This is a genomic window from Streptomyces sp. NPDC029122 (assembly GCF_055569445.1).
Map to the genome: position 1 here is coordinate 41,383 of NZ_JBVHWK010000034.1, position 45,619 is coordinate 87,001.

Consider the following 45,619-nt stretch of genomic DNA (forward strand, 5'->3'; position numbering starts at 1 on the left):
TGATAGCCCAATCCCCCCCCCCCCCCCCCCCCCCTCCCCTCCCCCCCCCCCCCCCCCCCCCCCCCCCCCCCCCCCCCCCCCCCCCCTCCGGCGTGGGCGGTGCGGCCGGTCAGGCGTTGGCCTTCTTGGCCGCCCCGAAGGCGACGAGCACGCTGATGCCGATGTAGGCGAAGGCCCAGCCGTCCATGCTCTTCTGGGTGATGTCGTTCAGGCCGCTGATGCCGATCTTGTCGATCAACTCGGTCAGGCCGACCTTGTTGAGGTCGGCCAGGGCGAGCGCGAAGAGGAACATCTTCCCGAGGTAGACGCCGCCGATCGAAAGCAGGCCCGCGATCGCGGGCATGATCGGGCTGCGGCCGCCGATCTTTCCGGCGGCGAAGCCGACGAGGAGCCCGATGCCGATCGCGCCGAAGGCCCGCTCCCGGTCCATGGCGTACATGAGGCCGCCGTACGCGGCCGCCGCGATCAGTGCGGCCACGACGGCGGCCGCGACGCCCAGGCCGACGTTGCCGCCGCGGGCCGGTGCCGGGGCGGGGGCCTCGGTGGAGGGCGAGGGCGCGGGAGGCTGGAAGTTCTGGCTCATCGGGAAATCCCCCCCAGGGATTCGGGCGCACCGCGGCCGTCAGGCGTAAGTGCGGGATAAGTGACGCCGCAGGCTAACAGGGGACGGTGACATTCCAGCGGGAGATTCCGGTCGGATGATCGAACCGGAACCCGCCCGCGATCCGGGGAAGGGGCCGGTCAGAGGCGGTGGGCCGCGCCGGCGGGGCTGGCGCCGCGGGTGTCGAGGAGGAGCTGGGCCTTCACCGCCAGGCCCTGCATGTCGTACGTGCGGTGGTGCTGGAGCAGGATCGTCAGGTCGGCGTTCGCGGCGGCCTCGTAGAGCGAGTCGGCGCGCGGTACGGGCTGGTCGCGGACCCGCCAGCCCGCGATGTACGGGTCGTGGTAGCTGATCAGCGCCCCGAGGTCGAGGAGCCGGCTGGCGATCTCGCCGGCCGGGGAGCCCTCCTGGTCGGCGAGGTCGGGCTTGTAGGTGACGCCCAGCAGGAGGACGCGGGCCCCGCGCGCGGACTTGCCGTGTTCGTTCAGCAGGGTGGCGCAGCGCTGGATGACGTACTGCGGCATCCGGTTGTTGATCTCCTGCGCCAGGCCGACCATGCGCAGGGGGTGGCCGGGGGTGCGGGTGGTGTGGGGGAGGTAGTTGGGGTCGAGGGGGACGCCGTGGCCGCCGACGCCGGGGCCGGGACGGAAGGCCTGGAACCCGTACGGCTTGGTCTCGGCGCAGCGGATGACGTCCCACAGGTCGACGCCGAGGTCGTGGCAGAGGACGGCCATCTCGTTCATCAGGGCGATGTTGACGTGCCGGTAGTTGGTCTCCAGGAGCTGCACCGTCTCGGCCTCGCGCAGGCCGCGGGCCCGGACGACCTTGTCGGTGAGGCGGGCGTAGAAGGCGTGCGCGGACTCGGTGCAGGCGGGGGTGAGGCCGCCGATCACCCTGGGGGTGTTGGAGATGGTGTGGGTCCGGTTGCCCGGGTCCAGGCGGCTGGGGGAGTAGGCCAGGTGGAAGTCCCGGCCGGCCCGCAGGCCGGAGCCCTCCTCGAGGACGGGACGCAGGTAGTCCTCGGTGACGCCCGGGTGGGCGGCGGACTCGAGGATCACGGTGGTGTGCGGGCGCAGCCGGGCCGCGAGGGTGCGGCCGGCCTCGCCGACGGCCCCGAGGTCCAGCGCGCGGTCGGCGCCGAGCTGGGTGGGGGCGCAGATGACGGCGGTGCGGACCCGGCCGAGCTCGGCGGGGTTGGTGGTGACCCGGAAGCCGGCCGCCGACATGCGGCGGATCTCGGCGGCGGTGAGGGTGCTGTCCGTGGCGGGGCCGCTGTCGTAGCCGACGGTCTCGATTCCGGCGGCCACGGCCGCCTGGGCGAGGGGGAGGCCGAGGTGGCCGAGTCCGATGACGGCGAGATCTGCGGGCATGGGGGGCCGTCCCTTCCCTTCCCTGGCATGCATGAGGGGGCGGTGCGCGCAAGTCCTGTGGACGACTGGAGCTGGCGCAATGTCAGACTAGGCGTATATATGACAGATATGTCGCATTGTGGGGTGGTGGTCGCCGTTGTGTTGTCCACAGGCGGTGGCTGATGTGGGTGCGGCCGGTCAGAATCGTGGAGCGGGGGATGTGAGCGGGATCACCCGCACCGAGCGGGTACGGCCCGCACCAACGGGAGGCAGCCGTGAGGACAGCGACACTGGGACCGGCGCAGCGCTCGGAGGCGCTCGCCCGGATGGCCGAGCGGGAAATGGACGTGCTGGTCGTCGGTGCGGGGGTGGTCGGCGCGGGCACCGCACTGGACGCGGTCACCAGAGGCCTGTCGACGGGGCTGGTGGAGGCCCGTGACTGGGCGTCCGGGACGTCGAGCCGGTCGAGCAAGCTGATCCACGGGGGCCTGCGCTACCTGGAGATGCTCGACTTCGCGCTCGTACGGGAGGCGCTCAAGGAGCGCGGGCTGCTGCTGGAGCGGCTCGCCCCGCACCTGGTGAAGCCGGTGCCCTTCCTGTACCCGCTCCAGCACAAGGGCTGGGAGCGGTTCTACGCCGGCTCGGGCGTGGCCCTCTACGACGCGATGTCCGTCTCCAGCGGACACGGACGCGGGCTGCCCACCCACCGCCACCTCTCGCGCAAACGGGCCCTGCGCATCGCGCCGGCCCTGCGCAAGGACGCCCTGGTGGGCGCCCTCCAGTACTACGACGCCCAGATGGACGACGCCCGCTACGTCGCCACGCTGGTCCGGACGGCCGCGGCGTACGGGGCGCACTGCGCCAACCGGGCGAGGGTGGTCGGCTTCCTGCGCGAGGGCGAGCGGGTCGTCGGGGCGAAGGTGCGCGACGTCGAGAGCGGCGGCGAGTACGAGATCCGCGCGAAGCAGATCGTGAACGCGACCGGGGTGTGGACGGACGACACCCAGGCGCTCATCGGGGAGCGCGGGCAGTTCCACGTACGGGCCTCGAAGGGGATCCACCTGGTCGTCCCGAAGGACCGGATCCACTCGAACACCGGGCTGATCCTGCGGACCGAGAAGTCGGTGCTGTTCGTGATCCCGTGGGGCCGCCACTGGATCGTGGGGACCACCGACACGGACTGGGACCTGGACAAGGCACACCCGGCGGCGTCGAGCGCGGACATCGACTACCTGCTGGAGCACGTGAACTCGGTACTGGCCGTGCCGCTCACGCGGGACGACGTCCAGGGGGTGTACGCGGGCCTGCGGCCCCTGCTGGCCGGGGAGTCGGACGCGACCAGCAAGCTGTCCCGCGAGCACACCGTGGCCCACCCGGTGCCGGGCCTGGTCGTGGTGGCGGGCGGCAAGTACACGACGTACCGGGTCATGGCGAAGGACGCGGTCGACGAGGCGGTGCACGGGCTGGACCAGCGGGTCGCGGAGTGCGTGACGGAGGACGTGCCGCTGGTGGGGGCGGAGGGATACCGGGCCCTGTGGAACGGCCGCGCCCGCATCGCCGCCCGGACGGGGCTCCACGTGGTGCGGGTGGAACACCTGCTGAACCGCTACGGATCGCTGACGGAGGAACTGCTCGACCTGATCGCCGCCGACCCCGGGCTGGGGGAGCCGGTGACCGGGGCGGACGACTACCTGCGGGCGGAAATCGTCTACGCCGCCTCGCACGAGGGGGCGCGGCACCTGGACGACGTGCTGACGCGGCGGACCCGGATCTCCATCGAGACCTTCGACCGGGGCACGCGATCGGCGCGCGAGTGCGCGGAGTTGATGGCGCCGGTGCTGGGCTGGGACGAGCAGCAGATCGAGAAGGAGGTCGAGCACTACGGGAAGCGGGTCCAGGCGGAGCGGGAATCGCAGCGCCAGCCCGACGACCAGACGGCGGACGCGGCACGGCTGGGGGCGCCCGACATCGTTCCGTTCTGACGTCCCGCGCACGAAGCGCGCTGCGCCTCACGCCGCCTGACGGGCCGGAGCTCCGCGTCCGCACGGACGTCTTCCCGGCCCGGAAGCCGGGGCATCCTGTAGTTGGCCGGCAAAGGGAACCGCCGGACCCGGGGCTCCCGTCGGATGCGGAGTGAGCAACAATGAGGTTTCCGCCGGGGTGGATTACCGTGCCCCCCGGCGGCTGCCGATGCAGCCGGGGCAGGCTGCACGATCGCAGAGGGGACGCATGTCGAAGCCGGAGCACACCGAGTCGTCTGCCGGGGCGCCTACGGCGAAGCTGGATGGCGGGGCCGCGGCTGCTCCGGCGGACAGGCGCCCCGAGGAACCCGGGCCCACCGAGGACGCGGGGCCCGCCGACGACGCCGGTCCCGCGACGGCCGAGCCGTCCGCCGTGCCCCGGCCGCGGTCCGGCGCGACCGCGAACGGGCCCGCGTCCGCGGCGCAGGCGGATTCTGACGCCGCGAACGGCGCGAGCGCCGAAGCGGAATCCACTCCCGGAGACGCGAAGAAGCCCGGGGATGCCGCGCCCGGGGACGCGAAGCTCGGGGACGCGAGGCCCGAGGACGCCGCGCCCGAGGACGCGAGGCCCGAGGATGCGAAGCCCGGGGACGCGAAGCCCGAGGGCGCGAAGCCCGTGGGTACCGCGCCTGAGGACGCCGAGAAGCCCGGGGGCGCGGGCAAGGGTGGTTCCGGCGCCGTGAAGTCGGCGGCGAAGCCGCAGGCCGGCGCCGCGAAGGCGGAGGACGCCGGTTCCGGTGCCCCGCCCGTCAAGCCGGCCGCGGCGAAGGCCGTTCCCGCGAAGGCCGCGGCCGCGGAGGCGGACGCCGGCGAGGGCGACGCCGGCGAGACGGCCGAAGACGCCCGGCGCGCAGGGCGGTTGCTGGCCGGCCGGTACCGGCTGGGCGCCGTACTCGGCAAGGGCGGCATGGGCACCGTGTGGCGCGCCGAGGACGAGGTCCTCGGCCGGACGGTCGCCGTCAAGGAACTCCGCTTCGGCAACGGCGTCGACGAGGACGAGAAGCGCCGCCTCATCACCCGGACCCTCCGCGAGGCCAAGGCCATCGCGCGCATCCGCAGCGAAGGTGCCGTCACCGTCTTCGACGTGGTCGACGAGGACGCCCGGCCCTGGATCGTCATGGAGCTCATCGAGGGCTCCTCGCTCGCCGAGTTCGTCCGCGAGAACGGCCCGCTGACCCCGCACCGCGCGGCCGAGGTCGGCCTCGCCGTGCTCGACGTGCTCCGCGCCGCGCACCGGCAGGGGATCCTGCACCGCGACGTGAAGCCGTCCAACGTGCTCATCGCCGCCTCCGGCCGCGTCGTGCTCACCGACTTCGGCATCGCGCAGGTGGAGGGCGACCCCTCCATCACCTCCACCGGCATGCTCGTCGGCGCCCCTTCGTACATCTCCCCGGAGCGCGCCCGCGGCAGCAAGCCCGGCCCGCCCGCCGACATGTGGTCGCTCGGCGGCCTGCTGTACGCGGCCGTCGAGGGCGTGCCCCCGTACGACAAGGGCAACGCGCTCGCCACCCTGACCGCCGTGATGACCGAGCCCGTGGACCCGCCGCGGAACGCCGGCCCGCTGACCGAGGTCATCTACGGGCTGCTGGTCAAGGACCCGGCCCGGCGCCTCCGTGACGACCAGGCGCGGGCGATGCTCACCGCCGTGGTCAACGCCCCCGAGCCCGTGGCCGTCGAGCCGGACCCGCAGCCGGTCCCGCCGGCCGAGGAGACCCGCCCGATCTCCCTCACCAAGGCCGACGCGGCCGCCGAGAAGGCGGCGAAGAAGGAACGCGAGCGCCGTGAGCGCGAGCAGCGCGAGCGGACCCGCGCCGCGCTGAAGGCCACCCGCAAGGCGGCCGCCGCCGAGGCCGCCGCCGCTTCCGCGGCCCCGCCGGCCCGGCCCGCGCAGCCCGTGGCCCCCCTCACCGACGTGATGTCGCGCCGCACCATCGTGCTGGCCATAGCCGGTGTGGTCGTGGTCCTCGCGGTGCTCGGCTCGCTCATCGCGTACATGGTCAACGGTGACGACAAGGACGGCCGCGCGGACGAGGGCAAGGGCGGCCCCGGCCCGGCCGTGACGGGCAGCCCCTCGCCCGGCGGCTCCGCCGGCAACGCCCCGGCCTCGGCCGGTTCCTCGCCGAGCGCGAACCCGAGCGGCACGCCCGGCACGCCCGCACCCAGCAGCAGCGCAGACCAGGGCCAGGGCCAGGGACAGGGCCAGGGACAGGGGCAGAACCAGGGCCAGGGCCAGGGCCAGGGGGCCAGCCCCGGCGGCCCCGCCGCCGGACTCCCGGCCGGTTTCGCCACCGTGACGGACCTGCGGTACCACTTCTCGATGGCGATGCCCGAGGGCTTCCACCAGACCGACACCGCGGGTGCCGACTCCGGCGCTATATACAGCCGCGACGGCGGCTTCCCCCGGATCCAGGTCGACTACACCAACAGCCCGGGCAACGACGCCCGCCTCGCCTGGGCCAAGCTCGCCCCGGCCGTGGCGGGCAGCAGCAAGGGTTACCGCCAGATCCGCCTGGACACGGTGGACTACCGGGGCTACCCGACCGTCGCCGACTGGGAGTTCGAGCGGGAGCAGCAGGGCGTACGGGTACGCGTCCTCGACCGCGGCTTCAAGACGGACTCCACGCACGGTTACGCCATCATGATCAGCTGCGCGGCCGACCAGTGGGACGGCCCCGAATGCACGCAACTGCGCAACACCGCGTTCGAGACCTTCCAGCAGTTGGGCTGACGGGCTCTCCAAGCCCGGGACGCGGGCGGCCCCGGCGACGTATCGTGTCCGACGGGGGCCATGGGGACCGCACTCGGGGGAGGCGATGTGGAGGACTACGCCGGCCGGATCCTGTCCGACCGCTACCGTCTGCCGATTCCGCCGTCCGACGAGTACGAGCCGATGGAGACCCGCGCCTTCGACACGCGCAGCGGGCAGGAAGTCCTCGTACGGCAGGTGCCGCTGCCCGAGGTGGTGGACGCGGAGCTGCTCGACGGAACCAGTGCGCGGGCCGTGGCCGCCGGGGAACCGCCCGCCGTCCGGCGGGCGATCGCCGCCGCGCAGGCGGCCGCCTCCGTGCCCGACCATCCCCGCCTCGACCAGGTCTTCGACGTGTTCGCGGAGGACGGCTCGCTGTGGATAGTGAGCGAACTCGTCCCCGCCAGGCCGCTCGCCGCGCTGATCGCCGACGAACCGCTCAGCCCGTACCGGGCGGCGGAGGTGGCCTCCGACGTGCTGACCGCGCTGCGCGTGCTGCACGCGCACGGCTGGACGCACCGCAACATCACCGCGCGGACCGTGTTGATATGCGAGGACGGACGGGTCGTCCTGACGGGTCTGGCGGCCGGCGCCGCCGAGGACGCCCTCTGCGGGTACGACCCGGTGCCGCCGCCGGACACCGGGGAGCCGGGCGCCGACGCCGCATGGGGCAGCCCGCCGCCGTCCCCGGGGCAGGCTCCGCCCCCGCGCCCGGCGCCGCTCGGCACCCGCGACGAGGGGCCCCGGTACGCGCCGCTGGTGGCGCCCGGCTACGACACCGGGCCGCGCTACACGGACCACATCACCCCCGAGCCGGCCGGTTCCGCGCCGCCGCCGCAGGCCCGGCGGACGGCTCCGCCCGCGCCGCCCGCCCCGCCCGCGCAGGACCGGGCCGCCGCCGAGGCGGCCGCCCGCGCCGGGACCGTCGCCGCGTACCGGGCCGGAACCCGGGCCGCGACCGCCGAGGTGGCGCGGCAGCGCGGCCAGCGCGGCCCCGTGGTCGTGCCGGTGCTGCCGCCGACCGGCGCCACCCTGCCCCAGGAGTACGCGTACCCCTACGGGGGGCCCGGCACCGCCGCCGCCACCCCCTGGCACGGGGTGGCCCCGCGCCGCCCGGCCGAGCCGCAGCCCGAGCCGGAACCGCAGCCCGAGCCGGCGCCGGCGTCCGCGCCCCCGGCGGAGCCCCCGGCCGAGCCGTCCGCCGAGCCGGCCCGGCCCGCGCTGCCCGCCCAGCTCGCCCTCCCGCAGGGCTTCCGCCAGGCCGAGGCCCCCGCGCCGGCGCAGCCGCCGCGCCCCCCGGCCCCGCGCCCCCCGGCCCCGCGCCCGCCCCGCGCGCCCGCAGCCGCCGAGGTCCCCGCAGCCCCCGCGCCCCGTCCCCGCGAAGTGGGCGGGGCCTGGGGCGGCCCCCGCACCGGCCTCGACGCCGAGCGGGCCCGCCAGACCCGGATGGCCGTCGTCGGCCCCCTCACCGAGCGCTGGGCTCCCGAGCAGGCCGCCGGCCCCGTCCAGGGCAACTGGCAGTTGGCCGCGCCCATCGGCCCCGCCACCGATCTCTGGGCCCTCGGAGCCCTGTTGTACCGCGCCGTCCAGGGGCACGCCCCGTACCCCGAGGACAGCGTCGCGGAGCTCGTCGAGATGGTCTGCGCCGAGCCGCCCGCCTTCGCCGAGGACTGCGGCCCGCTGCGCCCCGTCGTGGAGTCACTGCTGCGCCAGGACCCCACCGAGCGGCCCGACTTCGAGGAGCTGCGCGGCTGGCTGCGCTCGCTGGTGCGCTCCGCCCCGGAGCCCGAGGGGGACTTCGCCGGGCTCCCGATGCCCGAGCCGGACCCGGCCCGGCTGCCGGTCGTACGCCGCCGCGGTGATCTGCACGGGCGCCACCGCAACGCCGCCGCCCCCCGCGGGCCGCGCTCCCTCGGCCGGTTCCTGCTGGTCGGCGTCCTGGCCCTGCTCGCGGGCGGGGTGGCGTACGCGATGCTCTTCATGCCGCGCGCGACGGACTCCGAGCAGCAGCCCACCGCCGCCCAGAGCCCGGCGGCGGCCTCCCCGGCGCCGCCGAGCCCCCGGCCGGACGCCGCGTCCGGCCCCGCGCGGCCGTCGGGCGGCACCCCGGGCGGCACCTCGGAGTCCAAGCCCGCCCCGCAGGGCGACGCGCCCGCGCCGGAGGGTTACACCGTCCAGCAGGACCCGGCGCACTTCAGCATCGCCGTGCCCAACGGCTGGGAGCGCCAGTCCCTCAACGAGGCCGGGCAGGTGCGCTACACCCAGGGCCAGTTCACCCTGATCGTCGTACCGGGCCGGGACCGGGTCGAGGGCGGCGGTCCGGATCCGCTGGGCTACCAGAAGGACAAGGAGCCCGAGCTGGCCCCGTACCGCAATTCCACCTGGGCCTCCGGCGGGGACGTCAAGTCCACCAAGGTGGGGCAGCAGTTGCGGGTCACGGGCCGCTACACCTGGATCGACGCCGCGGGCCGGTCCCTTTTCGCCCGTAATTTCGTCGTGGCGCTCGGCGGCGCCTACCACGTCGTCATGGTCACGGGTCCGGAGGACAACCAGGACAAGGTCACCGACGTCTTCGAGAAGGCAACGGCGAGTTACAAAGCCGGCGGCTGACGGGCGATCAGTACGGCGATTGCGTCACAGTGCTGTCTTACGGGCCCCGCCCGGTTCCGGCAGCGCCCGCAGGCTCCGTAATCTGGCGTGGAGTGCACAGAGCGGCGGGAATTCGTGGAACAGCAGACAGGCGCGGGTGCGGTGCTCGCGGGCCGGTACCGGCTCGTGGAGCCCATCGGCAGCGGCGGCATGGGGAAGGTGTGGCGCGCGCATGACGAGCTGCTGCACAGAACGGTCGCGGTCAAGGAACTGACGGCGGGGCTGTACGTGGCCCAGGCCGACCGGGAGGTCCTGCACGCCCGTACGCAGAAGGAGGCGCGGGCGGCGGCCCGGATCCAGCATCCGGCGGTCGTCACCGTCCACGACGTGCTGGAGCACGACGACCGGCCGTGGATCGTCATGGAGCACATCGACGGTCCCTCCCTGGCGGAGGCCGCCAAGGCCGCCGGCCGGATCGAGCCCCGCGAGGCGGCCCGGATCGGCCTGCACGTGCTGGGCGCGCTGCGCGCGGCGCACGCGGTCGGCGTGCTGCACCGGGACGTGAAGCCGGGCAACGTGCTGCTGGCCAAGGACGGCCGGGTGCTGCTGACCGACTTCGGGATCGCCGCGATCGAGGGCGACTCCTCGATCACGCGTACGGGTGAACTCGTCGGCTCCATCGACTACCTGGCTCCGGAGCGGGTCACCGGCGGCGCCCCCGACCCGTCCTCCGACCTGTGGTCGCTGGGCGCCACCCTCTACACGGCCGTCGAGGCCCGCTCTCCCTTCCGCCGCACCTCGCCGATCTCCAGCCTCCAGGCCGTGGTGAACGACGAGCCGCCCGTGCCGCGCCAGTCCGGCCCCCTGGGGCCGGTCATCACCGCGCTGCTGCGCAAGGACCCCGCCGAGCGCCCCTCGGCCGCGGAGGCCGAGCGGATGCTGCTGGAGGCGATGGAGGGCCGCGAGCCCAAGGCCGCCCAGGCGTACGTGCCCACCCGCGCGGTGAGCGACGAGGAGCGGGCCTCCGCCCGGGCGGACCTGCCCCCGGCAGCCGAGCCCGCCCCCGCGCCCGTCCAGGGCGCCACCGCCGCCCTGCCCGAGCGGCCCGCGGCCCCCGCCGGGCGTCCGCCGGGCCGGCTGCGGAGGGTGGCCGTGGTGGCCCTGGTGGCGGCGCTGCTCGGCGGCGGCGCCGTCTTCGGCCTGCTGAAGTACACCGGCGACGACGGGGACGCGGGCCAGGGCGGCGGCTCGGACAAGGGCACGAGCGCCACCGGCGGGCAGGCCGGCCACAAGGACCCGACCGGGCCGCCGGCCGGGTGGAACGAGGTCGTGGACCCGTCGGGCTTCACGCTGTTCGTGCCGCAGGGCTGGACGCGCCAGGCGGACGGCGACCAGATCGACTACACGGCGGACAACGGCAAGCACTTCATCCGGATCGCGGCGGATTCCTCCCCGGACTACAAGGACCCGTACGCGCACGTGCTGGACCTGGAGAAGCAGGTGCAGAAGCGGACGGACTACAAGCGGCAGAAGCTCAACCCGAACACCTTCCGGGACAGCACCGACGCCGTGCTGTGGGACTTCACGTGGACCGAGAAGGGCGTGCACGCCGGACCGCGCCGGGCCATCGAGCAGATGTACGTCGCCCCGAACGGCACCGAGTACGCGATCTACATGTCGGGCCCCACCGCCGACTGGGCCACCACCCGCCAGCAGTTCGACATCGTGCTCAGCGGCTGGGAGCCGTCCTCGAAGGGGAACTGAGCCGACCGCCCCCGGCCATCCTGCCAGCGATCACTGGCAGATTTGGCAAAATCCGGTTACCCACGGGTACCCAAAGGTCCGCCCGCGCAATACGCTCACCGCCATGACGGACTCGCAGGCCCCCGCCGCCCCCCTCCGCCCCGCACCGCAGCCCACCAACCCGGTCGCCCCGGCCCCGGCAGGCGCCCGCACCGCCGCCGACGTGGTGACCCCCGACCTGGTCACCCGGCTCACCCGCGGAGTGATCGGTTCCGGCCGCACCGCCAACCACACCCCGTTCACCGGGGCCGTGCTGGCGGACCTGCCAGAGGCCACCCCCGAGGACGTGGCCACCGCCTTCGCGAAGGCCCGCGCCGCCCAGCCCGCCTGGGCCGCGGTCCCCGTGCGCCGGCGGGCCGCCGTACTGCTGCGCTTCCACGACCTGGTCCTCGCCCGCCAGGCCGAGGTCCTCGACCTCATACAGCTGGAGACCGGCAAGGCCCGCCTGCACGCCCACGAGGAGGTCCAGGCCGTCGCCGTCGCCGCCCGCCACTACGGCCGCAAGGCGCCCTCGTACCTGCGCCCCAAGGGCCACACCGGCGCCATGCCCACCCTCACCAAGGTCACCGAGCTCCGCCAGCCGCGCGGCGTCGTCGGCCAGATCGCCCCCTGGAACTACCCCCTCGAACTCTCCGTCGGCGACGCCCTGCCCGCCTTCGTCTCGGGCAACGCCGTCGTCATGAAGCCCGACACCGAGACCGCGCTCACCGCCCTGTGGGCCCGCGACCTGCTCATCGAGGCCGGGCTGCCCGCCGAGGTCTTCCAGGTCGTCCTCGGCGAGGGCCCCGTCGTCGGCCCCGAGGTGGTCCGGCACGCCGACTACGTCTCCTTCACCGGCTCCACCCGCACCGGCCGCGAGGTCGCGCAGGGCGCGGCCGCCCGCCTGGTCGGCGTCTCCCTCGAACTCGGCGGCAAGAACGCCATGCTCGTCCTGCACGACGCCGACGTGGAGAAGGCCGCCGCCGGCGCCGTCCGCGCCTGCTTCTCCTCCGCCGGCCAGCTCTGCATCTCCATCGAACGGCTCTACGTCCACGCCTCCATAGCCGACGCCTTCGTCGAGCGCTTCGCCGCCCGCACCAGGGCGATGCGGCTCGGCAACTCCCTCGCCTACGGCGCCGACATGGGCTCGCTCGTCGGCGAACGCCAGCTGGAGACGGTGCGGCGGCACGTCGACGAGGCCGTCGCCAAGGGCGCCACCCTCGTCACCGGCGGCGTGGCCCGCCCCGACATCGGACCGCTCTTCTACGAGCCCACCATCCTCGACGGGGTCGAGGCACCCATGTCGGTCTGCGCCGAGGAGACCTTCGGCCCGGTCGTCTCGATCTACCGCTTCACCGACGAGGACGAGGCCGTCGCCCAGGCCAACGCCACCCCCTACGGGCTCAACTCCAGCGTCTGGACCAAGGACGCCCGCCGGGGCCACGCGGTCGCCGCCCGGCTGCGCACCGGCACCGTCAACATCAACGACGGCTACGCCCCCGCCTACGGCAGCGCCCAGGCCCCCATGGGCGGCATGAAGGAATCCGGCCTCGGCCGCCGGCACGGCTCCGAGGGCATCCTCAAGTACACCGAGGCGCAGACCGTCGCCCACCAGCGGCTGCTCCCGATGGCGCCCTCGCTCGGCATGGACGACGAGCAGTACGCCCGCTTCATGACCACCAGCCTCAAGGTCCTCAAGGCTCTCCGACTGCGCTAAGGGGCATCCGTGCCGTACGACTACGACGTCATCGTCATCGGATCGGGCTTCGGCGGCTCCGTCTCGGCGCTGCGCCTCACCGAGAAGGGCTACCGGGTCGGCGTCCTGGAGGCAGGACGCCGCTTCACCCGCGAGGGGCTGCCCCGCAACAGCTGGGACCTGCGCAACTACCTGTGGGCCCCCGCCCTCGGGCTGTACGGGATCCAGCGCATCCACCTCCTCGGGAACGTGATGGTGCTCGCGGGCGCCGGGGTCGGCGGCGGCTCGCTCAACTACGCCAACACCCTGTACGTGCCGCCCGCCGCCTTCTTCGAGGACCGGCAGTGGGCCTCCATCACCGACTGGCGGACGGAACTCGCCCCGTACTACGAGCAGGCCAAGCGGATGCTCGGCGTACGTCTCAACCCGACGCTCACCCCCTCCGACGTCCACCTGAAGGCCGTCGCGGAGAAGATGGGCGTCGGGGACTCCTTCCACATGGCGCCGGTGGGCGTCTTCTTCGGCGACGGCGAGGACGCCGGCGGGCAGCCGAAGGTCCGCCCCGGCCAGGAGGTCGCCGACCCGTACTTCGGCGGCGCCGGACCCGCCCGCAAGGCCTGCACCGAGTGCGGCGAGTGCATGACGGGCTGCCGGCACGGCGCGAAGAACACCCTCAACGAGAACTACCTGTACCTGGCCGAGCGGGCCGGCGCCGTCATCCACCCCATGACCACCGTCACCGCGCTCGCCGAGCACCCCGACGGCGGCTACCGGGTCCGCACCGTTCCCACCGACCGGCGCCGCACCGCCCGCGCCCGGGTGCTGCGCGCCCGGTACGTGGTGGTCGCGGCGGGCACGTACGGCACCCAGACCCTGCTGCACACCATGAAGGACCTCGGCGAGCTGCCCCGGATCTCCGACCGGCTCGGCGACCTGACCCGGACCAACTCCGAGGGCCTGGTCGGGGCCCAGACCGACGACCGCCGCTACGCCAAGCGCCACGGCGGGGCCCGGGCGGACTTCACCCGGGGCGTGGCCATCACCTCGTCCGTGCACCCCGACGCCGACACCCACATCGAGCCGGTCCGCTACGGCAAGGGCTCCAACGCCATGGGGTTCCTGACGATCCTCCAGGTGCCGCACGCCCGGCACCGGGTACGGGCCTGGTTCGCCCGCACCGCCACGCACCCGGTGCAGCTGCTGCGCTCCCTGTCGAACCGGCGCTGGTCGGAGCGGACCATCATCGGCCTGGTCATGCAGTCCCTGGACAACTCGCTGACCACCTACCGCAGGCCCGGTGGCCCCGGAAAGGGCCTGCTGACCGCCCGCCAGGGCCACGGCGCGCCCAACCCGGTGCAGATCGCGGAGGCCACCCGGGCGGCGACCCTGCTGGCCGAGGAGATCAACGGCTTCCCGGGCAGCAACATCGGCGAGCTGATGGGCACCCCGCTGACCGCGCACTTCCTCGGCGGCTGCCCGATCGGCGCCTCGGCGGAGGAGGGCGTGGTGGACCCGTACCACCGGCTGTACGGACATCCGGGCATCTCGGTGGTCGACGGTTCGGCGGTCTCCGCCAACCTCGGGGTCAACCCGTCCCTGACCATCACGGCGCAGGCGGAGCGGGCGATGTCGTACTGGCCGAACAAGGGCGAGGCGGACCGGCGGCCCGCGCAGGGGGCGGCGTACGAGCGGCTGGAGGCGGTGGAGCCGATCCGTCCGGCCGTGCCCAAGGAGGCCTTCGGCGCGCTGCGGCTGCCCTTCCTCGCGGTTCCCGAAGTCCCGCCCCGGCAACCGGAACCCGGGCACTGACACCGGGCGACTGACGACGGTGAGTACCGCGCTCCCCCTCCGAGCGCGGTACTCACCGCGGTACATGAGTGGACAGGCGGTCGCCGAAAAAGGTTGTACCGGAATCCTTTGCGGTGGTCTGTGGTGTCGGTCACACCCTCAAGTGCGCAACCGCGACGGCGGTCCGGGGGTCAAGGGGGGCATGAGACAGCGCATCTCCCTGCTGGCCGCGTGCGGCCTGGTGGCCGTGGGGCTGACCACCCCCGCCGCGATGGCCGCCGAAACCGCGGACCCCGTCTTCCGCCTGTCCGGTCCGGCCGCCCTCGCCCTGCGGCCGGGCTCCCCGCAGCCGGTGACCCTGCACTACGGACTGCTCGACGCCGACGCCTTCGGCGGCGCGTCCACCCTCACCTTCGACCTGACCAAGCTCGCCGGCATCGCGTCCGTGAAGGAGGCGGCGGGGGGCAAGAAGTGCGAGGACAAGGGGACCACCCTCGTCTGCAAGGACACGGGCCCCCACGCCGGCGTGGACCTGGAGGCCGTCGCCGTCAAGGACGCCAAGGACGGCGCCTCGGGCGAGCTCACGGTGACCGGCACGGCCGCCGGGGCCACCATCACCCCCGCCTCGACCACCGTTTCGGTGGGCGGCCCCGACCTGGTCATGCGGAAGCTGGACCTCAAGAGGGACCCGAAGCCGGGCGAGAGCCAGGCCCTGCCCCTGGTCTTCAGCAACGAGGGCACGCAGCCGGCGAAGGGGGTGGTCCTGGAACTGGAGGCCACCCACGGCCTGGAGTTCCCGGAGCGGTACGACAACTGCGCCTACCGCACCACCCGCACCTCGACCACCGCCGTCTGCACCGTCGAGGGGGAGTTCGAGGCCAAGGCCGCCTACGAACTGGCCGGCGACAGCCCGCTGCACCTGAAGGCCGGCCCGCACGCCCTCGACGAGCGGTTCGGCTACGGCATCCACCCGGCGGGCTCCCCGAAGCGGGCGACGGACACCGACGCCAAGGGCCCCGTCGCCAACGGCGCCACCGCCTCGGGCCGCAAGCTCGTCGCCCGCAAGAAGGCCGCGCCCGCCGCCGTGTCCCCGTACGGGCCCGACCTGAACCCGGCCGACAACAAGCGCGTCCTCACGCTCACCGTGCCGAACCAGGCCGACTTCGCGGCCGAGCCCCTCACCGTCAAGGGCGCCGCCGGCAGCAAGGTCAAGGCCGTCGTCGCCGCACGCAACCACGGCCCCGCCTGGGTCACCGGCACCGGCCCCGCGGCCGTGGTCGACGTGCTCCTCCCGAAGGGCGTCAAGGTCCTCACGGCTCCGGCGGCCTGCCGCGCCGTGCAGCCGGCGCAGTACCGCTGCGCCACCGGGACGTCCGTGCTGGAGAACGAGAAGCTGACGTTCCCCTTCGAGCTGAAGATCGAGAAGGCCGTCAAGGACGCCAAGGGCGCCATCACCGTCGGCCGCCTGGGCGAGAAGGGCGAGCCCGAGAAGCACCGCTTCGACCCGGTGCTGGCCAACAACCAGGCCGCCTTCACGGCCAACCCGACGGCCGCCCCCACGAAGTCGCCGAGCCCCTCCACCTCCGGCAGCCCCTCGGCGAGCACCTCCGCGAGCGCCTCGGCCACCCCGAGCGGCACCACCGGCTCCACCACCGGCTCCGGCGCCCCGGCCGCCGCCGGCCGCAGCGGCGGCCCGCTGGCCTCCACCGGCAGCACGGCGGGCCTGGTCGGCGTCGCCGGCGCCGGGCTGGTCGCGGTCGGCGCCGCGCTGTACCTGTCGTTCCGCCGCCGCGGCGGCGGCGCGCACGCGTGACCGCGTAGCAGGCGGAAAGCGGAGGACGGAAAGACGAACGGCCGGCCCGGGGCGTCCCCCGGACCGGCCGTTCCCACTGGGTGACCGGGCTGCTGTCCCCTGCCGTCCGGTCACACGAGGGAGCGAGGTCCCACGACGCGCGCCGTCGGGCGTCGCGTCTCATCGCTCCCGTGGAGCCACGCGTGGTGCTGCGTCCGGCGCCTGGCTGGCACGGACAACCTCCCCAACGAAGGCTCCCGGGCCCGGTCACGGCCCGGACGGGTGACGAACGGGCGCCCGCGCGGTCAGACGCGGCCCCGGCACAGCTCCAGCAGGGTCATCGCGAGAGCGGTCCCGGGCTTGCCGAGGGCGTCGCTCCAATGGGAGAGCACCTCCATCTCGCGCGAGAGGTGCACCCGCCGCCCGCCCGCCCCGATCCGGGCCTCCTGGATCACGGCCGAGACGGCCATCCGCTCCTGGATCAGCCCGATGATCCGGTCGTCGAGGGCGTCGATGCGCTCGCGGGAGCCGGCGATCAGCTGCTCGGGGGTGGTGGTGATCGTGGTCATGGCGTCTCTCCTGTGGTGAGTGGTGGGCGGTGGCCCGGCAGGAGCGGAAACGCGGAGCGCCCCGGTCCTGTCGGACCGGGGCGCTCTGGGAAGTCAGCGGCTCAAGCGAGCATCACACGGACCCATGGCGACCGGACCGGCCGGTGCCATAGGTAAAGAGGAAGCTCAGCTGCTTGCGCACGGTACGGATTATGACCGCGGGCCCCGCTCCCGGCCAACCGGGTTCGGATGGTGAGACGAAAGGGAGGTGCCGCCCCCCGTTAGAATCGACAAAACACACCCTCTTCCGCCGGAAGGCCGTCCCGTGCCAGAAGCACCCTCCGCCGCCCACGACAGCGCCCCGGACACGGTTCTCGTCGTCGACTTCGGCGCCCAGTACGCCCAGCTCATCGCCCGCCGCGTCCGCGAGGCCCGGGTCTACAGCGAGATCGTGCCCAGCACGATGCCCGTGGCCGAGATGCTCGCCAAGGACCCCAAGGCGATCATCCTCTCCGGCGGACCGTCCTCCGTGTACGAGGAGGGTGCCCCGCGCCTGGACGACGCCGACGGCCTCTTCGGGGCCGGTGTCCCCGTCTTCGGCATGTGCTACGGCTTCCAGCTGATGGCGACGACCCTCGGCGGCACCGTCGACAACACCGGCGCCCGCGAGTACGGCCGCACCCCGCTGGCCGTCTCCAAGAGCGGCTCCACCCTCTTCGAGGGCACCCCGGAGAACCAGTCGGTGTGGATGTCCCACGGCGACGCCTGCTCCGCCGCCCCCGAGGGCTTCACGGTCACCGCGTCGACGAACGTCGTCCCGGTCGCGGCCTTCGAGAATGACGAGAAGCGCCTGTTCGGCGTGCAGTACCACCCCGAGGTGATGCACTCCACGCACGGCCAGCAGGTCCTGGAGCACTTCCTGTACCGGGGCGCCGGCCTGAAGCCCACCTGGACCACCGGCAACATCGTCGAGGAGCAGATCGCGGCCATCCGCGAGCAGGTCGGCGACAAGCGCGCCATCTGCGGCCTGTCCGGCGGCGTGGACTCCGCGGTCGCCGCGGCCCTCGTCCAGAAGGCCATCGGCTCCCAGCTGACCTGCGTGTACGTCGACCACGGCCTGATGCGCAAGGGCGAGACCGAGCAGGTCGAGAAGGACTTCGTCGCGGCCACCGGCGTCCAGCTGAAGGTCGTCGACGCGCAGGAGCGCTTCCTGAACGCGCTCGCCGGCGTCTCCGACCCGGAGACCAAGCGCAAGATCATCGGACGCGAGTTCATCCGCGTCTTCGAGCAGGCCCAGCTGGAGATCCTCCAGGAGGACGGCCCGGCGGTCGCCTTCCTCGTCCAGGGCACCCTGTACCCGGACGTCGTGGAGTCCGGCGGCGGCACCGGCACCGCCAACATCAAGTCCCACCACAACGTGGGCGGCCTCCCCGACGACATCGAGTTCGAGCTCGTCGAGCCGCTGCGCCAGCTGTTCAAGGACGAGGTCCGGATGGTCGGCCAGGAGCTCGGCCTGCCGGAGGAGATCGTCCAGCGCCAGCCCTTCCCGGGCCCCGGCCTCGGCATCCGCATCGTCGGCGAGGTCACCAAGGAGCGCCTGGACCTGCTGCGCGAGGCCGACGCCATCGCCCGCCAGGAACTCACCGCCGCCGGCCTGGACCGGGAGATCTGGCAGTGCCCGGTCGTCCTGCTCGCGGACGTCCGCAGCGTGGGCGTCCAGGGCGACGGCCGCACCTACGGCCACCCGATCGTGCTGCGCCCCGTCTCCTCCGAGGACGCCATGACCGCGGACTGGACGCGCATGCCGTACGAGGTGCTGGCCCGGATCTCGACCCGCATCACCAACGAGGTGCCGGACGTGAACCGCGTGGTCCTGGACTGCACCAGCAAGCCCCCGGGCACCATCGAGTGGGAGTAGTCCCCGCCCGCCGTGCCGACGGAGCCGCCGCCCCCTTCACGGGGCGGCGGCTTCCGCCTTTCCCGGGCCTTCCTCTGGCCACTTCGGGGCCGCGCCGGTAGCTTGCGCCGCGCACCGCCGCGCACCGCCGCGCACCGCCGCGCACCGCCGCGCACGCCGCGACCCGGAGGAGGCACGCATGCCGGACCAGCCCGAACCCGTGCCGGTCGACCGGCTGGCCTTCGAGATGCCGCCCGCGTACGAGGACCCGGCCGAGGAGCGCGCCCACCGCAAGGAGCGGCTCGCCGGGGCACTGCGGCTGCTGGGGCGCCTCGGGTACGAGGACGGCGTCGCCGGACACGTCACCGCGCGGGACCCGGAATTCGAGGACTGCTACTGGGTCAACCCCTTCGGCCGGGCCTTCGCCGGCCTCCGCCCGGACGACCTGCTGCTGGCCGACGGGGACGGGCGGGTACGGGAGGGCGGCCGGCGGCTCAACGAGCTGGCCTTCGCCGTGCACGCCGCCGTGCACCGGGCCCGGCCCGACGCCGTCGCGGTGGTCCGCACGCACGGCCCGTACGGCAGGGCGCTGGCCTGCCTCGGCGAGCTGCTGGCCCCGGTCACGCAGGAGGCCTGCGCCTTCTACGAGGACCACGCGCTGCTGGACGAGTACCCGGGCGACGGCGTCGCCGACCCGGCACGGACCGCCCTCGCCCTCGGTCCGTACAAGGCGCTGATCCTGCGCAACCAGGGGCTGCTGACGGTCGGCGGCTCGGTGGACGCGGCCGTCTGGTGGTTCATCGCGGCGGAACGGGCCGCGCAGGTGCAGCTGATCGCGCGGGCGGCCGGCAAACCGGTCCCCGTCGGCCACCGCGCGGCCGTGGCCACTCGGGAGCGGTTCGGCGGCGACCTCGCCGCGTGGGTGAGCTACCAGCCGCTGTGGCAGACCGTCGCGGAGGGTGGCGTCAACATCATGAACCGTTAATCACCTGCTCTGACATCGTGCGCAATCCGGAGCACTGTCGCAGTGGTGCACAATTCGCTGGCATTGCACCGAAGTTCAGAGAGGCGGCACGCGCGTGGCTGTCCAAGAGATGTCCCGGAGTACCCATACCGCCGTCTGCGCCTGCGACGACTGCGCACGGGAGGGGCACCGCAGAGCGGTCGCCGCCTTCCTCGAGAAACGGGACGAGTTCGCCGCCGGGCAAGGGGTGCCGGCCGCGGTGGCCCACTCGCTCGGCGCCTCCCGCCAGTGGGTCTCCGACGAGCTGACCCTGTCCGCCCGCACCGTCGCCGAACGGGGCCGGGAGGCCGGGCACTCCTGGCTGTACCTGTTCTCGCGGCGGGCCGTGCTCGCCCTGTGGATCGCCGCCGGGCTGCTGCTGCTGGTCCAGGTCGGCACCGCGCTGGGCGCCGGCTGGTCCACCGCCCGCACCGCGGGGCTGCTGGCCGCGCTGACGCTGGCCGGACTGCTCACCGTCGCCGCCCGCGCCCAGTCGCTGCGGGGCGGACTGCTGGCCCCCGTCGTCGGGGAGGACAACCGGCTCTCCACCTCCAAGGCGGTGCCGAGCGCCTGGCTGGTGCTGACCGCCTTCGCGGCGCTGCTGCCCGCGCTGCGGCTGGCCGCCTCCTCGCCCGGCCCCGAGCGCGAGGCCCTGTACCAGGGGTTCGCGCTCGGGCGGGCGCTGCCGCTGCTGTCGGTGGTCGCGCTGACCTCGGCGGTGGCGGTGCTGGTACGCCGCGTGGTCTCCGTACGGATCATGGGCCAGCGGCTGCAGAAACTGCCGGCGGACCGCCCCCGCGGGGTGGACCTGCTCACGGACGACGACGGCCGCGGCAGCTTCCCGGACGCGCAGTACGTGCTCGTCTCCACCGTGGTGCTGGCCTACGCGGCGGTGTCGCTGGCCCGCTTCCCCGACCGGCTGCCGCAGCTGCCGTGGGCGCTGGCCATGCTGGTGGCGCTGTCCGCGGCCGTGTACCTCGCGGCGAAGTACGCCGAGGGGAGCCGCCCGCTGGTGCTCTCGGTGGTCCGCAGGCGCGAGCCCGGGGACATCGACGCGGCCGTCCGTCCCGGCGACGACATCGAGATCCGCGGCGTCGGCTTCGTGCCGCCCGGGGCGCAGACCCCGGAGATGCTCGCCCGGCTGGTCGTGCGGATCGGCGCGGTCCACGTTCACGTGCCGCTGGTCCCGGTGGCCGGCGGGTTCACCAACCCCTCCGACGCGGTGCTCACCGTCCCGGTGCCGGCGGAGGTGGAGCCCGGCCGGGTGGACGTGCAGGTCGTCACGGCGGCGGGGGTGGAATCCAACCGCTGCATCATCGACGTGGCCGAGTGAACGGGGTAGACATGGGGGCGTGACCCGAACTGACGCCCCATCCGGGCAGCGGACCACCCCGCTCAAGGAGCTGGCCACCCGCTACGCGCTCTTCCCGCTGCGGATCTTCCTCGGCGTGACCTTCGTCTACGCGGGCATCGACAAGCTGACGGCCGGGGGCTTCCTCGCCGAGACCGGCAGCGGCTCGGTCGGCGAGATGATGCGCGGCGTACGCGACACCTCCGCGATCCCCGCCCTGGTCGACCTGGCCCTGAAGGCCCCCGTCGGCTTCGGCGTCGCCATCGCCATCGGGGAACTCCTCGTGGGTCTCGGCGTGCTCGCCGGGGTGCTGACCCGGCTCGCCGCCGCCGGCGGACTGCTGATCTCGCTCAGCCTGTGGCTCACCGTCTCCTGGGCGGTGACCCCGTACTACTACGGCAACGATCTGGCGTACCTGATGGCCTGGACCCCGCTGGTCCTCGCGGGGGCGCCCTACTGGTCGTTCGACTCGATGATCCGGTCGCGCTGATCCCGGCGCACGGCGTACGTGACCATCCCGACCAGGGCGGCCAGTGCCAGCCCGCCCAGCGCGAACGGGACCACCAGGAACCACGGCACGTCCGTCTCACCGGACGCGTCGAGCAGGTGGAGCACGCCCGCGGCGGTCAGGACCAGACCCGCCAGCAGCCGTCCCGGCTGGAACTCATGACGCCGCACGGGCCACCTCCACCTGTCCCACGCCCGCGTCCAGGCGCAGCTCGATCGTCCCGCCGGCCTCGGTGCCGGCGGCCGGGGGCAGGGTCGCCCGGCGGGTCTCCCCTTCGCTCTTGATCCGGATTTCCGGGCCGCCGTCACCGGGCAGCTGTATGTCACCGAGCCGGATGGAGATGTCGGCCTTCGCGGTGACCTCCCGGGGGAGGACCACCTTCAGCCGGCCCGCCTCGACGGAGGCCCGGACGGCCACCGTGGCGCCCCTGGGCACGTCCAGGCGGCTCAGGTCCAGGGTCGCCAGCCCCGTCCCCGCCGCGTAGGCGGGCCGTACGTCGGCCACCGCCGCCGGGCGCCAGGCCACGTCCCGCCAGTCGGTGCCGATCTCGCGCGGCAGGGCGGCCGCACCCGCGAGCAGCCCGGCGGTGATCAGGCCGAGCAGGACCGTGCCGAAGCCGGTGCGGCCCTTGACGGAGCTGACCGCGAGGCCCAGACCGAAGACGGCGAGCGCGCAGGCGAGCCCCACCTGGAGGGCGTGTCCGAGCGTGCTGCCCTCCCACACCGCGGCGGTGCCGGCCCCTCCCGCCAGCAGGGCCAGGACGAACACCCGGCCGCCGATGCCGCCGCGCGGCGGCGCGGGCGTCCCGGGCCGGGGCTCGTGCGGGGCGGGGCCCGGCCGGTCCCCGGCGGGGGCGGTGTCGTCCGGGCCCCACAGGTAGCCCGTCGAACCGACCGGGCCCGTGGTGCCGTCCTTGACCAGCGGGTCCCGCCACCAGGAAGGGCTGCCGGGCACCGGCGGCGCCTGGGTCTCGGGCGGTGCCGGACGGTGCGCGGCCGGGGCCTGGGCCTCGGGCGCGGCGGCGTCGCGGTGGCGCCGGGACCAGTAGGAGGCCCCGCCGAGCGCGAGGACGACCAGTACCGAGAAGGCGCCCATCACCCCGTTGTCCAGCATCGACAGGAACAGTGCGCAGCCCACCAGCGCGCTGAACACGGCGGCCAGCGTCGCGCCCTCGACCCGGCCGGTCAGCAGCCGCTTGCCCTCGCTGTCCTCGTCGCCCTCCAGGGGCAGCAGCAGCCACGCGAAGCCGTAGAAGATCAGGCCGACGCCGCCGGTGACGGTGAGCACCCCGAGCACGATCCGGAACACCACCGGGTCCAGGTCGAAGTACCGGCCGAGGCCGCCGCACACGCCCGCGAGGACCTTGTCGCGCTTGCCGCGGCGCAGGGGTGGCCGCTCGGCGGGGGCCGGTGCCCCGGGACCCGCCGGCGGGGCGTCGTGTACGTCGGTCATGCGTCCATGGTGACGGGCGGCGCGGGCGCGCGGCACCGGGCCCGACCCTGGCGCAACCCTGATATCCCCCCTGCCGGAGTGGGGGAACGCCCTGATGCCGGGCCGCGTCCGGGCGTGTGACCCTTGGTGGCATGCCCGTAGCCGCCGCTCCCCGCATCCCGCACGCACCCGACCCGGAGGACGTCCCGCAGCGCAAGCTCTACCGCAGCGCCGACGGCCGGATGCTCGGCGGGGTCGCGCGCGGTCTCGCCGGGCACCTCGGGCTGCCCGTGATCTGGGTCCGGCTCGCCTTTCTCGGCATGTTCATGTTCGGTGACGGGCTCGGCGTCCTGCTCTACGCGGCGTTCTGGGTCTTCGTTCCGCTCGGCCAGGGCGGCAAGACCGGGCACCACTCCTTCTTCGAGACCCTCACCGACGGCACCCGCCGGCTGCGCAAACCCGACAAGGGAGCGGTCTCCGGCCTGATCGCGCTGGCCGTCGGAGCGGGCATCTTCGTCTCCCAGCTGCGCGTCGGCGGCGAGAACGGCCGCTACATCTGGCCCACCCTGCTGGTCGGGGCCGGCGTCGTCCTCGTCTGGCGCCAGGCCGACAACGCCCGCCGCGCCCACTGGAGCGCCGCCGGACGCCAGAAAGGCCTCCTGCAGGCCGCCCGCGCCCTCGCCGGGGTCGTGCTGGTCGGTGTGGGCCTGACCGTGTTCATCGTCGTACGGGGCTCCGCTGCCCAGCTCGGCAACCTCCTCACCGCCGTCCTCGCCGTCCTCGTCGGCATCGCCCTGCTCGCCGGGCCCTGGCTGATCCGCATGACCCAGGACCTCTCCGAGGAGCGCCTGATGCGCATCCGCGCCCAGGAGCGCGCCGAGGTCGCCGCCCACGTCCACGACTCGGTGCTGCACACCCTCACCCTGATCCAGCGCAACGCCGACGACGCGGGCGAGGTGCGCCGCCTCGCCCGGGCCCAGGAGCGGGAGCTGCGGAACTGGCTCTACCGGCCCGAGGGCACCGGCAAGGAAGAGGCGGAGGAGCCGGCGACCCTCGCCGAGGCCGTGAAGAAGACCGCCGCCGAGGTCGAGGACCACCACGGCGTTCCGATCGAGGTCGTCGTGGTCGGCGACTGCCCCCTCGACGAGAAGCTCGGGGCACAGATCCAGGCCGCGCGCGAGGCGATGGTCAACGCCGCCAAGTACGGTGGCGACGGCGGCCCCGTGCAGGTGTACGCGGAGGTCGAGGGCGGGACGGTGTTCGTGTCCGTACGCGACCGGGGCCCGGGCTTCGACATGGACGCGGTACCGGACGACCGCATGGGCGTACGAGAATCGATCATCGGCCGGATGCAGCGCAACGGGGGGACCGCGGTGCTGCGGTCCGCGCCCGACGGCGGCACGGTAGTCGAGCTGGAGATGGAGAGGGCGGCGAAGACAGCATGACCGAGGACAACGCGACCACCGGCGGCGCGAGCAGGAGGGTCCGGGTGGTGCTCGTCGACGACCACCGGATGTTCCGCACCGGGGTCCAGGCCGAGATCGGCGACACCGCCCGGACCGGGGTCGAGGTCGTCGGCGAGGCCGCCGACGTGGACCAGGCCGTCACCGTCATCACCGCCACCCGCCCCGAGGTGGTCCTCCTCGACGTGCACCTGCCCGGCGGCGGCGGGGTCGAGGTGCTGCGGCGCTGCGCCCCGCTGATGGCGGCGGCCGAGAACCCGGTGCGGTTCCTGGCGCTGTCCGTGTCGGACGCCGCCGAGGACGTCATCGGCGTCATCCGGGGCGGTGCGCGCGGCTACGTCACCAAGACCATCACCGGCGCCGACCTGGTGGACTCCGTCTTCCGGGTCCAGGAAGGGGACGCGGTGTTCTCGCCCCGCCTGGCCGGTTTCGTCCTGGACGCCTTCGCCTCGACGGACGCGCCGCCGGTCGACGAGGACCTGGACCGGCTCACCCAGCGCGAGCGGGAGGTGCTGCGGCTGATCGCGCGGGGGTACGCGTACAAGGAGATCGCCAAGCAGCTGTTCATCTCGGTGAAGACGGTGGAGTCGCACGTCTCGGCTGTGCTCAGGAAGCTCCAGCTCTCCAACCGCCACGAGCTGACCCGCTGGGCGACGGCCCGGCGGCTGGTCTGATCCGGGCCGCTGCCCGGGTCCCGGTGTGATCCACGCCGCAGGCCCGGAGGGCAACCGGAGGGCGCCGCACCCCCCTCTTGGGTGGCGTGATGAGCCTGACCGGGACCCCCCTCTTCGCGACGGCGGTCGCCCTGACCGTGACCGCCGTCGTCCTGCCGCTGGCCGTGTGGAGCAAGGTGCGCGGGCCCGCCGCCGTACGCGTCGCCACCCGCGGCGCGATGGTGGTCTTCGCGCAGGTCACCGCGGTCGCCCTGGTCTTCCTCGCGCTCAACCGGGAGATGAACTTCTACGTCTCCTGGACCGACCTGATGGGCACCGGCAAGTACGTCCAGGCCGCCCCCGACCTGGGCCCGGACGGGCTCGGCGGGAAGAAGGCCGAGCAGGTCGGGCAGGAACCGAAGGTCCGCCAGGAGTTCGTGCCCGTCGAAGGCCTGGGCGGGCGGGTGAAGAAGACCGAGCTCGACGGCAAGGTCTCCGGCGTCAAGGGCGACGTCATGGTGTGGCTGCCGCCGCAGTACGACGACCCCGCCCACAAGGACCGCAAGTTCCCGGTCGTCGAGCTGATCCCCGGCATACCCGGCACGGGCAAGTCCTGGTTCCAGGGGCTCAAGGCGCACGAGGTGCTGGAGCCGCTGATGAAGGAGGGCAAGGTCCAGCCCTTCATCCTGGTCTCCCCGCGCGCCATGCTCCTGGGCAACGGCGACACCGGCTGCGCCAACATCCCGGGCAAGGTCAACGCCGACAGCTGGTTCAGCGTCGACGTCCGCAAGATGGTCACCGACAACTTCCGCGCCTCCGACGACCCCCGCACCTGGGGCGTGGCCGGCTACTCGGCCGGCGCGTACTGCGCCGCCAAGCTCGCCATCCTGCACCCCGACCGCTACGGCGCGGCCGTCTCCCTGTCCGGCTACAACGACCCCGGCCAGGAGCCCAGCTCGCTGGTGGCCAAGGACCCCGAGCTGCGCCGCACCCACAACCTGAAGGAGCTGCTCAAGACCCGGCCCGCGCCGCCGCCGGTCGCGCTGTGGATGTCGGGCGCCGAGCACGACGGCTACCTGTCCGGCACCGACCTCAAGGCCCTCGCCCAGAGCCCGACCACGGTGCACGCCGAGAAGATCACCGGCGGGCACAACCTGGAGGCGTGGTCCAAGCAGCTGCCGCAGACCTTCGGGTGGCTCAGCCAGCAGGTCAAGGCGCCGTAGGTCCCTTCCGGGCGGGGCCGCCGCAGGGCTCCTCCTATGCGGGGCGGGAGGCGCCGGCCCAGGGCATCGAGGAGACCGGCGCGAGCCTGACCGTGGAGCCCGGACGCGGGGCGTGGATCATCTGGCCGTTGCCGACGTACATGCCGACGTGCGTCACCCCGGAGTAGAAGAAGACCAGGTCACCGGGGGCCAGCTGGTCCCGGGAGACCCGGCGGCCGGCGTTGATCTGGGTGTAGGTCGTGCGGGGCAGGGACACCCCGGCCGCGCGCCACGCCGCCTGGGTCAGGCCCGAGCAGTCGAACGAGCCCGGTCCCGTCGCGCCCCAGACGTACGGCTTGCCGATCGCCCCGTACGCGAAGGCCACCGCGCGGCCGGCCCGTGCGCTCCCCGCGGCCACCGCCGGCAGCTGTCCCGAGGGCGGCGGGGTGTGGACACCGGGGCCGGCGGAGGCGCCCGCGGGCGCGGCGGTGCCCGGCTGGGCCTCGTACGCCGCGCGCTCCTCGGCGGTGAGCCGGGCCAGGAGCTGCCGGGCGGTGGCGAGCTTGCCCTCGATGACGGCCTTCTGCTCGGCGAGCTCCTGCTGCCGGGCGCGCAGCTCCGCGAGCCGGCCGGCGGCCTTGCCGCGCAGCTCCCCGAGCTCGTCGAGGCCGCGCTTGACGGCGGCCACCTCGGCGGCGGTCCGGTCGCCGGCCCGGGTCAGCAGGCCGGCCCGGTCCAGGTAGTCCTGCGGGTCGGAGGCCATGGCCAGCTGGAGGGCAGGGCCCAGGCCGCCGCTGCGGTACTGGGAGGCCGCGAGCGAGCCGAGCGCGCTGCGGGCGCTGTTCAGCCGGTCCGTCTTGCGGGCGGTCTCCTCGCGCAGGCCGGTCAGCGCCCGCTCGGCCTCGTCGGACTTGGACTTCGCCCCGTTGTAGCGCTCCGTCGCCGCCTCGGCCTCCCCGTAAAGCCGGTCGACCTCCGCCTTGACCTGGGCGGGGGCGAGCTGCGGGTCGGCGTGCGAGGTGCCTTCGAAGGCGGTGGCGGTGGCAGCGCCCGCGAGGGCGAGGGTGACGGCGGTCCGTGCGGTGCCGCCGGAGAACGGGCGCTGCCTGGGCTTTCGATGACTGGCCACGGGGGCCTCACGTCCTTCCACTGATCCCGGAGGTCTTGGGGGAGGACGCTAAGGCCGGAGGTAACGGCCGGATGACGGAATGATCGGAACTGGCTCTGTCCGACCGGGACTGGCCTCGGCTGACCGGTCAGTGCCAGAGGACGGCGATGAAGACATTGGCGACGGTGAGGCCGCCGACCGCCGCGAAGACGCCCTTCCCCACGTGCTCCTCGTCACGCTTGACGTAGACGAGGGCCAGTACCACGAACAGAACCGCCAGCTTCACGCCGATCTTGACGTGGTTGAGCGGGGCGCCGTCGCCCATCTCGCGGAAGCCCACCAGCAGCACACCCGTGACGAGCATGGTCAGCGCGCCGTGCAGCATCGCGGGCACGAAGCGCGCCGTGCCAGCGCCCATCGCCTTCATCTGGGTCAGGAAGCCGCCCAGGAGCGAGGCGATGCCGATGATGTGCAGGCCGACGAAGATGTTGGTCAGAACGGTCATGCCGCGAGCGTACGGGGCGCCCGTTCCACCGGATTTCCCGGGGGCGGGACCGGCTGTCGGTCCCGCCCCCTAGACTCGGAAGGCGATGAGCAGCCTCTTTGACGACAGCTTCCTGGCCGACCTCACCCCCTCCGACGAGGTCCCGCCGCCGCCCGAGGAGCACGCCGAGCCGGAGCACGGCGCGGACGACCTCTTCGGGGGCGCCTTCGACGTGCCCATGAGCGGGGACGCGTACTACCGGGACGGCGCCCCGCGCCCCGTCATCGACCCGGCGACGCTCCTGGACGGGCTGAACGAGCAGCAGGCCGCCGCCGTGGTCCACGCGGGATCCCCGCTGCTCATCGTGGCCGGCGCCGGCTCCGGCAAGACCCGGGTGCTCACCCACCGCATCGGCCACCTGCTGTCCGCGCGGAACGTCCACCCCGGACAGATCCTGGCGATCACCTTCACCAACAAGGCCGCCGGCGAGATGAAGGAACGCGTCGAGAGCCTGGTCGGCCCCCGCGCGAACGCGATGTGGGTCTCCACCTTCCACAGCGCGTGCGTCCGCATCCTGCGCCGCGAGTCGAAGCGGCTCGGCTTCACCTCGTCGTTCTCGATCTACGACGCGGCCGACTCCAAGCGCCTGATGGCGCTCGTCTGCCGTGACCTGGACCTGGACCCGAAGAAGTTCCCGCCCAAGTCCTTCAACGCCAAGATCTCGAACCTGAAGAACGAGCTGATCGACGAGGACGCCTTCGCCGCCCAGGCCGCCGACGGCTTCGAGAAGACCCTCGCCCAGGCGTACGCGATGTACCAGGGGCGGCTGCGCGAGGCCAACGCGCTCGACTTCGACGACATCATCATGACGACCGTCCACCTCCTCCAGGCCTTCCCGGACGTCGCCGAGCACTACCGCCGCCGCTTCCGCCACGTCCTGGTCGACGAGTACCAGGACACCAACCACGCCCAGTACACGCTGGTGCGCGAGCTCGTCGGCCCCGGCTACCCGGACCTGCCGCCCGCCGAGCTGTGCGTGGTGGGTGACGCCGACCAGTCGATCTACGCCTTCCGCGGCGCGACCATCCGCAACATCCTCCAGTTCGAGGAGGACTACAAGGACGCGACGACGATCCTGCTGGAGCAGAACTACCGCTCCACCCAGACGATCCTGTCGGCCGCCAACGCGGTCATCGAGCGCAACGAGAACCGCCGCGCCAAGAACCTGTGGACCCAGGCCGGCACCGGCGCCGTGATCACCGGATACGTCGCGGACACCGAGCACGACGAGGCCCAGTTCGTCGCCGACGAGATCGACCGGCTGACGGACGCCGGCGACGCCAAGGCAGGCGACGTCGCGATCTTCTACCGGACGAACGCCCAGTCGCGCGTCTTCGAGGAGATCTTCATCCGCGTCGGGCTCCCGTACAAGGTCGTCGGCGGCGTCCGCTTCTACGAGCGCAAGGAGGTCCGGGACGTCCTGGCCTACCTGCGCGTCCTCGCGAACCCCGAGGACAACGTCCCGCTCCGCCGGATCCTGAACGTCCCCAAGCGCGGGATCGGCGAGCGGGCCGAGGCGATGATCGACGCCCTCGCGCAGCGCGAGAAGATCACCTTCCCGCAGGCGCTGCGTCGCGTCGACGAGGCCTTCGGGATGGCCGCCCGCTCCACCAACGCCGTCAAGCGGTTCAACGTGCTGATGGAGGAGCTGCGCACGATCGTCGACTCCGGCGCCGGCCCCGCCGTGGTGCTGGAGGCGGTGCTGGAGCGCACCGGGTACCTCGCCGAGCTCCAGGCCTCGACCGACCCGCAGGACGAGACCCGGATCGAGAACCTCCAGGAGCTCGCGGCCGTGGCCCTGGAATTCGAGCAGGCCCGCGACGAGTCGAACCCCGGGACCCTGGCCGAGTTCCTGGAGCAGGTCGCGCTCGTCGCCGACTCCGACCAGATCCCGGACGAGGACGTCGACGGCACGGGCGTCATCACGCTGATGACCCTGCACACCGCCAAGGGCCTGGAGTTCCCCGTGGTCTTCCTGACCGGCATGGAGGACGGGGTCTTCCCGCACATGCGCGCGCTCGGCCAGACCAAGGAACTGGAGGAGGAGCGCCGTCTCGCCTACGTCGGCATCACCCGGGCCCGTGAACGGCTGTACCTGACCCGGTCCAGCATGCGCAGCGCGTGGGGGACCCCCTCGTACAACCCGCCGTCGCGGTTCCTCGAGGAGATCCCCGCCGAGTACCTCCAGTGGAAGCGCACGGGCGCCGCGCAGAAGCCGGCCGGTCCGATGCGCGGCTCCGGGTACGGCTCGTCCTCCGGGAAGACCACGTTCGGGACCTCGCCCGAGGCGTTCCTGTCCTCGTCGCGCACGAAGTCCGGCCCCTCCGGCTTCGCCACGCGCCGGGCCGCCGACAAGCCGGTCGTCGCGCTGTCCGTCGGGGACCGGGTCACGCACGACCAGTTCGGGCTGGGCACGGTCATGGAGGTCCGGGGCGCCGGCGCGGACGCGCAGGCCACCATCGACTTCGGGGACGCCAAGCCCAAGCGGCTGCTGCTGCGCTACGCGCCGGTGCAGAAGCTGTAGGGCCGGGGACTGACCGTAGGGCCCGGGGCCCGGCCGCCTGGCCGGGCCTTCGGCTCGGCCAGGCTCAGCGGTTCGGCCAGGCTCAGCGGTTCGGCCAGGCTCAGCTCGGGTCGAGGCCGTGGCTGCGCAGCCACGCCAGGGGGTCCACCGCGGAGCCGCCACCGGGCCGTACCTCGAAGTGGAGGTGCGGGCCGGTGGAGTTGCCCGAGTTGCCGGAGTAGGCGATGACGTCGCCCGCCTTGACCTTGCCGGACCGGATCTTGGTGCTGCCGAGGTGGCAGTACCAGGTCTCGGTGCCGTCGGGGGAGGTGACTATGGCCATGTTGCCGTAGGCGCTGTTCCACTGGGTGCGCACGGTGCCGTCGGTGGCGGCCATGACCGGGGTGCCGTAGGAGACGGGGAAGTCGATGCCGGTGTGGACCGACATCCACATGCCGCCCGCCTGACCGAAGCTGGCGCTCAGACCGCGCTGGGCGACGGGCACCGAGAACTTGGGGCGGGCCGCTTCCTTGGCCGCGGCCTCCTCGGCCCGCTTCTTCTTCTCTTCTTCCTGGCGCTGCTTGAGGTCGATCCGCTCCTGGGTGCGGCTCGCGCGGTCCGCGAAGTCACCCGCGTCGGCGCTGAGCGCCGCCAGCTGCGTGTCGAGCTTGTTGTTCGCCTCGGCCGGCCGCACCGAGTCGGGGGCGGCCAGCGTGGTCGTCTCCTCGGCCGGTTTGTCGGCGCCGGTGAGCCCGCCGACGGAGGCGGCGGCCACACCCGCGACGCCCATCACGCACGCGGAGGGAACGGCCACCGTCAGCAGGGCGGACCGTTTGGCCGGGCTGCGCCGGCGGCTGCCCGCGGCGGCGGCGCTCCCGCTGCCCTTGGCCGCGTTGTTCCGGCCCGCGCCGCCCTTGCCGGTGGCCCTGCGGCCGGCCCGGGACCCCGCGGCGGGCGGGGTGACGGGCATCGCCTGGGTGGGCATGTCGTGCACGACGAGGCCCTCGGGGGCGTCGGCGCCGTCCTCGACGGCAGCGTCGGCGGCAGCGGCCACGGGCTCGAAGACGGAGGTCTCGTCATCGGCGTACGGATCCGCGTACGGATCGGCGTCGGCCTGGCCGGCGTAGTCGGCGGCGTCCGTGGAGCCGGCCGTTCCGTGGGTCTCCGAGAAGACGGGGACGACGGTCGTGGCCTCGTAACCGGTGACCGCGGTCCCGTCGGCCGCGCCGCCGTTCCAGGCGGTGGCGTCGTAGGTGCCGGTGTCCTGACCGTACCCGGGGTGGGTCCACTGCCCGGTCTGCTCGGCGCCCGTGGAGTCGTAGCCGAACGCGGTGGGCTGGTACTCGGCGGTCGCGGTGTTCCACGCGCTCGCGTCGTACTGGCCCGTGGTGTCCTCGTGGACGGCCTGGGCCGGGACGCTGGCGAGGTAACTCTCCGGAGCGGTCCAGGCGGTGGAGTCGTACGCGCCGGTGTCGGCCGCGGAGTGGTACGCCGCGTAGGTGTCGTACGTTCCGTAACTGCCCTGAGGGGGGCAATCGGTGACGTACTGATAGCCCTGGCCCTGCGTTTCATAGGGCGTGTAGGCCTGGTCACCAGCGAAAGTGGTGGTGGAAAGGCCGTCGTACCCCAAATCGGGGTACTGGCCCGACGTCGGGCGGTCGTTCACCAACTTCTCTTTCGCCTCGGCAGTGGGGCCTGGGTGGCCGGGGAACTCGAGGTTCACCGGAGGAGAGCAGTGGCGTGACTGTACCCGGCGGTTACTCGCCACGACAATCTTCCGAGAGTTTCGTCCTCAGCGGAACCGGGCATTCGGCCGTCTTTCGGTCGCTGAAAGACCGAGCCTTGGCCTTGAGTTCGAAATTCGTTCGACCGTGGGTCGAGTGGTGTTGTACGGGCACCAGGCCTGTGCGGGTGAAGGTCCGGGTGTGGCGCCCGCTCACGGCCAGTCAGGGCGTGACGCAGGTCACGTGCAACGGGGTGGTCGGTGCGGACACTCCCCGGTGTGGACCACCAACTGTTCGCGGAGCTCTATGACGCACACGCCCGGGCCGTGTATGCGCACGCCGTCCGCATGACCGCCGATCGCGCCGGGGCTGAGGACATCGTCTCCCTCACCTTCCTCCCACGAAGACGACCGGGCACTCCACATCCCTGTCCGAGGTCGCGGGCGGAGGAATGGAGGCGGCCCGGACGGACGAGTCGGCCGAGCGCTGGGTATCTGTGGACGGGACCGCCGGCACACTCACGCGCAACGCGAAGGGCAGCGAGACGGATCCGCCCCGCGGCAAGGGCAAGGCCGGCCTCGACGGACCGACCTACCGCTTCCTCGAATCTCTCCCGACGGACCCGGACCGCCTGCTGGAGACGATCTATGCCGACACCCGCCTCAACCACGGTGCCGACTCCGGATCAACCACCGGCCCCGATCAGGAGGCATTCGTCGCGATCGGTGACCTGTTGCGGACCGTGGAGGCCCCTCCCGGTGTGAGCGCCGCTCTCTACCGGGCGGCTGCCCGCATCCCCGGCGTCATCCTGGTGCCCGAGGCCACGGATGCCGTCGGCCGGACGGGCATCGCGGTCGCCCGTGTCCACAAGGGCGAACGAACCGAATGGATCTTCGACAAGGGCAGCCTGCGCCTACTGGGCGAGCGAACCGTGCTTCTCAAAGACAGTGCGTGGGGGAAGGCAGGAACCACGGTGACGTCCGTGGCCATCGTCGGCCGGGGGGTCGCGGACGAGGCGGGGCAGGTGCCGCAGCAGTAGCCGGCGCTCGCGGTGCCGCGCCTCAGGGCGTGCGCGTGCCGTCAGACGACCTGGCTCCGGCCCTCGGTTCCCGTGGCGGGAGGGGCTTCCGCCGGGCGGGGCGCGGTGCCGGCGGCGCGGAGGGGGCCGTCGAGGTCGCGCCGGACCGCGGTGATGACGGCGGGGTGGACCGGGAGCGCGAGGTGTCCGATGCCGGTGACCTGCACGTTCGTCGCGTCGAGGTCCGGGTGCTCGATCCGGGCCGTCCCGGTCGGCACCATCAGGGCGTCGAACTCGCTCCAGTACGCCGCGAACCGGGTCCGGCAGCCGGGGGCGGGCGCGCGCAGCTCGGCCATCACCTCCGAATCCGGGCGCATCTGGCGGACCAGGGGGTGCGCGTCCATGAAGGGGGCGATCCGGGTGCCTCCGTGCGGGGTCCCCAGGGTGACCAGCGTCCGCACGCGCGCGTCGCCGCCGAGCCGCTGGACGTAGTACCGCGCGACCAGCCCGCCGAGGCTGTGCCCGATGAGGTCCACCCGCTCCTGACCGCTGCGCTCGCACAGCTCCTCGACGCGCCGGGCGAGGTGGCGGGCGGTCACGCGCAGGTCGCGGCTGAAGGGGGAGTGGTTGTACGTCTCCACGCGCCGCCGGCCACCCGCGCCGAGCGCGCGGCGCAGCAGGACGAAGACCGAGCGGTTGTCGGTGAAGCCGTGCAGGAGCAGCACGGGCGGCGGCTGCCCGGCGGCCCCGGCCGCGGGCGCGGCGGACGGCCGCTCCTCCCGTATCCCGGTGGGGTAGAGGAGGAGGTGCCCGGCGAGGACCGCCGCCTCGAGGACCGCCGCCCGCAGGGCGGCGCCCGTGCGCGGCACGGGCAGCGGTGCGATCGTCAGCCCCATGGACGGCCTCCCCCTGGACCCTGTGGGTGCGGGGCCGTACCGCCGGCGCGGCCCCGCCACCGTGCCGTGCGGCTGTCGGCGCGGTGGCGGGGCGACGGGGCGGTGGTGAATCAACGGCGTCCCACGTGTGATTTCCCCCTCCCGGTTGACCGCGAAACGGTGCCGTGCGCAATGCTGTACTTAACGTTCGTTCACTCGGGAGGCAGTGCGATGGGTGTGACCGGTCCGATCCGTGTGGTGGTGGCCAAGCCGGGTCTCGACGGCCACGACCGCGGCGCCAAGGTGATCGCGCGGGCGCTGCGCGACGCCGGTATGGAAGTCATCTACACCGGCCTCCACCAGACCCCCGAGCAGATCGTGGACACCGCGATCCAGGAGGACGCGGACGCCATCGGCCTCTCCATCCTCTCCGGGGCGCACAACACGCTCTTCGCGCGCGTCATCGAACTCCTCAAGGAGCGCGACGCCGAGGACATCAAGGTCTTCGGCGGCGGCATCATCCCGGAGGACGACATCGCCCCGCTCAAGGCCAAGGGCGTCGCCGAGATCTTCACCCCCGGCGCCACCACCACCTCCATCGTGGACTGGGTCAACGCCCACGTCCGCCAGGCCTGACGTCTGACGTCCCTTCCGGCCGGCCCCGGCGCCTGAGATCAGGCGGCCGGGGCCAGTTCGGCGAGCATGCGGGCCCGCATGCGGAGGGTGGCCACCAGGCGCTGGAAGGCCTCGGCCCAGTAGGCGGCCGCTCCCGGTGAGGCCTCCGGCGGGTGCTGCGCGGTGGCCGTCATGCCCTCCAGGCGGTCCGCCTCCGCGGGATCCAGGCAGCGCTCCGCCAGACCCATCACCCCGCTGAAGCTCCACGGGTAACTGCCCGCCTCGCGCGCCGCGTCCAGGGCGTCCACCACCGCCCGGCCCAGCGTCCCCGCCCAGGGGACCAGACAGACGCCGAGCAGCTGGAAGGCCTCCGGCAGCCCGTGGGCGCGTATGAACTCCGCGACCCACTCGGCCCGCTCCACCTCGCTCAGCGTCTCCAGCAGCTTCGCCCGCTCCGCCAGCGACGCCGTGCCCGGGCCCGCCGCGGGCGGCGCGGACGGCGGCCCGAGGAGCGCCTTCGACCACTGCGGGTCGCGCTGGCGCACCGCCGCCCGGCACCAGGCCGCGTGGATCTCCTCCGCCCAGCCCTCCGCCACCGGCAGCGCGACGATCTCCGCCGGACCGAGCCCGCCGAAGCGGTCCCGCCAGCAGGACAGCGGGGCCGACTCCACCAGCTGGCCCAGCCACCACGCCCGCTCCCCGCGCCCGGCCGGGGGCTGTTTGACGACCCCGTCGCGCAGCATCCCCGCGTCGCACTCCGCCGGCGGTACCACCCCCTCCGGGCCGACGCAGGCCAGCGCCCGCTCCGCCATCCGCCCGGCCAGAGCCGAGCCTGGCAGCGCGGACAGCAGTTCGGCGGCGGTCGCCCGGACATTGCGGCTGCGGTCACCCAGCGCCGCCTCCAGGAAGGGCTCGTCCTCCCCGGACAGCCCGGACCGCAGCGAGTCGAGGAACATCAGCCGGTCCTCGGCACGCTCCGTGGCCCAGGTCGTCGCCAGCAGCCGGGGCGCGGCCGCCGGCTCGTGGGCCCGGACGGCGCCGAGCAGGGCGACCCGCTCGGCGAACAGCCCCTCCTCCCAGAGCCGGGTGACCGCCTCTCCGTCCGCCGGGTCGGGCAGCTCCCCGGCGCCTCCGGGCGCCCCGCGCAGGGCGAACCGCCACTCGGGATTCAGTCGGGCCAGCCACAGCCCCCGCGCCCCGGCCAGGGCCAGCGCCTGCGGGCGCAGGTCGGTCCGGGCGCGAGCCGCGTCCAGCAGGGCCGGGAGCTGGGCCGACGGCGCCCGGTAGCCGTGCCGCGCGGCGGCGGCCAGCCACTGCGGGAGCAGTTCCGTCAGATCCGGGGCGGCCCCGCGCCGCCCGCCGCCACTGGCCGCCGCGGTCCGGCCCGCCAGCAGCTGCGCGAGTCGCCGCCGGGCGGCCTCCGGGGGCGCCGGGCGCGGATCGTCCGCCGCGGCCGGGGGCCGCCGGGCCGCCTCGGCGGGCCGCAGCCCGGCGCGGCGGCGCAGCGTCTGCACGGCCGCCGCGTCGAGCAGCGCCCGCGGTGAGCCGCCGCGCCGCTCGGTACCCAGCAGCGCGGCGGTGACCAGCTCCTCCCAGTCCCGGTACCCCTCGTCACCCTTGTCCATCGGACCCCTCCCTCGTCACTCGTGCCCCGTCGTCCTCGCCGGCCGTGGCCGCCGCTCGTGTGCCACCGTCCGTCAGCCGCCCGCGTCCGCCGCCGGTCTCGCGTCGTCGGTGTCTCGTCGTCAGTCGTCGGTCGTCGGTCGTCGGTCGTCGGTCGTGCCGGCCGGCGGCCCGGTCCCGGCCCCTCCTCGGGACCGGGCCGCCGGTACCCGGCACGACCCTGTTCAGCTGGCGTGGTTGTCGTTCATCGCAAGCCCCCCGGCTTCTCGTCCGTTTCACGCGCCGACGCCCCCGCGACGGCCCGTCCCTCCCCGTGGCACCCCCTCAGACGGCATACGGGCCCCCAGGCCCCCTGCGTTTTTGTTTGGTTCCGCTCCGGCTCCGGCTCCGGCTCAGGTCAGCGGCACCGGCTCGGGCGAGCCGGGCTGCCAGGCCGTCAGCGGGCTGAAGCCGCGGTGGCCGCACTCCCCGAAGACCGTGACGGGTCCGCCGCCCGAGAGGGCGGCCAGCTGCCACAGCCCGGACCGCGAGCGGCCCTGCGCGAGCGCCACCGGCAGTGCGGACGTCCCCTGCGCGTCCGCCACCTGCCAGGCGGCCTCGCCCCCTTCTCCCGGTATCGGGATCACGGGGCCGAGGACCACCGGCCACGACTCCAGCCACGGGTCCTCCCGCAGCGCGGCTCCGTAGGCCTCGAGGGCCTCGCCGGTGCTCACCCCGGGCGGAGTGCGGGCGGCCGGCACCGCGGCCGCGGTACGGTCCCCCAGCTCCGCCCGCAGCCCCGCCGACCCGGGCCGGAAGCGGGCTTCCGCCTCCAGCACCAGTCCGACGGGCAGTGCCAGCCCCGGCGGCCGGCCGGGCGGACCGAAGTCCAGGACCAGCGCCGGGCGCCCGCTGTCCAGTCCGCGCAGCCATATCCGGCGGGTGGTGAGCCGGCCGTCCGGGGACACCGAGTCGTACTGGGCCAGTACGAGCCAGCGGTCCCGGACGGTCTCACCCTCCGCCGGAGACGGCAGCCCCACCCGGCTCCGGACGGTCGCGGCCAGCGGCTCCGGCAGCCCGGACACCCCCAGCCAGGCCCTGTCCAGCAGGTGCAGCAGCGCGAACTCCTCAAGCATCCGGGCGGGCCAGCCGGGGCCGCAACCGGGTATTGCCCCCAACTCCCTTACTCGCGCCGCGAGTCCGGGCGCCTGGGCGTCGACCATCCGGGCCGCGGTCTCCTCCCAGGGGGCGTAGCCGGCTTGCTGCTGTCCGGCGATCCCGCCGCGCAGCAGGTCCGCCAGCCGCTGTTCCAGCTCGGTGACGCCCGCGCCGATCCGCTCGGCCCGGCGCTCCGCCCGCTTGCGGGCCGCCTCCCGGTCCACCGGACCGGCGGCCGGACGCGCCGCCTTCGCCGCCCGCCCGGCGAGCCATTCCCCCGCCCAGTCCGGCGCCGCGGCCGGATCGCCGAACCCCTCCGCCGACCAGAGCAGCAGCAGCCCCAGCGCGTGCTTGCAGGGGAACTTCCGGCTCGGGCAGGAGCAGGCGTACGCCGGGCCCGTCAGGTCGACGACCGTCCGGTACGGCGTGCTGCCGCTGCCCTTGCACAACCCCCACACCGCACCGGAAGCGGAACCTCCGGTCTGTGACCACGGACCCGCCCCTCCCAGCCTGCCCCCCGCCTTGCGCGACGCCTCGTCAGGAGCCAGAGCCAGTACCTGTTCCGCCGTCCAGCGGACCCCCTGCTCAGTCATGGGAACAACCGTAGGGACCCCCACTGACAATCGCTCTGACCTGCAACGACGCCCGAAACAAGGGGCGTTGTCAGTGGCATGGTGCACGGTGGATCCAGCAGTCGGGAGCGGCTGCCGAGCATTGGAGGGGGACCATGACCACGCCCGGGAACGGCACCGGTACGGAAGCGCTGCGACCGCACGCCGAAGACGCCTTCGCGCACGAACTGAAAGCCCTCGCGGCCCACGACGACCGGCCCCGCCCGGCCCGCTGGAAGCTCTCCCCGTGGGCCGTGGCCACCTACCTCCAGGGCGGCGCGCTCGCCGACGGCACGGTCATCACGCCCAAGTACGTGGGCCCGCGCCGGATCGTCGAGGTCGCCGTCACCACGCTCGCCACCGACCGCGCCCTGCTGCTGCTCGGCGTCCCCGGAACCGCCAAGACCTGGGTGTCCGAGCACCTCGCCGCCGCCGTCAGCGGGGACTCCACCCTCCTCGTCCAGGGCACGGCCGGCACCCCCGAGGAAGCCATCCGCTACGGCTGGAACTACGCCCGCCTCCTCGCCCACGGCCCCAGCCGCGAAGCCCTCGTCCCCAGCCCCGTCATGCGGGCCATGGCCGAGGGCATGACCGCCCGCGTCGAGGAGCTCACCCGCATCCCGGCCGACGTGCAGGACACCCTCATCACCGTCCTGTCCGAGAAGACCCTCCCGATACCGGAGCTCGGCGAGGAGGTCCAGGCCGTGCGCGGCTTCAACCTCATCGCCACCGCCAACGACCGCGACCGCGGGGTCAACGAACTCTCCAGCGCGCTGCGCCGCCGCTTCAACACCGTGGTCCTGCCGCTGCCCGCCACCGCCGACGCCGAGGTCGACATCGTCGCCCGCCGCGTCGACCAGATGGGCCGCGCCCTGGACCTGCCCGCCGCCCCCGAGGGGCTGGAGGAGATCCGCAGGGTCGTCACCGTCTTCCGGGAGCTGCGCGAGGGCGTCACCGACGACGGCCGCACCAAGGTGAAGTCGCCCAGCGGCACCCTGTCCACCGCCGAGGCCATCTCCGTGGTCACCGGCGGACTGGCCCTGGCCGCGCACTTCGGGGACGGCGTCCTGCGCCCCTCCGACGTCGCCGCCGGGATCCTCGGCGCCGTCGTCCGCGACCCGGCCGCCGACCGCGTCGTATGGCAGGAGTACCTCGAGGCGGTCGTCCGCGAGCGGGACGGCTGGAAGGACTTCTACCGGGCCTGCCGGGAGGTGACGGCATGAGCCCCGGGGCCGCGGGACCGCTGCTGCTGGGGGTCCGCCACCACGGGCCCGGCTCGGCCCGGGCGGTGCGGGCCGCGCTGGACCGCGCGCGGCCGAGGGCCGTGCTGATCGAGGGGCCGCCCGAGGGGGACGCGCTGCTCGCGCTGGCGGCCGAGCCCGGGATGCGCCCGCCCGTCGCCCTCCTCGCGCACGCGGCGGACGACCCCGCCAGGGCCGCGTTCTGGCCGCTGGCGGCCTTCTCACCGGAGTGGGTCGCCATCCGCTGGGCACAGGCCCGGGACGTGCCGGTGCGCTTCATCGACCTGCCGGCCGCCCATGCGCTGGCCGCACCCGCCGAGGAGGAGGATCCGGACACCGGCGGCCCGGGCGCCCTGCGGGTGGATCCGCTCGCCGTGCTCGCGGAGACCGCCGGGTACGAGGACCCCGAGGACTGGTGGGAGGACGTGGTCGAGCACCGGGGCACGGGCGGCGCGCCGGACCCCCTGGCCGTCTTCGAGGCCCTGGGGGAGGCGATGGCCGCCCTGCGGGAGACCTACGGGGACGGCGGCCGCCCCCGGGACCTCGTCCGCGAGGCGTACATGCGGCAGCGGATGCGCGCGGCCCGCCGGGAGTTCGGCGACGACCACGCCGTGGTGTGCGGTGCCTGGCACGTCCCGGCGCTGCGGGCCAGGACCACGGTGGCGGCGGACAGGGCGCTGCTGGCCGGGCTGCCCAAGGTGAAGGTGGAGACCACCTGGGTGCCCTGGACCCACCGCAGGCTCTCCCGGGCCGGCGGGTACGGCGCGGGCATCACCTCGCCCGGCTGGTACGCGCACCTGTTCGCGGCCCCGGACCGGCCCGTCGAGCGCTGGCTGACCAAGGTCGCCGGGCTGCTGCGGGAGGAGGACCGGCAGGTCTCCCCGGCCCACGTGATCGAGGCGGTCCGGCTGGCCGGGACCCTGGCCGCCCTGCGGGGCCGCCCGCTGCCCGGGCTCGCGGAGACCCTGGAAGCGGTCCGGGCCGTGATGTGCGACGGCTCCGGGATACCGCTCGCGCTGATCGAGGACCGGCTGGTGATCGGGGACGTGCTCGGCGAGGTCCCGGACACGGCGCCCGTCGTACCGCTCCAGCGGGACCTCACCCGCCGGCAGCGCTCGCTGCGGCTCAAGGCCGAGGCGCGGCGGCGGGACCTGGAGCTGGACCTGCGCAAGGACTCCGACGCGGCCAAGTCCCTGCTGCTGCACCGGCTGCGGCTGCTCGGGATCGACTGGGGCGTACCGACCGCCTCCCGGAGCGGGACCGGCACCTTCCGGGAGACCTGGCGGCTGTGCTGGGAGCCGGAGCTGTCGGTGCGGGTCGCCGAGGCCGGGATCTGGGGCACCACCGTCCTGGGGGCGGCCACCGCGAAGGCGGAGGCCGACGCGGCGGCCGCCGGCGAGCTGGGGGAGATCACGGCGCTGGCCGAGCGCTGCCTGCTGGCCGGGCTGTCGCAGGCGCTGCCCGCCGTGCTGCGGGCGCTCGCCGACCGGGCCGCGCTGGACACGGACGTGGCCGGGCTCGCCAGGGCGCTGCCCGCGCTGGCCCGTTCGCTGCGGTACGGGGACGTGCGGGGCACGGACGCGGCGGCGCTCGGCACGGTCGCGGCCGGGCTGGCGGAGCGGATCTGCGTGGCCCTGCCGCCGGCCTGCGCGGCCGGGCTCGACGCCGACGGGGCGGCGGAGCTGCGGGGCCACGTCGACGGGGTGCACGGGGCGGTGGGCCTGCTGGCCGACACGGACCCGGGGCTGCGGGAGCGCTGGTCGGCGGTCCTGCGGACGCTGGCCGGGCGGGAGAGCGTGCCCGGGGGGATACGCGGGCGGGCCGCGCGGCTGCTGCTGGACGACGGCCGGCTCCCGGCCGGGGAGACGGCGCGGCTGATGGGGCTCGCCCTGTCCCCGGCGGCCTCCCCGGCCGACGCGGCCGGCTGGATCGAGGGCTTCGCCGGGGGCGCCGGCGGCGGGACGCTGCTGGTCCACGACGAGCGGCTGCTGGGCCTGATCGACGCCTGGCTGGTGTCGGTGCCGGAGGGTGCCTTCATCGACGTACTGCCACTGCTGCGGCGGACGTTCGGGGCGTACGAGGCGGGGGTGAAGCGGACCCTCGGCGAGCTGGCCCGGCGCGCCCCCGGTGCCCGAGCGGCGTCCGCCGCCGGGGCCGCCCCGGCGGGCTTCGACCCGGAGCTGGACCCGGCCCGCGCGGACGCGGTTGTGGATCTGGCCCGGCTGCTCTTGGGGGTGGCCCAGGCCCCTTGCCCTGGCCGGGTCGGGGGTGGGGTGGCTGCCCTGCCCTGGCCGGGCGGGGCCCGCCCCCTCAGGTCGCTGTCCGACTGACCCACGTTCGGCCGCGGGCAAACGATCCGGGTCGCCCCATCCAGCCCCGCCGGCGTTTGAGGCGCGGGGTCCGGGGCGGAGCCCGGAGGGTCCGGGCGGAGCCCGGGCAACGGTGGGAGGGCGGGTAGGGGACGGCCCCGCGCAGCGGCAGATCCGGGCGCGGGGCGAGGGGGCGCGGCCCCCTGGAGGAACGAGTCGAGGGGATGGGCAGATGACGGAGACGGGTGGCGCGGAACCCGCCGGAGACGAGCGGCTGCGGCGGTGGCGGCTGGTGCTGGGCGGCGAGGGCGACGGGACGGGCCGCGCGCTGAGCGGGCGGGACGCGGCGATGGACGGGGCGCTCGCGGCGCTCTACGGCGGCGGGGGCGCCGGGGGCCGGGCGCAGGGGGAGCGGTCCGCCGGTCTCGGGGCGTCCGCCCCGCGCGTGGCGCGCTGGCTCGGGGACATCCGTACGTACTTCCCCAGCCCGGTGGTCCAGGTCATGCAGCGGGACGCCATCGAACGGCTCGGTCTGTCCGCGCTCCTGCTGGAGCCGGAGATGCTGGAGGCGGTCGAGCCGGACGTCCACCTGGTCGGCACCCTGCTGTCGCTGAACAAGGCCATGCCCGACACCACCAGGGAGACGGCGCGGGCCGTGGTCCGCAAGGTGGTCGAGCAGCTGGAGAAGCGGCTCGCGGCCCGCACCCGGGCCACGCTGACGGGCGCGCTGGACCGTTCGGCGCGGATCAGCCGTCCCCGCCACCGCGACATCGACTGGGACCGGACCATCCGGGCCAACCTGAAGAACTACCTCCCGGAGCACCGGACCGTCGTCCCCGAGCGGCTCGTCGGCTACGGCCGGGCCTCCCGGTCGGTGAAGAAGGAAGTGGTCCTCTGCATCGACCAGTCGGGCTCGATGGCCGCCTCGGTCGTCCACGCCTCCGTCTTCGGGGCGGTCCTCGCCTCCATGCGGTCCATCGCCACCCGGCTCGTCGTCTTCGACACGGCGGTGGTCGACCTGACCGACCGGCTCGACGACCCGGTCGACGTCCTGTTCGGCACCCAGCTGGGCGGCGGCACCGACATCAACCGTGCCCTCGCCTACTGCCAGTCCAAGATCACTCGACCGGCGGACACGGTCGTCGTCCTGATCAGCGATCTCTACGAGGGCGGCATCCGTGACGAGATGCTCAAGCGGGTGGCCGCGATGAAGGGGGCCGGCGTGGAGTTCGTGGCCCTGCTGGCCCTGTCCGACGAGGGCGCCCCCGCCTACGACCGCGAGCACGCGGCGGCCCTGGCCGCGCTGGGTGCGCCCGCCTTCGCCTGCACCCCCGACCTGTTCCCGGAGGTGATGGCGGCCGCCCTGGAGAAGCGCCCCCTGCCGGTGCCCTGACGGGCCCGCCGGAGCACGCCCGACCGCTGCGGCACATCGGCAGATCACACGAAGACGCAGCTCAACTGTGAGGCGATCTGTGACAGGTATCACCGCTCAGGTGTGATCTGCGATTTAGGGACCCACGTCCCACGGGGATAACCTGCGAGACGGACATGCCGCGTCCACGGTCACCGTGTGCGCCTTCCTAGTGACAGCGCCGTCACGTTGCCCTCCGCGGCACGCCCACGCAGATAGCAGACAAACCGCGAATCACTGCGAATCTTTAAGACAAGGGACGGACGCGCGTGGACCTGTTCGAGTACCAGGCGAGGGACCTCTTCGCCAAGCACGGTGTACCGGTGCTGGCCGGTGAAGTCATCGACACGCCTGAGGCGGCTCGCGAGGCCACCGAGAAGCTGGGCGGCAAGTCGGTCGTCAAGGCCCAGGTGAAGGTCGGCGGCCGCGGCAAGGCCGGTGGCGTGAAGCTCGCCGCCACCCCGGACGAGGCCGTCGCCCGCGCGACGGACATCCTCGGCATGGACATCAAGGGCCACACGGTCCACAAGGTGATGATCGCCGAGACCGCGCCGGAGATCCTCGAGGAGTACTACGTCTCGTACCTCCTCGACCGCACCAACCGCACCTTCCTGGCCATGGCCTCGGTCGCGGGCGGCATGGACATCGAGCAGGTCGCCGAGGAGACCCCGGAGAAGCTCGCCAAGGTCCCGGTGAACGCCAACGAGGGCGTGACCATCGAGAAGGCCCGCGAGATCGTCGCCCTGGCGAAGTTCCCGGCCGAGGTCGCCGAGCAGGTCGCCGAGGTCCTCGTGACCCTGTGGCAGACCTTCATCGCCGAGGACGCGCTCCTCGTCGAGGTCAACCCGCTCGCGAAGGTCGCCTCCGGTGACGTCATCGCGCTCGACGGCAAGGTCTCGCTCGACGAGAACGCCGAGTTCCGCCAGCCGGGCCACGAGGAGTTCGTGGACCACGCCGCCGCGAACCCGCTCGAGGCCGCCGCCAAGGAGAAGGGCCTCAACTACGTCAAGCTCGACGGCGAGGTCGGCATCATCGGCAACGGCGCGGGTCTCGTCATGAGCACCCTGGACGTCGTCGCGTACGCCGGTGAGAACCACGGTGGCGTCAAGCCCGCCAACTTCCTCGACATCGGCGGTGGCGCCTCCGCCGCCGTCATGGCCAACGGCCTCGAGATCATCCTCGGCGACCCGGACGTCAAGTCCGTGTTCGTCAACGTCTTCGGTGGCATCACCGCGTGTGACGAGGTCGCCAACGGCATCGTCCAGGCGCTGCAGCTGCTCGAGGACCGGGGCGAGGCGGTCACCAAGCCGCTGGTCGTCCGCCTCGACGGCAACAACGCCGAGCTGGGTCGCAAGATCCTCTCGGACGCCAACCACCCGCTGGTGCAGCGCGTGGACACCATGGACGGCGCGGCCGACAAGGCCGCCGAGCTCGCGGCTGCGAAGTAAGGGCAGAGGTCACAGACTCACATGGCTATCTTCCTCAACAAGGACAGCAAGGTCATCGTCCAGGGCATGACCGGTGCCACGGGCATGAAGCACACCAAGCTGATGCTGGCTGACGGCACCAACATCGTCGGCGGCGTGAACCCGCGCAAGGCCGGCACGACCGTCGACTTCGACGGCACCGAGGTCCCGGTCTTCGGCTCCGTCGCCGAGGCGATGGAGAAGACGGGCGCCAACGTCTCCGTCCTCTTCGTCCCGCCGGCCTTCGCCAAGGCCGCGGTCGTCGAGGCCATCGACGCCGAGATCCCGCTGGCCGTCGTCATCACCGAGGGCATCGCGGTGCACGACTCCGCCGCCTTCTGGGCGTACGCGACCGCCAAGGGCAACAAGACCCGCATCATCGGCCCGAACTGCCCGGGTCTGATCACCCCCGGCCAGTCCAACGCCGGCATCATCCCGGGCGACATCACCAAGCCCGGCAAGATCGGTCTCGTGTCCAAGTCGGGCACGCTGACCTACCAGATGATGTACGAGCTGCGCGACATCGGCTTCACCTCCGCCGTCGGCATCGGTGGCGACCCGGTCATCGGCACCACGCACATCGACGCCCTGGAGGCCTTCGAGGCCGACCCGGAGACCGAGCTCATCGTCATGATCGGCGAGATCGGCGGCGACGCCGAGGAGCGTGCGGCGGACTTCATCGCGAAGAACGTCACCAAGCCGGTCGTCGGCTACGTCGCGGGCTTCACCGCCCCCGAGGGCAAGACCATGGGCCACGCCGGCGCCATCGTCTCCGGTTCTTCCGGCACCGCACAGGCCAAGAAGGAGGCCCTCGAGGCCGCCGGCGTCAAGGTCGGCAAGACGCCGACCGAGACCGCCAAGCTGGCGCGCGAGATCCTGAACGCCGCCCAGTAGGCAGCAGCTGTACGGATGTACGGGCGTGGGGGGGGGGGGGGGGGGGGGGGGGGGGGGGGGGGGGGGGGGGGGGGGGGGGGGGGGGGGGGGGGGGGGGGGGGGGGGGGGGGGGGGGGGGGG

31 protein-coding genes and 2 pseudogenes are annotated in these 45,619 nt (G+C 73.9%); 22 read left to right on the forward strand and 11 right to left on the reverse strand.

Annotated features, from left to right (window positions below; all coding sequences use genetic code 11):
• Window positions 1-109: 109 nt before the first annotated feature.
• Window positions 110-583 (reverse strand): hypothetical protein, encoded by a 474-nt coding sequence (locus ACZ4WZ_RS29845; protein ID WP_467895327.1) that lies wholly within the window; start codon window positions 581-583, stop codon window positions 110-112.
• A gap of 158 nt (window positions 584-741) precedes the next feature.
• Entirely contained in the window at window positions 742-1,971 is a 1,230-nt protein-coding gene (locus tag ACZ4WZ_RS29850; protein ID WP_467895330.1) for a nucleotide sugar dehydrogenase, read from the reverse strand.
• A 254-nt stretch (window positions 1,972-2,225) separates the two neighbouring features.
• Between ACZ4WZ_RS29850 and ACZ4WZ_RS29855 the strand changes: the two genes are divergently transcribed.
• From ACZ4WZ_RS29855 to ACZ4WZ_RS29885, 7 genes are all read left to right on the forward strand, one after another.
• Window positions 2,226-3,932, forward strand: a complete 1,707-nt coding sequence (locus ACZ4WZ_RS29855; protein WP_467895333.1) for a glycerol-3-phosphate dehydrogenase/oxidase — start codon at window positions 2,226-2,228, stop codon at window positions 3,930-3,932.
• Between the two features lie 247 nt (window positions 3,933-4,179).
• Window positions 4,180-6,699: a serine/threonine-protein kinase gene (locus ACZ4WZ_RS29860; RefSeq protein WP_467895336.1), complete on the forward strand. Its 2,520-nt coding sequence runs from the start codon at window positions 4,180-4,182 to the stop codon at window positions 6,697-6,699.
• Between the two features lie 87 nt (window positions 6,700-6,786).
• Window positions 6,787-9,327: a protein kinase gene (locus ACZ4WZ_RS29865; RefSeq protein WP_467895339.1), complete on the forward strand. Its 2,541-nt coding sequence runs from the start codon at window positions 6,787-6,789 to the stop codon at window positions 9,325-9,327.
• A 114-nt stretch (window positions 9,328-9,441) separates the two neighbouring features.
• Window positions 9,442-11,070 carry a serine/threonine-protein kinase gene (locus ACZ4WZ_RS29870; RefSeq protein ID WP_467895342.1) on the forward strand — a complete coding sequence of 543 codons (1,629 nt, stop codon included), beginning with the start codon at window positions 9,442-9,444 and terminating at the stop codon, window positions 11,068-11,070.
• Window positions 11,071-11,173: 103 nt separating this feature from the next.
• The gene (locus tag ACZ4WZ_RS29875) at window positions 11,174-12,805 is read left to right on the forward strand and encodes a succinic semialdehyde dehydrogenase (protein WP_467895345.1); all 1,632 of its coding nucleotides are present in this window, start codon (window positions 11,174-11,176) and stop codon (window positions 12,803-12,805) included.
• A 9-nt stretch (window positions 12,806-12,814) separates the two neighbouring features.
• Window positions 12,815-14,593, forward strand: coding sequence for a GMC oxidoreductase (locus tag ACZ4WZ_RS29880; RefSeq protein ID WP_467895347.1), 1,779 nt, complete (start codon window positions 12,815-12,817; stop codon window positions 14,591-14,593).
• A 181-nt stretch (window positions 14,594-14,774) separates the two neighbouring features.
• Window positions 14,775-16,385 carry a peptidase gene (locus ACZ4WZ_RS29885; RefSeq protein WP_467895350.1) on the forward strand — a complete coding sequence of 537 codons (1,611 nt, stop codon included), beginning with the start codon at window positions 14,775-14,777 and terminating at the stop codon, window positions 16,383-16,385.
• 284 nt (window positions 16,386-16,669) lie between these two features.
• Here the strand turns inward: ACZ4WZ_RS29885 and ACZ4WZ_RS29890 are convergent.
• A pseudogene (locus ACZ4WZ_RS29890) lies at window positions 16,670-16,936 on the reverse strand (chorismate mutase); the annotation flags it as partial.
• Between the two features lie 301 nt (window positions 16,937-17,237).
• On the opposite strand from ACZ4WZ_RS29890, the gene guaA reads away from it, so the two are divergent.
• The 4 genes from guaA to ACZ4WZ_RS29910 all read left to right on the forward strand — a co-directional run bounded on the left by guaA (window position 17,238) and on the right by ACZ4WZ_RS29910 (window position 21,653).
• Window positions 17,238-18,830 carry a glutamine-hydrolyzing GMP synthase gene (gene guaA, locus ACZ4WZ_RS29895; protein ID WP_467895353.1) on the forward strand — a complete coding sequence of 531 codons (1,593 nt, stop codon included), beginning with the start codon at window positions 17,238-17,240 and terminating at the stop codon, window positions 18,828-18,830.
• A 178-nt stretch (window positions 18,831-19,008) separates the two neighbouring features.
• Window positions 19,009-19,794 (forward strand): class II aldolase/adducin family protein, encoded by a 786-nt coding sequence (locus tag ACZ4WZ_RS29900; protein WP_467895356.1) that lies wholly within the window; start codon window positions 19,009-19,011, stop codon window positions 19,792-19,794.
• A 94-nt stretch (window positions 19,795-19,888) separates the two neighbouring features.
• Complete coding sequence (locus ACZ4WZ_RS29905) at window positions 19,889-21,145, forward strand: hypothetical protein (RefSeq protein WP_467895359.1); 1,257 nt, start codon at window positions 19,889-19,891, stop codon at window positions 21,143-21,145.
• 19 nt (window positions 21,146-21,164) lie between these two features.
• Window positions 21,165-21,653 carry a DoxX family protein gene (locus ACZ4WZ_RS29910; RefSeq protein WP_467895363.1) on the forward strand — a complete coding sequence of 163 codons (489 nt, stop codon included), beginning with the start codon at window positions 21,165-21,167 and terminating at the stop codon, window positions 21,651-21,653.
• Here the strand turns inward: ACZ4WZ_RS29910 and ACZ4WZ_RS29915 are convergent.
• Window positions 21,617-21,841 carry a hypothetical protein gene (locus ACZ4WZ_RS29915; protein ID WP_467895366.1) on the reverse strand — a complete coding sequence of 75 codons (225 nt, stop codon included), beginning with the start codon at window positions 21,839-21,841 and terminating at the stop codon, window positions 21,617-21,619. The two genes, ACZ4WZ_RS29910 and ACZ4WZ_RS29915, sit on opposite strands and share 37 nt — an antisense overlap.
• A complete protein-coding gene (locus ACZ4WZ_RS29920) occupies window positions 21,828-23,123 on the reverse strand; it encodes a PspC domain-containing protein (protein WP_467895369.1) in 1,296 nt (431 codons plus the stop codon). Before ACZ4WZ_RS29920 ends, ACZ4WZ_RS29915 begins: the two co-directional genes overlap by 14 nt.
• Before the next feature lie 131 nt (window positions 23,124-23,254).
• On the opposite strand from ACZ4WZ_RS29920, the gene ACZ4WZ_RS29925 reads away from it, so the two are divergent.
• The 3 genes from ACZ4WZ_RS29925 (at window position 23,255) to ACZ4WZ_RS29935 (ending at window position 26,441) form a co-directional block, all read left to right on the forward strand.
• A complete protein-coding gene (locus ACZ4WZ_RS29925) occupies window positions 23,255-24,547 on the forward strand; it encodes a PspC domain-containing protein (RefSeq protein ID WP_467895372.1) in 1,293 nt (430 codons plus the stop codon).
• Complete coding sequence (locus ACZ4WZ_RS29930) at window positions 24,544-25,239, forward strand: LuxR C-terminal-related transcriptional regulator (protein ID WP_388934678.1); 696 nt, start codon at window positions 24,544-24,546, stop codon at window positions 25,237-25,239. Before ACZ4WZ_RS29925 ends, ACZ4WZ_RS29930 begins: the two co-directional genes overlap by 4 nt.
• A gap of 89 nt (window positions 25,240-25,328) precedes the next feature.
• Window positions 25,329-26,441, forward strand: coding sequence for an alpha/beta hydrolase (locus tag ACZ4WZ_RS29935; protein WP_467895375.1), 1,113 nt, complete (start codon window positions 25,329-25,331; stop codon window positions 26,439-26,441).
• Window positions 26,442-26,475: 34 nt separating this feature from the next.
• On the opposite strand, the gene ACZ4WZ_RS29940 is transcribed toward ACZ4WZ_RS29935, so the two are convergent.
• Together ACZ4WZ_RS29940 and ACZ4WZ_RS29945 are read right to left on the reverse strand one after the other, a co-directional pair.
• On the reverse strand, window positions 26,476-27,549 hold the full coding sequence (locus ACZ4WZ_RS29940) for a C40 family peptidase (RefSeq protein WP_467895378.1): 1,074 nt from the start codon (window positions 27,547-27,549) through the stop codon (window positions 26,476-26,478).
• 127 nt (window positions 27,550-27,676) lie between these two features.
• Window positions 27,677-28,033 carry a hypothetical protein gene (locus ACZ4WZ_RS29945; protein WP_467895381.1) on the reverse strand — a complete coding sequence of 119 codons (357 nt, stop codon included), beginning with the start codon at window positions 28,031-28,033 and terminating at the stop codon, window positions 27,677-27,679.
• Between the two features lie 85 nt (window positions 28,034-28,118).
• Here ACZ4WZ_RS29945 and pcrA point away from each other — a divergent pair, with 85 nt between their 5' ends.
• Window positions 28,119-30,596: a DNA helicase PcrA gene (gene pcrA / locus ACZ4WZ_RS29950; RefSeq protein WP_467895384.1), complete on the forward strand. Its 2,478-nt coding sequence runs from the start codon at window positions 28,119-28,121 to the stop codon at window positions 30,594-30,596.
• Between the two features lie 100 nt (window positions 30,597-30,696).
• Here the strand turns inward: pcrA and ACZ4WZ_RS29955 are convergent, their stop codons facing one another.
• On the reverse strand, window positions 30,697-32,241 hold the full coding sequence (locus ACZ4WZ_RS29955) for a M23 family metallopeptidase (protein WP_467895387.1): 1,545 nt from the start codon (window positions 32,239-32,241) through the stop codon (window positions 30,697-30,699).
• 476 nt (window positions 32,242-32,717) lie between these two features.
• On the opposite strand from ACZ4WZ_RS29955, the pseudogene ACZ4WZ_RS29960 reads away from it, so the two are divergent.
• A pseudogene (locus ACZ4WZ_RS29960) lies at window positions 32,718-33,338 on the forward strand (CU044_5270 family protein); the annotation flags it as partial.
• Between the two features lie 41 nt (window positions 33,339-33,379).
• Here the strand turns inward: ACZ4WZ_RS29960 and ACZ4WZ_RS29965 are convergent.
• Window positions 33,380-34,213, reverse strand: a complete 834-nt coding sequence (locus tag ACZ4WZ_RS29965; protein ID WP_467895390.1) for an esterase/lipase family protein — start codon at window positions 34,211-34,213, stop codon at window positions 33,380-33,382.
• 210 nt (window positions 34,214-34,423) lie between these two features.
• Here ACZ4WZ_RS29965 and ACZ4WZ_RS29970 point away from each other — a divergent pair, with 210 nt between their 5' ends.
• Entirely contained in the window at window positions 34,424-34,828 is a 405-nt protein-coding gene (locus ACZ4WZ_RS29970; RefSeq protein ID WP_388934659.1) for a cobalamin B12-binding domain-containing protein, read from the forward strand.
• 38 nt (window positions 34,829-34,866) lie between these two features.
• On the opposite strand, the gene ACZ4WZ_RS29975 is transcribed toward ACZ4WZ_RS29970, so the two are convergent.
• Window positions 34,867-36,432: a DUF5691 domain-containing protein gene (locus ACZ4WZ_RS29975; protein ID WP_467895392.1), complete on the reverse strand. Its 1,566-nt coding sequence runs from the start codon at window positions 36,430-36,432 to the stop codon at window positions 34,867-34,869.
• A gap of 390 nt (window positions 36,433-36,822) precedes the next feature.
• Complete coding sequence (locus tag ACZ4WZ_RS29980) at window positions 36,823-38,160, reverse strand: SWIM zinc finger family protein (RefSeq protein WP_467895395.1); 1,338 nt, start codon at window positions 38,158-38,160, stop codon at window positions 36,823-36,825.
• Window positions 38,161-38,294: 134 nt separating this feature from the next.
• Here ACZ4WZ_RS29980 and ACZ4WZ_RS29985 point away from each other — a divergent pair, with 134 nt between their 5' ends.
• The 5 genes from ACZ4WZ_RS29985 (at window position 38,295) to sucD (ending at window position 45,499) form a co-directional block, all read left to right on the forward strand.
• Window positions 38,295-39,401: an ATP-binding protein gene (locus ACZ4WZ_RS29985; protein ID WP_467895398.1), complete on the forward strand. Its 1,107-nt coding sequence runs from the start codon at window positions 38,295-38,297 to the stop codon at window positions 39,399-39,401.
• On the forward strand, window positions 39,398-41,749 hold the full coding sequence (locus ACZ4WZ_RS29990) for a DUF5682 family protein (protein WP_467895401.1): 2,352 nt from the start codon (window positions 39,398-39,400) through the stop codon (window positions 41,747-41,749). The genes ACZ4WZ_RS29985 and ACZ4WZ_RS29990 overlap by 4 nt, the downstream gene beginning before the upstream one ends.
• 211 nt (window positions 41,750-41,960) lie before the next feature.
• Complete coding sequence (locus ACZ4WZ_RS29995) at window positions 41,961-43,121, forward strand: VWA domain-containing protein (RefSeq protein WP_467895404.1); 1,161 nt, start codon at window positions 41,961-41,963, stop codon at window positions 43,119-43,121.
• A gap of 287 nt (window positions 43,122-43,408) precedes the next feature.
• A complete protein-coding gene (gene sucC, locus ACZ4WZ_RS30000) occupies window positions 43,409-44,587 on the forward strand; it encodes an ADP-forming succinate--CoA ligase subunit beta (RefSeq protein WP_388934641.1) in 1,179 nt (392 codons plus the stop codon).
• Window positions 44,588-44,608: 21 nt separating this feature from the next.
• Entirely contained in the window at window positions 44,609-45,499 is an 891-nt protein-coding gene (gene sucD / locus ACZ4WZ_RS30005) for a succinate--CoA ligase subunit alpha (protein WP_030710487.1), read from the forward strand.
• Window positions 45,500-45,619: the final 120 nt, after the last annotated feature.

Coding starts and splice junctions, on each gene's coding strand:
- ACZ4WZ_RS29875 (WP_467895345.1), top strand. CDS start 11,174: ATGACGGACTCGCAGGCCCCCGCCGCCCCCCTCCGCCCCGCACCGCAG.
- ACZ4WZ_RS29925 (WP_467895372.1), top strand. CDS start 23,255: ATGCCCGTAGCCGCCGCTCCCCGCATCCCGCACGCACCCGACCCGGAG.
- ACZ4WZ_RS29860 (WP_467895336.1), top strand. CDS start 4,180: ATGTCGAAGCCGGAGCACACCGAGTCGTCTGCCGGGGCGCCTACGGCG.
- ACZ4WZ_RS29945 (WP_467895381.1), bottom strand. CDS start 28,033: ATGACCGTTCTGACCAACATCTTCGTCGGCCTGCACATCATCGGCATC.
- ACZ4WZ_RS29965 (WP_467895390.1), bottom strand. CDS start 34,213: ATGGGGCTGACGATCGCACCGCTGCCCGTGCCGCGCACGGGCGCCGCC.
- sucD (WP_030710487.1), top strand. CDS start 44,609: ATGGCTATCTTCCTCAACAAGGACAGCAAGGTCATCGTCCAGGGCATG.
- ACZ4WZ_RS29845 (WP_467895327.1), bottom strand. CDS start 583: ATGAGCCAGAACTTCCAGCCTCCCGCGCCCTCGCCCTCCACCGAGGCC.
- ACZ4WZ_RS29885 (WP_467895350.1), top strand. CDS start 14,775: ATGAGACAGCGCATCTCCCTGCTGGCCGCGTGCGGCCTGGTGGCCGTG.
- ACZ4WZ_RS29930 (WP_388934678.1), top strand. CDS start 24,544: ATGACCGAGGACAACGCGACCACCGGCGGCGCGAGCAGGAGGGTCCGG.
- ACZ4WZ_RS29935 (WP_467895375.1), top strand. CDS start 25,329: ATGAGCCTGACCGGGACCCCCCTCTTCGCGACGGCGGTCGCCCTGACC.
- ACZ4WZ_RS29975 (WP_467895392.1), bottom strand. CDS start 36,432: ATGGACAAGGGTGACGAGGGGTACCGGGACTGGGAGGAGCTGGTCACC.
- ACZ4WZ_RS29850 (WP_467895330.1), bottom strand. CDS start 1,971: ATGCCCGCAGATCTCGCCGTCATCGGACTCGGCCACCTCGGCCTCCCC.
- ACZ4WZ_RS29970 (WP_388934659.1), top strand. CDS start 34,424: ATGGGTGTGACCGGTCCGATCCGTGTGGTGGTGGCCAAGCCGGGTCTC.
- ACZ4WZ_RS29990 (WP_467895401.1), top strand. CDS start 39,398: ATGAGCCCCGGGGCCGCGGGACCGCTGCTGCTGGGGGTCCGCCACCAC.
- ACZ4WZ_RS29985 (WP_467895398.1), top strand. CDS start 38,295: ATGACCACGCCCGGGAACGGCACCGGTACGGAAGCGCTGCGACCGCAC.
- ACZ4WZ_RS29920 (WP_467895369.1), bottom strand. CDS start 23,123: ATGACCGACGTACACGACGCCCCGCCGGCGGGTCCCGGGGCACCGGCC.
- pcrA (WP_467895384.1), top strand. CDS start 28,119: ATGAGCAGCCTCTTTGACGACAGCTTCCTGGCCGACCTCACCCCCTCC.
- ACZ4WZ_RS29995 (WP_467895404.1), top strand. CDS start 41,961: ATGACGGAGACGGGTGGCGCGGAACCCGCCGGAGACGAGCGGCTGCGG.
- ACZ4WZ_RS29900 (WP_467895356.1), top strand. CDS start 19,009: ATGCCGGACCAGCCCGAACCCGTGCCGGTCGACCGGCTGGCCTTCGAG.
- ACZ4WZ_RS29980 (WP_467895395.1), bottom strand. CDS start 38,160: ATGACTGAGCAGGGGGTCCGCTGGACGGCGGAACAGGTACTGGCTCTG.